The organism is Halobaculum saliterrae, from assembly GCF_009831625.1.
Taxonomy (GTDB): domain Archaea; phylum Halobacteriota; class Halobacteria; order Halobacteriales; family Haloferacaceae; genus Halobaculum; species Halobaculum saliterrae.
This window is the reverse complement of sequence record NZ_WUUS01000011.1, coordinates 1-56,713: the sequence shown is the minus strand read 5'-3', so window position 1 is coordinate 56,713 and position 56,713 is coordinate 1. Positions and strand designations below refer to the sequence as shown.

The following is a 56,713-nucleotide window of genomic DNA, read 5'->3' as shown; positions in this document are numbered from 1 at the left end:
GATCTCGAAGCGCGTCCCCTCACCGGGCGTCGAGTCGAGGGTGACGCTCCCGTCGAGGTCCTTCACCGTCGTCCGGACCACGTCCATCCCGACGCCGCGACCGGACACGTCGGTCACCTCGTCGTTGGTGGAGAAGCCCGGATGGAAGACGAGCTCTCGGGCCTCGGAGTCGGACATCGCCTCGACCTCGGCGCGGGACTTCACGCCCTCCTCGACGGCCTTCTCGCGCAGCGCGTCGGCCTCGATGCCCCCGCCGTCGTCCTCGACGACGATGGTGACGTGGTCGCGCTCGCGGTCGGCCCGCAGCTCGATGGTGCCGGTCGGGTCCTTCCCCGCCGCCTCCCGTTTCTCGGGCGACTCGATGCCGTGGTCGACGGCGTTGCGGAGGATGTGAACCAGCGGGTCGCGGATCTCCGTGAGGATCGTGCGGTCCAGCTCGATGTCGCGGCCGTCGATGTCGAAGTTCACGTCCTTCGACTGGTCGCGGGCCAGGTCCCGCACGAGCCGGGGGAACGTGTCGACGACCGCCGACAGCGGGATGAGCCGCATGTCCATCACCGTGTCCTGGAGGTTCGTCGAGATCTTGTCCAGCTCGTCGAGGTTGTCCGAGTCGATGTCGGCCTCCTCCATCTCGCGGCGGAGCTTGATCCGGCTCGTCACCAGCTGCTCGACCAGTCCGTACAGGTCGTCCAGCTGTTCCACGTCGACCCGAACCGACGAGATGTTGTCCGACGACGACGTGCTCGACTCCCCGCTCTCGGCGGCGTCGGACGGGGAGCCGTCGGCGTCGCCGTCGTCGCTATCGTCGTCCGCGGCATCCGCGGCGGGCGGCTCCGCCGACGCCTCGCTGTCGGTCGCCGTCGAGGCGGTGTCGTCGGCGTCGTCGCCCACGTCGGTGCCGGCGTCGTCGCCGGGCGCCGGGTCGACCGCGTTGACCTCGACCGCCTCGACCTGGCTCACCGCGTCGACGCCGGCCTCGACGGTCGCGCCCGCGTCGGCGACGACGTACAGGTCGAAGGTGTCGTCGAACTCGCCCTCCTCGATCGCCTCGCGGTCGGGGTCGCAGGCCGTCCCGTCGAAGCCGTCCTCGACGGCCTCCAACACGAACATCGCGTCGATACCGGGCATGTCGGCGTCGCCCAGATCGACGCGGGCCCGATAGACGCCCTCGTCGTCGCCGGGCGACAGGTCGTGGTCGAACGCCGCCTCCACGACCGCCGTGTCGTCGCCGGTATCGCCAGCGCCGTTGTCGTCCTCGTCCTCGCCGTCGCCGCCGGCGACCGCGTCGCCGTCCGAACTCTCGTCGTCAGCGTCCGACCCGTCGTCGCCGTCGCCGTCGGAAGCCTCCTCGGCCTCATCCGTCTCGAGGGCCTCGGCACCCTCCTCGGCCAGCACCCGGAGGTCCTCCTCCACCCCGCTCGGGTCGATGCTCGTGTCGCCCGACTCGTCGATCTCCCCGAGCATCGCGTCGAGCAGGTCGACCGCCTCGAACAGGCGGTCCATCAGGGCCCCCGACACGGCCATGTCGCCGTCGCGGACCTCGTCGAGGAGGTCCTCCATCGCGTGTGCGAGCCCGGAGAAGTCGCCGAAGCCCATGGCCGCGGCGTTCCCCTTCAGCGTGTGGGCGGTCCGGAAGATGGCGTCCATCGCCTCCGGGTCGTCCGGGTCCGATTCCAGCGCGAGCAGGGAGTTGTTCAGCTCCGTGATGCCCTCCTCAGACTCGCGGACGAACGCGCGGACGTGCGCCTCGCTCATGCGCGCTCACCCGTGATTCCCGCGGCGATGTCGTCCAACGGGAGCATCGAGTCGACCGCCCCGGTGGCGGCCGCGCGCTTGGGCATCCCGTACACCACGCAGGACTCCTCGTCCTGCGCGAGCACGCGGGCGCCGGCCCGTGAGATCGCCTGTACCCCGTCGCTGCCGTCGCCACCCATTCCCGTGAGGATCACCCCGATCAACGGATCGTCGACCACCTCCGCGGCCGACCGCATCGTCACGTTCACCGACGGACGCACCCCCTCGCCGCGCTCCTCGTCGATCACGGACAGTCTGAGCCGACCGTCCCGCGCGCTCGTGATCTCCAGGTGGTGGCCGCCCTTGGCGACCGCCAGCTCGCCCCGTCCGATCCGCATGCCGTCCTTGGCCTCCCGGACCGTGAGCTCGCAGGCGTCGTCGAGGCGGGTCGCGAACCGTCCGGTGAACGCCTCCGGCATGTGTTGGACGACGACGCCGCGAATGTCGGCGTCGCCCGGAAGCGCCGAGACGACCCGCTCGACGGCGTCCGGCCCGCCGGTCGACGAGCCGATGATCAGCGTCGTGTTCGGCTCGACGGTCGCGTCGGTCGAACCGCCGGCCGACGACGCGTCCGGCGACGACGGGGCCGCCCCGCTCGTGGCGGCCGTCGCGGCCTCCGTCCGTCGGCGTCGCCCCGCCCGCGAGACGTCCGCCCCGGCGACCGATCGAACGGTGTCGACGAGCTGCTCCTCCAGTCGGGAGACGCCCATCGACACCTCGCCGCCGGGCTTGGCGAAGAAGTCGACCGCGCCCGCGTCCAGCGCCGCGAACGTCTCCTCGGCGCCCTCGGCGGTGTACGCCGACAGCATCAGCGTCGGCGTCGGGTTCTCGGCCATCAGTCGCTCGACCGCCTCGATCCCGTTCATCTCGGGCATCTCGACGTCCATCGTCACCACGTCGGGATCGACGTCGGCGACGACCGACAGGGCCTCGCGGCCGTCCGCCGCCTCGCCGACGACCTCGACCCCGCCCGACTCCAGGATGTCCGCGATGAGTCCCCGCATGAACCGCGAGTCGTCCACTACAACCGTCCGCGGCGCCCGCGCGCTCACGGCGAACCCCCAGCCGGCCGTGCGGCGTCTCGAATCATGTCCTCGCATACCGATACGCCGTTATTGAAGTCACCGTCCCGAATTTCACTGCTGATAGCTCGTGCGCTACCGTTAAGCGAACGGATCCGAGGATAACTGATATGGCAAGCAGTCAGCGCGCAGCCGACGGGGACGCCGTCGACGCGGAGGAAACGACGCAGGTCCTGGAGTTCGGGCTCGGCGAGGAGACGTACTGCCTCGACATCGCCTACATCGACGAGATCGTCGACGCGGGCGACCTCACGGCGATCCCGAACTCGCCGCGACACGTCGAGGGCGTGATGGACCTGCGCGGCAAGACGACCACGATCATCGACCCGAAGACGCTGCTCGGCGTCACCGGCACGGGCGCCCGCGAGCGTATCATCGTGTTCGACCCCGAGGAGGTGGACGACGGCGGCACCGTCGGCTGGGTTGTCGACGAGGTGTATCAGGTGCGCGATGTCTCCGCCGATCAGGTCGACGAGGCGACGACCGCCGGCGACGACTCCGTCCGCGGCATCGTGAAGGGCGACGACCGGTTCGTGGTCTGGGTGGAGCCGCGCACGGAGTGAGCGCGTCCCCGCGCCGGTATCACTGTTGAATATCGGGGAGCAGTCCTTATCCGACCCCTCGTTCCGTGGTCTGATATGCGCGTTTCGAGCGGCGTTTCGGGATTCGACGACCTCGTCGGCGGGGGACTCCCGGCCGAACGGCTCTACGTCGTCTGTGGCCCGCCCGGAAGCGGGAAGACGACGTTCTCAGCACAGTTCATCGCCGAGGGCGCCGCCAACGGCGAGCGCTGTCTGTTCATCAGCATGCACGAGAGCCGGGCCGACCTCGAGCGGGACATGGCCGACTACGAGTTCGGGTTCGCCGAGGCGCTCGACTCGGGCTCGATCACGTTCCTCGACGCCTTCTCCTCGGAGGGGAAGCGCTTCTTCGGCATGCCCGGGGATCGCCGCGACGTCAACAGCGTCACCAACCGGATCAGCTCGTTCGTCGAGTCGCGCGACATCGACCGCGTCGTCATCGACTCGACGATGCTGCTCCGGTATCTCCTCGACGACGACGACGACACGACGATGCGGTTCCTCTCCGCGCTCAAGCGAACCGGGGCGACGACGTACCTCATCTCCGAGATGACCGACCCCTCCGCGTACGCGGACGAACACTTCCTGGCCCACGGGGTCGTCTTCTTCCACAACTACATGGAGGAGGAGGGGATGCGCCGCGGCGTTCAGGTGGTGAAGATGCGTGGCACCGACGTGAACACGGACATTCAGGACCTCAGCTTCACCGACGACGGCCTCGTCGTCGGCGACGAATCGACGGTAACTCACTGATGTACGACGACCGACTCGGGACCGACTGGGAGGATATCTCCGGAGCCGAGGCGATCCGTCGGGCGTACGCGCTCGGCGTCGCGGCCGCCTTCGGCTACGAGAACCGCGAGGAGTTCGACCGCCTCCGGGACGCGCTCGACACGTCCTACGATCGCAGCATCATCGACCTCGCGTATCAGGAGGGGAAACACGAGGCCGAGGTGATCCGTTCCGACAGCGAGGCGGCCGACGGCGACGCCGTCTGGAGGCAGTTGATCGAGGGCGCCGGCCCGTCCGGCGACCCCTCCGACTCCGACGGCTCCCCGGACGGATCGTCGGCCGGTCAGGCGATCTCCGCCACCGATTTTCCGTCGGCGTTCGACCGCGCGGGACTGCTCGACGGCGGGAAGGACCTCGACGCGCTCGGGTTCCCCGCGCTCCTCGGGTCGGCCCCTACCTCCGGATATCCGGATGAGGAGTCGTGACCCCGCGCCGGTCGATCCGAGGGGCGCACCTCGATCCGGGGCGGCGATCCCGCTCCCGCTTCGACTCGGACCGACAACTGTGGATCCCCCCGACTGCACCGGCGAGCGGGGCTGCAGCGGCGTCGCCGGGACCGAGCGACGAACGCGACCGCCCGATCGATCGTGATGGAGGGTGCCCGTGAGCTTCCGCCGACCTGAACTGCCGTTTCCGTCCGTTTGGACAAAGGTTTTAGCTGTCCGACGCATGCTGACGCGTATGCTGGAGGACGCCCCGCTGTCGCTCGACAGCGGCGGGGGAGGCGAGAGTCTCCTCATCGCCGGTCCGCCCATGACCGGCAAGTACACGCTCATGCTCCGTCTACTGGCGGAGGCCGGCGATCGTGGCGTCCTCATCACGACCGGCGACCCCGCCGAACAGGCCCGCGCGGACTACGCGGAGGTCGCCGGCGTCGCGCCCGAGTCGGTCGGCGTGGTCGACTGCGTCTCCAAGCAGCGGGGCGGCGACCTCCTCGACGACGAACTCGTCAGGTACGCCTCCTCCCCGAAGAACATCACGGACATCGGGATGAAGTTCACCGACCTGTACGAGGCGTTCCGCGAGACGGAGGGGCCCGTCGGCGTCGGCATCAACTCGCTGTCGGAGCTGTTGATGTACCTCGACCCACAGGACGTCTACCAGTTCGTTCGCGTGCTCACCCGCCAGACGCAGGACGAGGGCTGGACCACCATCGCGGTGATCAACTCCACGATGCACGACGAACAGACGCTGCACACGATGTACGAGCCGTTCGACACCGTGATCAACACCCGCGAGGAGAACGGCGCGCGCGAACTCCGCGTCCGAAACCGGACGCAGGCGGCGACGGCGTGGACGACGTTCTGACGCTGCCCCGACGCCGTTCGGATGCCGCCCTGATGCTGGTCTGACGCTGTTCCGTCCTCGGCGACCCCGAGCACACACGTTCGGCAACGCCCGACCATCCCGACTCCCGATAGCGTCCACCACCAGGATGGGGTCTATCGTGCGCACGGAGTCCGTCGGGCGTGCAGCGGTCCCTCGCCCCGAGTACTGCCGACCCGGGGCGGTACACGTCGGCTCGAACGGGTCACGACTCCCGGGAGTCCCGCAGTGCCTGATCGCGGCGGGACAACGAGACTGAACGCGCGGGTGAGTCGCCGCCTGCTCGATTGCGGTTCGCTGGCCCGACGATCCTCCATTCGATATCGCGATATCGAGTTTATCGACGCCGACCGTCGCCCTTACACCGATCCCCGCGGATCGTCCGATAATGGCCGAGTTCGACCCCGAACTGTTCGAAGACAAGTACGCGAACTACTTCTCGGAGCTCCAGCGGGCGTACAAGAACGCCTTCGAGACGATGAACGACCGGTTCGACTCGGAACTGATCCACGCCATCGACCAGCAGATCCTCAACGAGTCCGAGCCGTTCTACGACGAGGACAGCGAAACGTTCACCGTCGGCCTCCCCGAGAACCCGACCGAGCGGCTGACGGCCATCGTCGTCGACGACGAGAAGCTGACGGAGACGCTCGATCGGTACGTCGCGGAGATCGAGTCGGAGCTGTACCGGGTCTTCGACCTCGAGCCGCCCGAGGAACGGTGATCGCGGGAGGGCGAAACCGCGCCGAGCACAAGGTTGAAACCCTCGTGCCGCCAAGCGAGGGGTAATGAGCGCCGACTCTCAGGACGACGGCGGCGAGGACGAACTGCGCGAGCGCGTGACGAACTTCCTGCGCCGCAACTTCCCGCAGATCCAGATGCACGGCGGCAGCGCGGCCATCCAGCATCTCGACCGCGAGACGGGCGAGGTCCACATCTCGCTGGGCGGCGCCTGTTCGGGCTGCGGCATCTCGCCGATGACGATCCAGGCGATCAAGTCCCGGATGACCAAGGAGATCCCCGAGATCAAGGAGGTCGTCGCCGACACCGGCATGGGGTCGGGCGCCGACGGCGACCTCGGCGGCATGGGGCACTCCGACGACGGAATGTCCCCCTCGTTCCCCGGCGAGTCCTCGGACGGCGAGGACGACGAGGGGCCGCAGGCGCCGTTCTGATCGGGCGACCCGTCTCAGTTCTCTCTCTTTCGTCTTCGAACCCATAGCGACCCGCTCCTCGCTCGCCGGGGTATCTGGCGACGCGATCCGTTGATCTCTGAGCCGTGCGCCCGTCTCTCGGCCGTTCTCGTCGTGTCGCACGCCGACAGCGCTCGACGGTCGTAAATCGGATACCGCGATATCGAATCACGCTGTGACCGGTCCGGCCACGTCGGGGCGTGCAGACCAGAAGAGGGATTACTCGCGAGCGGGACCCGAGGGACATGAGCGACGACTCGCCCGAGAACGTGCTGTTCGTCGTGCTCGACACGGTCCGGAAGGACCGGCTCGGGCCGTACGGCTACGACGGCGGGACCACGCCTGGGCTGGACGCCTTCGCCGAGGAGGCGACGGTGTTCGAGAACGCGGTCGCGCCCGCGCCGTGGACGCTCCCGGTACACGCGTCGCTGTTCACCGGTATGTACCCACACCGCCACGGCGCGGATCAGGAGAACCCCTATCTCGAGGGGGCGACGACGCTCGCGGAGACGCTCTCGGCGGCGGGATACCGCACGGCCTGTTACTCCTCGAACGCATGGATCACGCCGTACACCCATCTCACCGACGGGTTCGACGATCAGGACAACTTCTTCGAGGTGATGCCGGGCGACCTCCTGTCGGGACCGCTCGCGAGGGCTTGGAAGGCGATGAACGACAACGAGGCGCTCCGGACGGTCGCCGACAAACTCGTCTCGCTGGGCAACGTCGCCCACGAGTACCTCGCGAGCGGCGAGGGCGCCGACTCGAAGACGCCCGCGGTGATCGACCGCACCAAGTCCTTCATCGACGAAAGCGAGGCCGACGGCGACGACTGGTTCGCGTTCATCAACCTGATGGACGCCCACCTCCCGTATCACCCGCCGCAGGAGTACGTCGACGAGTACGCCCCGGGCGTCGACTCCACGGAGGTGTGCCAGAACTCCAAGGAGTACAACGCCGGCGTTCGCGACATCGACGACGAGGAGTGGGAGGCGATCCGGGGACTGTACGACGCGGAGATCGCGCACATCGACGACCAGCTCACCCGGCTGTTCGACTGGCTGAAGGGGACCGACCGGTGGGACGACACCGCGGTCGTCGTCTGTGCGGACCACGGCGAGCTCCACGGCGAACACGACCTGTACGGCCACGAGTTCTGCCTGTACGACCAGCTGATCAACGTCCCGCTCATGGTCAAGCACCCGGGGCTCGACGACGACCGGCGCGAGGACACCGTGGAACTCATCGACACCTACCACACGGTGCTCGACACGCTCGACGTGGCGGGCGGCGAGTCCGCAGCCGCGGGCGAGGAGGCGGTCGCCCTCGACCGCACGCGCTCGCTGCTTTCGGCCGACTACCGAGAGTTCGCCGGCGTCGACGAGGCCGACCGCGACCCGGGACAGCTCGCGTCGCCGGAGGGCGAGTTCGGCTTCGTGGAGTACTCCCGGCCCGTGGTCGAACTGAAGCAACTGGAGGAGAAGGCGTCGAGCGCGGGGATCGAGCTGCCCGAGGACTCGCGCTTCTACTCGCGGATGCGCGCGTCCCGCGCCACGAACGCGAAGTACGTTCGCATCGACCGGATCCCGGACGAGGCGTTCCGACTCGACGAGGACCCCGAGGAGGACAGCGACCTCGCCGACGGCGACGACGACCGGGTCGCCGAGGCGGAAGCCAAACTGGGCGAGTTCGAGGCGGCCGCCGGCGGCGCGTGGACGGGCGCCGCCGACGCCGAGGTGACCGACGACTCGCTCGACGAGATGGACGACGAGGCGACCGAGCGACTTCGCGACTTGGGCTACGTAGAATAAGCTCCGATTCGGGCTTCAGTACAGCGATTCTTTCCAGACCTCACTTTTATCGAGCGATCGCCAGCGGTAGCCGGCGTTCGGAGAACCTACTGCGGTTCATCCGCGTTCGGCTCACTCCTCGATCCGCTCCCGCTCCCACGTCCCGAGGAGGTCGGCCATCGTCCGGTTCGTCGGCGTGTCGATCCCCGCGGCCGTGCCGCGGTCCACGACGGCGCCGTTGATCGCGTCGACCTCGGTTCGACTCCCCGACTCGACGTCCTGCCGCATCGACGAGCGGTTGGCCGCGGTCTCCCGGACGACGGTGTCGACGGCGGCGACGGCCTCGTCGTCCGCGAGGTCGAGTCCCTGGGAACGAGCGACACGCGCGGTCTCACGGGCGGCGCGGTGGGCGACCGCACGCCCCGGCGCGTCCGCCAGCGCCCCGTTGGGAACGCGCGCGAGCGCGGTCACGGCGTTGATGCCGGCGTTGACGGCGAGCTTCTCCCAGCGTCGCCGTGGCATCTCCGGGTCGGCCGTGCAGTCGAGTCCGGCCTCGCGGAACGCGGCGGCGACGCGCTCGGCCCGACGGCTCGCTCCGCCTGCCTCGTCGCCGTCGAGCCGTTCGTCCGCGAACTCGCCGACGTGGATCCGTCCGACCCCGGTGCAGCGGACCTCGCCCGGGCCGACGAGCTCGGCGCCGTAGGTGGCGGACCCGGCGAGCACGCGGTCGCCGAGGTGCCCCGCGAGCGTCTCCTCGGTGAGGCCGTTCGAGAGCGAACAGACGAGCTCGGGATCGCCCGTGGCGAGTGTTCGCGCCGCCTCGTCCGTGTCGTAGGCCTTCACGGTCACGAGCACGAGATCGCAGGTCAGATCTTCGGGCGTGGGGGCGGTCGTCGCTCGCGGTCGAGTGTGGGCGTCGAGTTCACCGACGACGCGAAGGCCCTGTCCGGCGATCCGCCGGGCGTGCGGGTCGCGGGCGACGAGGGTGACGTGGTGTTCGCGCGCGAGTATCCCGCCCACCATGCTCCCGAGCGCGCCCGCGCCGAACACGACGATCTCCATGGACGCGGATGAGCGTGCGTCGAAAAGAGCGGTTCGGTGGTCGTCGTTCGGGCCCGTGCGGCCCGTTCGTGATCCCCCGGTCAGTCCTCGGCCCAGTAGTACAGCTCCTCGCGGGGTGCGTCACAGTTCGGGCAGTTCTCGGGGAGGTTGCCCTCGATCCGTCCCATCTCGCCGCACTCCCAACAGCGCCACATCACGTACGCCTTGCCGAAGATGTCGCGCGCCTCGTCGAGTGTCACCGCGCCGGCGCCCTCGCCCGCGAGGACGTAGAAGCCGGCGTCGTCGACACCCCGGACCGTCCCCAGCTCGTTGCCGTCGGCGTCGTACACCGGCTGTCCGGCCGATATGTTCGTCAGCTGTACGCCTTCCCCGCTCTGTTCTGCCGGCATACGCCACGGTAAGCTCCGGATCGTGTTAAGCTGTCTCACGGGTTCGGCGCGACGGGAACCGCGGGCCGGTTTCGAGCGGCGTCGACTCCTCTCGGGCCGGACGACCGTCGGCGGAACACCGGACGATTCGACGCGGGATCGGGGCGTTCGGCCCGCCAGCTCACATGAAATCGGCGATCGATCCCTGTTTGTTCTTGTCGTTCTCGAACACCGACTCCAGCGAGCGCTCGAGGATCTCCAGCCGCTGGATGGTGTACTCGCGACAGCCGAACTCCTCGGCGACCCGCAGCGCCACGTCCATGTACTTGTTCACGGAGCCGCGGTGGACCGTGAGCGTCATGTCGCCGCCGCACTCCCGGCAGTCGCCGGTGAGGGGCATCCGGCGGTACTTCTCTCCGCAGTCCAAACACCTCGTCTCCTGTCTGGAGAACGCTCGGAGGTTCCCGATGAGGTCCGGCAGGAAGTGGTACTCGATGACGCGCTCGGCCACGTCGGTCTCGTCGACGGCGCGGAGCTTCCGCGCGAGCTCGAGTTGGGCGTCCATCTTGTCCATCATCGACCCGAGCGTCTTGTACGCCGAGAGATCGGGACCGAGCGCGATGTCGGTCGTGTCGTGGGTGTGGTCGAAGCCGCGGTACTCGTTGTCGGTGCCGAGGGTGTCCTCGCCGATCTGGATGCTGTCCTCGACCTGGCCCGGGTCCGCCATCTCGAGGGTCGCCTCGTAGAACTCCCGGGGGTACTGCCGTACGATGTCCATGTTGTGCGCCTCGTCGTCGATCTCCGAGGGGTCGATCCGCGAGGACATCACCAGCGGGGCGTCCATCTGCCCGCCGCGCTGGTCCGGGAGGAACGACTTGCTGAAGTTGAGCAGGCCGTCCATGAGGAGCATGACGCAGTCCTCGTCTCCATCGCATTGCTTCTGTGATAGGTCGTTGGCAACGAGCGAGTGGGTATCCTCGACGGAGAGGCAATAGGTGTAGTCGGTGTTCGACTCGACGTATTCCACCGTTGCAACGGACTCAACGAGCGCGTCCTCTCCGCCACCGTCGAACGCGCGCCGTGGTGTCGTCGCTCTGTTTTCTATCTGTTCACGCAGTCGGTCGTGTTTCCGGTCGAGGTGGAATCCGACACGATCGGAGAAGGTAACGGCGTCTTCGGAACTGACACGGAGAACGTAACTCCGGGCCGACCGTGAGGGATCGTCGATCGCATAGTAGTCGGGGAACTTCGTGTGAAGCGGCACCGGATCCTCGATGTCGACACGACTGACGATGCCGAGCCGCGAGAGTAGCGCGATTAGGTCCTCTTTCAGTTCCGGACTCACCGTGGTTGCGGACACGACGGCCGCGTTGCACTCGGCAGTTCCGTCGCCGCTGAAGTAGCCGCTGAGGTATGCTTCAACGATCCGTTCGTCGGCGTCGAACACGCATTTCGGGACGCGTTTAGTCTCGGCGCGAACTCCCGCGTCGAGGATACTGTCGAAGAACGCACGGAGTAACCTGCCCGAGACCGTAATCTTCGCCTCATTCTCGCAGTACGGGTTAACGCCGAACTCCTCGCGAAGAACATCGACGTAGAAGTCCCGCGCCTGTGCTTCGGTTCCACAGATCGTCGTCTGATGGATCGTGCCTTTGGGCGTCTCCTGCTCCCGTGCGAATCCCTCGGCGGCGTAGTATCCGAGGAGCGTCGCGACCCGCTCGCTCACTTCGACGTGTCTGTCGATCTCTGCCGAATCTCGCTTCACGCCGAGCTTCGCCTCGAACGGAACGAAATCAAGCATCTCCTCGGTCGAGTCAAAGAACTCCAGCAGGAGTTCCGCAGGAAGGCTTCCCCGATAGAGATAGTTGCTTAGCCCCTTCTTCGAGAGCCCGAGGTGTTCGGCGGTACTCTTCAACGGGTAGAACCGACTGTCCCACTCATCTGCCAACCGGTCCGTGAACAGTTCATAGAGTTCGTCCTTCTCCAGCCCCTTTATCATCAACCGGTCGTTACCGACCGCTTCGGAATCGATGAACTCCCCGAGAAGATCGAACGTCTCGGTACCACTTGCTCCGACGCTGTCGAGGTGTGCCGGTTTGACGACGTGATCGTCCTCACTTAGATCTCTCGCTGCCTTCGACCGGATCTCTTCACCGTCGAACACGTGCATCTCGTGATCCGGCGTCACCGTGATCTCCCGACCGCTCCGCGTCTCCACGCGGATCATGTGATCGGGAGCGACGTGTTTCGACACCGCCTCGACCGGCTTCAGCACTTCCTCGCCGCCCTCCGTGACCGACGGGACGAACACGTCGCCATCGAGTTCCGAGACGAGCGTGCCGAAGTCGTCCTCGTCCGGGTCCTCCAGCCGTTCCTCGACGAACTCGTCGATCCGGCCGTGGTGCCACTCGTCGGCCTCGTCGCGATACCAGAGTTTCGTCTCCGGGTGGAAGCAGTTCCGGCGCTTGGCCGCGTGAAAGTACGGGTGCGCGTAGCCGACGGCCGCGCTCGTGAACCCGACGACTCGACCGACCACGGCCGCGCTCGTGTGGGGCGCCATCCCGAACACCAACTCGCCCACGAGGTCGTCGCGCTCGTTCACCTCGTAGAACGGTTCCAGCCCGTAGAAGTCGGTGAGCAGTTCGTCGACGAAGTCGGCGGTCTTCATCATGTGCTCGGCGGCGCCGTCCGAGAGGACGATGTCCTGGACCTTCAGCTCGACCAGCTGGTCGTCGTGGACGAGCTGCTCGCCGTCGATGTCGGTCTCGTAGCCCAGCTCCCGGAAGTGGTCGGCGGTCACGTCCAACTCCTCCGGGCGGACCGAGGTGACCGGGAGGTCCGTCATGTCGTATCGGACCGTGCCGTCCTTGAACGACGTGACGCCGTGTTTCGCGCGGAAGATCCCCTTCTCGATGGGCTCGGGCGTCTTGTCCGCCGAGGACAGCCCCTGGACGCCCTTCAGGATCTCGAAGCTCGCCTCGCGCTCGTCGGTCCGCTCCAGCGCCGACCAGTACTCGTCGTTGAGGTCGATCGTGTGCCAGTCGGGGCTCTCCACCTCGCGCTCGCAGCGGGGGCACTCGACGCGTCCGGACTCGTCGGGCTCACACAGCGTCCCGCACTCGTCGCACTCGTAGTAGGGTTCGGTGTGTTCCCCGCAGTCGGGGCACTCGGGCTTGAACGTGTGCTCCCCGCAGTCGGGACACTCTCGATCACCGACAAGCACGTCGTAGACGCCCTTCCCCTTGTCCGTGCGATTCCGTGCGGCCTCGCCGACCGACCGCTGGCTGCCGCCGAGCTCCGTGATCGGGAAGAGCGTGTGGACCGCCGGGGAGAGGTCGCGGCTCTCGGATTTCTCCGGGCGGCCCATCCGGTTGCCGATCCGGGTCGGGGCGCGCTCGCGCACCTCGAAGTCGACGACCTCGTTGACCGCGCGGACGGCGTTCTCGCCGCCGTCCCACTCGCGCGCGCCCTCGGAGAGGTCCGCCAGCGTCCACTCCCGGCGAAGGCCGTCAGTGACCCCGAGCTGCCGGAGCAGCGGGCGGAAGTCGGGGACCCGGAGGGCGTCCTCGGTCTGCGTGTGCTCGACCAGCAGGCTCTCCAGCGCTCGCCGGACCGTGTCGGTGTTCTCGACGACGAGCAGATCGCCGGTGAGCTCCCCCGCGGCGACCGCGTCGGCGACGGCGTCGTACTCCGCGACGGAGATGTCGTGCCAGCAGTACGTGTAGGCGGGGTGCAGCGGGGCGTCGTACTCGTCGACCCACGCGAGCGCCTGCTCGGCGTCTGGGTCGTCGAGGTCAGTGGTGAGATCGTCCTCCAGCGCCTGGAGGTCCGCCCCCGCCTCGGCGAGGTCCTGTTCCCACCACTCGCGAACGTATGAGGCGGGCGCGAGCGGGTGGTTGTTCTCGATGAACTCGCCGAAGTTGACGAGGTACTCGCCCAGGTCGAGCACCTCCTCGACGCCGTTCCGCACCTCCTTGGCCTCCTTGGGGTCGTCGATGCGACGGACGTCGCCGTTCGCCAGCCTGACCGTCGGCCCCTCGATCGAGTCGACGGGCACCACGCCCCCGGCCTTCCCGGGACGCTCGGTCTTGATCTGGGTACCCGTCGCGAGGAAGTCGTCGACGATGTGCATCGTCGCCGGGTGGACGCCGGCGGTCGCGAAGCCGTGGTTGCGCGCGCGGCCGTATCGGAGCCGGAACCCGCCCGACTCGGAGGGATGGCCGAAGACGGGTCGCCCGGCGATCAGGTCGCGGAGGAACTTCTGGGAGGGATCGGGTCGGAGCGGGCCGTCACGCCCGTCGTCGTGGCTGGACGCGTCGCCGTCGCCCAAGTTGCCGTCTTCGTCTCCGTCGCCGTCGCCCCCGACTCCGTCCTCAGCGTCGTCGCCGGCCGCGTCGTCGTCGGCCGCGTCATCGCCCGCGTCGTCGTAGTAAGTGCCGTCGATGAGGTCCTGCAGCCACGGCCAGTCGACCTCGTCGAGCTGGCGGGTGTAGCGCTGGATCTTGGGGGCCTTGAGCGCGATCCCCTCCGCGAGGACGAGACACATCCCCCCGCGGGCGTTGTTGGTGTCCACCCGTTCGAGGTCGCGGAACCCGGAGACCTCCTCGTCGCCGGTGGCCTCCCCGTCCAGCATGATCGGCATGTGCTCGGCGATGAACTTCGTCTCCTTGTCCTTCGGCGTGTACTGGAGGCCGGTCTCCTTGTCGTAGAGGCCGATCTCCTCGGCGTAGCGTTCGACCTCGTCGTCGCGGGCGCGGTACTCCTCGATCCCGAGCAGCGCGCGGGCGTAGTCGCCCACCAGCACCGACAGCGCCTGCGCGGTTCCGCCCGCCGAACGGATCGGGCCGGCGTAGTAGACGTTGATGAATTCGGTGCCGTCGTCGTTCTCGAGGATCTCGACGCGGTCGATCCCCTCGATGGGCGCGGCGACGACCCCCTCGGTCAGCAGGGCGACGGCGGTCCGCACGGCGCCCTCGATCTTGCCGGCGCGGGAGTCGAAGTCGCCGACGGTCCCCTCGACGAAGTCGGTCACCAGTTCGAGGGCGGCCTCCTCGCGGGAGAACTCCTCCTCCAGTTCCCGGACGCGCTCGGCGACGCCCGGGATCCCGAGGATGTTCTCGACGCGGTCGGCCATGTCGCGGGCGACGGGGATCTCGATCTCCGTCTCGGGGTCCTTCCCCTGTGCCTTCGCGGCCTCGGCGCGCTCGAACGCCTCGTCCAGCCTGTCCTCGATCCGTGTGAAGTAACGCTCGTCGTCCGGTCTCATGTCGTCTCCTCCGTCGCCCCCTCGCTCGCCTCCCCCGTCGATCGCCCGCCGGTCTTCGCGGTCGCCTCTACGCTCGTGTCGCACCGCAGTCGTGTCGTCGGTGACGGCCCCGGAGCCGAACTCGCGCCGGCGGCAACCGCGCCGATTCGGCCCGCGTGTCGGGGTCGTCCGTGCACGTCACCTTCCTGTGCGGGGGAGGGTGATAAGCGGTTCGTCGTCGTCGGCGGGGTGTCGGCGCGCCGTCGGCGTCCGGGTACCCCCTACAGCCAGAGATCGAGATCGGTCACCGCGTCGTGTTCGCGCTCCAGCGGCTCCTCGAACGCGCGGAGGTACACCTCGCCCGCGAACACGGTCCCCGCGTTCAGGTGGCCCGCAAGCGCCTGCCCGTTGCGACGCGAGAGCACGGCATGGGTGTGGGCGAACCGCTCGTCGTCCAGCCACGCGACGTTGCCCACGCAGGCGGCGACCTCCAGCGGCTCGTCGAAGAACACCGACTGGTACTCCTGATCGTCCTGGTCGTAGAACCACACCTCGGCGTCCTCCACGGCGCCCATCGCGTTGAACCACGCCGCCTCCGCCTCCACCTCGTCGGCGAGCGACTCGATCTCCTCGCGCCAGTCGGCGCCGTTGTCCAGACTCGCCATGTACTCGCCGGCGACCTCGACTTCCCGGTAGTTCATACGCGATGCGTCGACCGACTGGCAGTAAAACGTTGCCGCCGCGGGAGGGCGGACGGCCGCGCGTGCTCGATCGACACGCCGCCCGACAAGCGAGGGTTCATATCCGATGCCGGGACCAGCACCGCCGATGCGACGCTGAGAACTGCCGCCGACGGTGAGGCGGGTGCGCGGTCCGACCGTCGGCGCGCGGATGTGACTCGATCGTGGCCCGGGCGATCTCCGGTCGATCCGGTTGCGATCAGGTCACACAGGCCGCCTGTCAGCCCCCTTCGGAGCCGCAGCTACCGCGTCGCCTTATCGATGGCCTGGTCGAGGTCGGCCACGATGTCCTCGGCGTCCTCGACGCCAACCGAGAGCCGGATCATGTCGTCGGTGACGCCGGCGGCCAGCTGTTCCTCCTCGGTGAGCTGCTGGTGGGTCGTGCTCGCGGGGTGGATGACGAGCGTCTTGGCGTCGCCGACGTTCGCCAGCAGCGACGCCAACTCGGTGTTCTCCACTGTGGCCCGGGCGGCCTCGTAGCCGTCCGCCAGCCCGAAGGCGATCATGCCGCCGTAGCCGCCGTCGAGGTACTCCGACGCCTCCGCGTGCGTCTCGTGGTCCGGCAGCCCCGGGTACGTCACCCACTCGACCGCCGGGTGGTCCGCGAGGTGCTCGGCGACGTGCTGAGCGTTCGCGCAGTGGCGATCCATCCGCATCGGCAGCGACTCCAGCTTCTGCATCGTCACCCACGCGTCGAACGGCGACTGCGCGCTCCCCAGGTCCCGCAGGCCGCGAGCGATGGCGCCGTACGTGAGCGCGGCCTCGTCGAAGCGCTCGGCGAAGTTGACGCCGTGGTACGCGGGGTTATCGGCACCCAGCTCCGGGAACCGGTCGGCGTGCTCGGCCCACGGGAACGAGCCGCCGTCGACGAGCACGCCGCCAACCGTGGAGCCGGAGCCGTGGATCCACTTCGTCGTCGACTCCCACACGAGGTCGGCGCCGTGCTCGACGGGCCGGCAGAGGTGCGGCGTCGCGAACGTGTTGTCGACGAACAGCGGCACCCCGTGCTCGTGGGCGACCTCGGCGATCCGCTCGATGTCGGGCGTGACGAGCGCGGGGTTGCCGATCGTCTCTAGGTGGACGAACGCGGTGTCGCCGTCGATCGCCTCCGCGTACGCCTCGTAGTCGAGCGTGTCGACGAACCTGGTTTCCACCCCTCGACGCTCCACCGTGTGCGTGAGATACGTGTACGTGCCGCCGTACAGCGACGACGACGAGACGATGTTGTCGCCCGCCGAGGCGAGCAGGAACGTCGCGAGATCGAACGCCGCCATCCCGGAGCTCGTCGGCACGGCGCCGACGCCGCCCTCCAGCGACGCGAGCCGCTCGCCCAGCCGCGCAACCGTCGGATTGAGCAGCCGGCTGTAGATGTACCCCTCCTCCTCCAGCGCGAACAGCCGCGCCGCGTGGTCGGCGTCGTCGAACACGTAGGAGGTCGTCTGCTGGATCGGCGGCGCTCGCGCGCCCGTGGCCGAGTCGGGCTCCGAGCCCTCGTGGACGCTACGCGTTCGGAAACCGTAGCCGTCGGTGTCTTCCTCGGACATGTCGATCAGGGGTTCAGCGGCGGACAGCTAAGCCCTGCCGCCGCCACGGAAATTCGCCGCCGTCCGCGACGCACCCGAACCTGTTCGTGCCGGGCGGCTATCCGGGGAACAGGCTCGCGTGGACCGGCGCGCGCTCGGGACTCCTCGACTCCTCCTCGACGGGCTCCCCTTCGTCCTCGTCGCGAACGGCTCGTCCGTCGACGCCGTCCGCGAGGAAGTCGCGCAGCGGCGGCCCGACCGACTCGGGCTCGACGAGGAACGCGTCGTGGCCGTGGTCGGACTCGACGACGTGGTGTGCCGTCGGCACGTCGGCGTCGCGAGCGGCGCCCGCCAGCGCACGCGACTGCTCGACGGTGAAGTGCCAGTCGCCGGTGAACGACAGCGAGAGCAACTCGCCCTCGAAGGCGGCCAGCGCCTCGGCGTCGGAGCCGTGGCCGGCCGCGAGGTCGTACTCGTCCATCGCTCGGGTGAGATAGAGGTAGCTGTTGGCGTCGAACCGACCGGTGAACGAGTCGGCGTTGTAATCGAGGTACGACTCGACCTCGCGGTACGGGAAGAAGCGGGCCGTCGGGTCCGACGGCGCGTCGCCGAAGGCGCCCCGTCCCGCGGCGCGGCGGCCGAACTTCCGGCCCATCGACGCCTTCGAGAGGTACATGACGTGGCCGATCCGTCGCGCCTGCGCGAGGCCGTCGTCGGGGTTCGGTCGGTCGGCGCCGTAGTAGTCGCCGCCGTTCCAGTTCGGGTCGGTGGTGATGGCCCGGCGGGCGATGGCGTCGAGCGAGAGACACTGGGTGTCCAGTCGCGCCGCCGCCGCGACGGCGGCCACGCGGCGAACGTCGTCCGGGTAGCGCGCCGCCCAGTCGAGCGCGTTCATGCCGCCGACGCTGCCGCCGACGACCGCGTGCAGCCGTCCGACGCCGAGACGGTCCAGCAGGCGGCGCTGTGCGCGCGTCCAATCGCCGACGGTCACCGGCGGGAAGTCTGTCCCCCAGGGCTCGCCGTCCGGGCCCTCCGACGGCGGCCCCGAGGAGCCGTAACAGGAGCCGGGGACGTTCACGCAGACGACGTAGTACTCGGTCGTGTCGATGGCCTTCCCCGGCCCGACCACGTCGTCCCACCACGCTCGGGCCTGTCCGGCCGTCTGGACGCCCGTGTCGGCGTCTTTGCCCGCGTCGCTCCCGCCGACCGCGTCGGCGTCGTGGTCCTCGCTGCGGGGTGCACTCGACACGTGCTGGCTCCCGGTGAGCGCGTGACAGACGAGCACCGCGTTGTCGCCGTCGAACTCCCCGTACGTCTCGTACGCGAGCGTCAGGTCCGGCACCGATTCGCCGCACTCGAAGCGGAACTCGCCGACGGACTCGACGGCGGTCATCGCGTCGCCTCCGCGATGGCCTGATCCAGATCCGCGACGATGTCGCCGGGGTCCTCGATGCCGACCGACAGGCGCAACAGGTCCGGGCTCACGCCCGCGGCCCGCTGTTCCTCCTCGGTGAGTTGTGCGTGGGTCGTGCTCGCCGGGTGGATGAGCAGTGAGCGCGCGTCGCCGATGTTCGCGAGGAACGAGATCAGCTCCACCTCCTCACACAGGCGCTTGCCGGCGGCGAAGCCGTCCGCCAGCCCGAACACGACCATCCCGCCGAAGTCGTCGAGGTACTCGGCGGCGGACTCGTGTGTGGGGTGATCCTCGAATCCGGGGTAGGTGACCCACGCGACCGCGGGGTGATCGCGGAGGTGTTCGGCGACGATCCGGGCGTTCTCGCAGTGCTTCTCCATGCGGACGGGAAGCGTCGAGAGGCCCTGGAGGGTCTGCCAGGCGTCGAAGGGCGACTGCGGGTTGCCGAGCGCGCGGACCCCGCGGTGGCGCGCGACCTGCGCGAACGCCCGTTCGCCGAAGCGTTCGGAGAAGTCGACGCCGAAGGCGGGGTTCTCCCCGGACAGCTCCGGGTAGTCGGCGTCCGGGTGGTCCCACGGGAAGGTTCCGCCGTCGACGAGCACGCCGCCGACCGTGGTGCCCGCGCCGTGGATCCACTTGGTGGTGGAGTCCCACACGATGTCGGCCCCGTGCTCGATGGGGTTGCACAGGACGGGGGTTCCGAACGTGTTGTCGACGACCAGCGGGACCGCGTGATCGTGGGCGATCTCGGCGAGACGCTCGAAGTCCGGCGTGACCAGCGACGGGTTCGCCAGCGTCTCGACGTGGACGAACGCGGTGTCGCCGTCGACGGCCTCCTCGTATGCCGCGTAGTCGGTGGTGTCGACCGTCCGTAGGTCGACGCCGCGACGGGAGGCGATGTGCGCGAGGTAGGTGCTCGTGCCGCCGTACATGTCGGCGCTGGCGACGACGTTGTCGCCGGCGCGCGCGAGCAGGCTGGTGGCCGTGTCGATGGCGGCCATCCCCGAGGCGGTCGCGACGGCGTCGACGCCGCCCTCGAGGTCCGCGAGCCGTTTCTCCAACACCCGAGTCGTGGGATTGGAGATCCGGGTGTACACGTCGCCCTCGCGTTCGAGGGCGTACAGATCCGCGGCCGTGTCCGCATCCGGGAACGAGTAGGAGGTCGTCTGGTAGATGGGTGGCGCCCGAGCGCCGGTCGCCGGGTCGCCGGTCCAGCCCGTGTGGAGCGCGCGCGTCCGCGCGCCCCACTCGCCCGTCGGCGCGTCGGCGTCGTCGGTCATGTACTACGGGAATATTCACTCAAACGGATATGCACGACAGTTACGGCAACGTCTGCCGGGTGACGGACGGACTCCCAAAGTCTAAAGCGGAGACCGCCGGAAGCGGGCGGTATATGGCCGCCATCGAGTTGGAGGGCGTCACGAAGCGGTACGGCGACGTAACGGCCGTCCGCGACCTCGACCTCACGGTCGAGGAGGGCGAAGTGTTCGGCTTCCTCGGCCCCAACGGGGCGGGCAAGTCGACGACGATCAACATGCTGCTCGACTTCGTGCGCCCCACGAGCGGCACCGTTCGGGTGCTCTCGCGGGACGCACAGGCGGAGTCGGTTGCGGTGCGCCGCCGCACGGGCGTCCTCCCCGAGGGATACGACGTGTACGAGCGGCTCACCGGCCGCCAGCACGTCGAGTTCGCCATGCGTTCGAAGGAGCTCGACGGCGACGCCGACGCCGTGCTGGAGCGCGTCGGGATCGCCGACGCCGCCGACCGCCGCGCCGGCGGCTACTCGAAGGGGATGCGTCAGCGGCTCGTCCTCGGGATGGCGCTCGTCGGCGAACCCGAGATCCTCATCCTCGACGAGCCCTCCTCGGGGCTGGACCCCGCCGGCGCCAAGGAGATGCGCGAGATCGTCCGCGACGAGGCGGAGCGGGGGACGACGGTGTTCTTCTCCAGCCACGTGCTCGGGCAGGTCGAGTCCGTCTGCGACCGCGTCGGCATCATGCGCGAGGGCGAACTCGTCGCCGAGGACTCCATCGAGGGCCTGCGCGAGGCCGTCGGCGGCGAGGAGCAGCTCGTCGTCACCGTCGACGCCGCCAGCGAGGCGGACCTGGAGGGCGTCCGCGCGCTCGACGGGGTCTCCTCGGCGGCGACCGACGGCGGAACGGTCACCGTCTCCTGTGAGAGCGACGCGAAGACGAAGGTGATCGGCGCGCTGGAGGACGCCGGCGTCACGGTGAAGGACTTCTCGACGGAGGAAGCGAGCCTCGAGGACCTGTTCCTCACCTACGCGGGGGGAGACGGCGCGGACGCCGAAAGCGGTGACGTCACGGGCACGGAGGTGGCCGAATGAGTCTGGAGGCGGTCGCACGCAAGGACTTCCAGGACGCGGTTCGCTCGCGGTGGCTGCTGGGGCTGACGGCGTTCTTCGTCCTGCTCGTCTCGGTGGTCGTCTACCTCGTCCGCCCCGGCGAGGGGCAGACGCTCTCGACGAGCGCGCTGCTCGGGTCGGTGTTCATCCGGGACGCGCTCGTCACGACGCTCATCCCGCTCATCGCGCTGGTCGTCTCGTACAACGCGGTCGTGGGCGAGCGCGAGTCGGGGTCGCTGAAGCTGCTGCTCGCGCTGCCGCACTCCCGGGCGGACGTGGTGTTCGGCAAGGTCGTCGGCCGCGCGGGCGCCATCGCGGTGCCCGTCTCGGTCGGCTTCCTCCTGCCGGGACTGGTGGCCGCGATCGGGCCGCTGTCGCTGCGTCCGGGGACGTTCATCGGCTACATCCTACTGACGCTGCTGCTGTCGGCGGCGTTCGTCGCCATCGCGGTCGGCTTCTCGTCGGCGGTGGCGTCGAACCGGCTCGCCATCGGCGGCGCCGTCGGACTGTACTTCCTGTTCGTCCCGCTGTGGGGTGCCATCCAGTTCCCGCTGCGGCTGTACCTGGGAACGGGCGGTCCCGACTGGCTCCCGATCGCCGGCTCGGAACTGCTGCGGCTGCTCCGGCTGATCAACCCCACCGGGTCGTTCAAGATCGTCTCCGGCGAGTTCGTGAGCGGCACCCTGTTCGCCGCGGGGCAGGCCGGTAGCGAGGCCGCCGGGCAGTACGCGATGCAGATGGAGATCGCGGCGTTCGCCATGCTCGGCGCGTGGCTGCTGGTGCCGCCGCTGCTGGGGCTGTGGCGGTTCGAGGGCGCCGATCTGTAGGGGAGGTCCACTTCGTTCCCGCAGTCGGCGTCGAACGCTTCGTCTCGGCCGACTTCGAACCGGCGTCGTCCGCCAAAGCCCCGCCGCGGGTGATCAGCCCTCGTCCGGCGGCCACTCGATCCCGTGCTCGGCGAGGAGGTCTGTGAACCCCTCCTCGTCCAGTTCGGGCACGTCGTTCGCCTCGGCGTCCTCGCGCTTGCTCGTCCCCGGCGAGTCGCCGATCACGAGGTAGTCCGTGTTCCCCGAGACGGAGCCGGTGGCGTTCGCGCCGTGTGCCTCTACAAGCTCCTGGGCCTCGCTGCGGGTGGTCGACAGCGACCCGGTGAACACGAACGTCAGCCCGTCGAGGGCGTCCCCCGTCTCGGTGTCGTCGGGCCGCGGTTCGACGAACTGGAGGAGGTCGTCGATGACGCGGGCGTTCTGCTCGGTCTCGAAGAAGTCCCGGACGGTTCGGGCGACCGTCTCGCCGATGTCGTCGACCGCCTGCAATTCCGCCTCGCTCGCGCTCCGGACGGCCTCGAAGGTGCCGAAGTGGCGCGCGAGGTTGCGGGCGGTCGCGGCGCCGACCTCGTGGATGCCCAGCGCCGCGAGGAACTCCGCCAGCTCCGGCTCGGTGCTCGCCTCGACCTCGCGGATCAGGTTGTCCGCGCTCGTCGCCCCCCACCCCTCCAGCTCGGCCAGTTCCTCGCGGCGGTCGGGCAGGCGGTAGAGGTCGGGGAGCGTCTCGACGAGCCCCGACTCCCGAAGCTGTTCGACGGACTCCTCGCCGAGCCCCTCGATGTCGAGCCCCCCCCGACTGGCGTAGTGAACGACCGCCCGCTCGGCCTGTGCGGGACACGCCAGTCCGTTCGGGCAGAACGCGAGTGGGCCGTCTCGCTCCACCGCGGTCCCGCAGACGGGGCACTCGTCGGGGAACTCGTAAGGGGCATCGCTGCGGGACTCGACCACCTCGGCGACCTGCGGGATCACGTCGCCGGCGCGCTTCACGCGCACCTCGTCGCCGACGTTCACCCCCAGCGACTCGATCTCGTCGGGGTTGTGGAGCGTCGCGCGCGACACCGTCACCCCGCCCACGTCCACGGGATCGAGGAGCGCGACCGGCGTCAGGCGGCCGGTTCGACCGACCTGCACGACGACGTCCTCCACCGTCGTCACCTCGTGGCGCGCGGGGAACTTGTAGGCGAACGCCCAGCGGTAGCTCCGGGACTTGCTCCCCAACGCCTCGCGGGCGGCGCGGTCGTTCACCTTGATCACGACGCCGTCGATCTCGTAGTTCAGGTCCTCGCGCGCCGCCCCGAGGCGGTCGCGGTAGTCGATCGCCGCCTCGATGTCGGCCGCGAGTTCGGCGCGGTCGTTCACGTGCAGGCCGAACGAGCGCAGCGCGTCCAGTTCCCCGAGATGTGTGTCGGGCTGGGCCGGCGCGTTCGGATCGGCGTCGCCGTCCGACTCCCACCCGAGCACGTCGTAGAAGAAACAGTCGAGGGGGCGGTCGGCGACGGCGTCGATGTCGAGCTGGCGGAGGGTGCCCGCGGCGGCGTTGCGGGGGTTCGCGAACGGCTCCTTCCCCGCCTCGACGCGCTCGCGGTTGTGTTCCTGGAAGGCGTCGCGGGGGATGAACACCTCCCCGCGCACGGCCAGCGTCTCGGGGGGGTCGCCCGCGAGCCGCTCCGGGACCGAGCGGATCGTCCGCACCTGCTCGGTCACGTCGTCGCCGACGCGGCCGTCGCCCCGCGTGGCCGCCTGCACGTAGCGACCGTCCTCGTACACCACCTCGACCGAGAGGCCGTCGAACTTCGGCTCGCAGGAGTAGGCCACCTCGGCGTCCTCGCCCAGCGTGCGGCGAACGCGTTCGTCGAACTCGCGTACGTCCTCGGCGTCCCCCGACTGATCGATCGACAGCATCGGGGCGGCGTGCTCCACCTCGTCGAGTTCGTCCAGCGTACCGCCGGCGACGCGGCGCGTGGGGGAGTCGGCGGCGTCGAGGTCGAAGACGTCCTCCACCTCCTCCAGCCGTGCGAACAGCGCGTCGTACGCTCGGTCGGCGATCAGCGGGTCGTTCCGGGCGTAGTAGCGGTGGTCGTGCTCGCGGATCGCCGTCCGGAGCAGGTCCGCCTCCACCGCGGCCGCGTCGGCGTCGAGGTCCTCGACCGACTGGAACTCGGTGTCGGGATCCGTCAGATAGGGGTTGTCCGGGTCGGCGTAGCGGAGGTCGTCGTCGTCGACCTCGGCTGGGTGACTCATTGGCGGAAAATTGGGACGCGGCTCGCGTCAATCCATCGGAGGGCGAGCGGCTCCCTTCCGAGGCTTACGCCCCGCCGTGGCCGACGAGGACCCCCTCGTCCTCGAACAGCTCCGCCAGTTCGAACATCGACTCGACCACCACGTGGCAGGACGGCTCGACCGCGGGCTTGGGCTCGTAGCCGACCGCCAGCCCCGCGACCTCCAGCATCGGGAGGTCGTTTGCGCCGTCGCCGACGGCGACGGTCCGGCTCATCGGCACGCCCTGCTCGTCGGCGACGCGCTCCAGTTGCTCGTCCTTCGTCCCCTCGATGAGCGGTCCCTCCACCTCGCCGGTCAGTCTGCCGCCCTCGATCGGCAGGCGGTTGGCGACGATCTCGTCGACCTCCGCGCCCGCCCGCTCCAGCGCGGCGGCGACGCCGCGCTCGAAGCCGCCGGTGAAGACGGCGACGTAGTGGCCGCGCTCGCGCAGGCGCTCGATCACGTCGGCGGCGCCCTCGCGCAGTTCGACCTCGCCGTAGGCCGCCTCCGCGTCCTCCTCCTCCAGATGTTCCAGCAGCGCCGCACGCTTGCGGAGGCTCTCCGCGTAGCTGAGTTCGTCGTTCATCGCGCGTTCGGTGATGTCGGCCATCTCCTCGGCGACGCCGCATCGCTCGCCCAGCAGTACGGTCATCTCCGAGTCCGAGAGCGTCCCGTCGAAGTCGAACGCCACGAGTCGCGTCATGGGCCACGGTTCGGCGGCCGGGGCTTCAACTCCCCGGGTTCGACGGGTCGCCCGGACCCCGGCGGCGACCCGGTCGGTTCGGCTTCCCCGGGCGGAACGACTCCCCCCGGATGCGACGGCTCCGTCGGGCGCGACTGACTCCCGGTCGAGGCGGGTTCGTCGGCGCCGGCGAGCGCGCCGTCCCCGTGTCGGGGCGATCCGCCCGGTCGTCCCTCGACCCGCGTCGACGGTACACTCGCGTGCATTCTCCACCCGAAACATGGGGGTGAACGATCCAGAGACGTGGACAGTTCCGCCGGGCGAGTTCCGCCGAGGTGGAAAGCCTTTACCTCGCGCCGGAACTCCGGTCGCGCATGAAGGTACTCGTCACGGACCCCGTCGCGGACGCGGGGATCGAGACGCTCCGAGACGCCGGCCACGAGGTCGTCACGGGCTACGAACTGGAGGGAGCGGACCTCCTCGACGCCGTCGCCGACGCGAACGCCCTGATCGTCCGTTCGGGCACCGAGGTGACCGCCGAGGTGTTCGAGGCGGCACCCGAGCTCGTCATCGTCGGGCGCGCCGGCATCGGCGTCGACAACATCGACATCGAGGCGGCGACCGACCACGGCGTCGTCGTCGCCAACGCCCCGGAGGGGAACGTCCGCGCGGCCGCCGAGCACACCGTCGCGATGACGTTCGCGGCCGCCCGCTCGATCCCGCAGGCGCACGGCCGCCTCAAGGACGGCGAGTGGGCCAAGGGCGATTACCTCGGGCGCGAGGTGAACAACAAGACGCTCGGCGTCGTCGGGCTGGGCCGCGTCGGCCAGGAGGTCGCCAAGCGCCTCGACTCGCTCGGCATGGATCTGGTCGTCTACGACCCGTACATCAACGAGGAGCGCGCCGCCCAGTTCGGCGCCGAACTCGTCGACGAGCTGACCGACTGCCTCGCCCGCTCCGACTTCGTCACCATCCACACGCCGCTGCTCCCCGAGACGGAGGGCATGATCGGCGCCGAGGAGCTGGAGGCGATGGGCGACGCCTACCTGATCAACTGCGCGCGCGGCGGCATCGTCGACGAGCCCGCCCTCGCCGAGGCCATCGAGAACGGCCCCGTGCCCGGCGCGGCGCTGGACGTGTTCGCCGAGGAGCCGCTGCCCGAGGACTCGCCGCTGCTCGACGTCGACGACGTGATCGTCACGCCCCACCTCGGCGCGAGCACGGAGGCCGCCCAGGAGAACGTCGCCGTCGACACCGCCAAGCAGGTGCTGGCGGCGTTCGCCGGTGAACCGGTCGTCAACGCGCTCAACGCCCCCTCGGTCGACGAGTCGGCGTTCCCGCGGATCGAGCCGTACCTCGACGTGGCCGACACCGCCGGCAGGATCGCCGCCCAACTGCTGGGCGAGCGGATCTCCGGGGTCGAGGTCCACTACGAGGGCGACATCGCCGACGAGAAGGTGGACCTCGTCACCGCCAGCGCGCTGAAGGGCGTGTTCTCGCCGCTGGAGTACGAGGTGAACGCGGTCAACGCCCCGCAGCTCGCGGAGGACCGCGGCATCGAGGTGACCGAGAGCAAGACCCGACAGGCCGAGGACTTCCAGAGCCTCGTCACGGTGACCGTGAAGGACGGCGACGCGGAGCTGTCCGTCTGCGGCACCCTCTTCGCGGGCGACGACCCCCGCATCGTCCGAATCGACGGCTACCGCGTCGACGCGCGCCCGTACGGCCACATGCTCGTCGCGCGCAACCGCGACGAGCCGGGCGTCATCGGCCTCATCGGCACCGTGCTTGGCGAGGCCGGCGTCAACATCGCCGGGATGTTCAACGCCCGCGAGACGATCGGCGGCGAGGCGCTCACCGTGTACAACCTCGACGAGCGCCTCCCCGACGACGCCGTCGAGCGCCTGCTCGACGACGACCGGATCATCTCCGTCGACCGCATCGTCCTCGACGACGCGGACAACGGTCGCTGAGGCGCCCCCCGCGCTGTCGCCGCCGACGCCGACCGGGTCGCCCCCCTCGATCTACGTTCTCCGTAGCCTGTCGAACAGCCGGCCGATCGTCGACCGGTCCCCGTCGTTCCGGTCGGACCCGTCGCCCGAACGCGCCTCGTCGAGCAGCGCCTCGTAGCGGTCGACGATCCGCTCGTGCTCGCGCGTCTGTTCGTCCAACCGCTCCCGGAGCCGTCGGTTCTCCCGTCGCAGCTCCGTCACGACCATCGAACGCGGGCGGTCGTCCTCGCGCCCGTCCTCGCCGTCGTCGCCGCCGCGGTCCGCACGCTCATCCCCCATGTCACATGTTAGCGCACGGAGCCGCAAAAAGCCTCGTCGGACGGACAGGCGACGGGCGCCGTACGCCGGCGACGGTCCCCGCCGGCTCCCACCTCCACGGTTCCCGGTCCGTCCCGTACTCGTCGCCGTCCGCGGCCGCGCTCACTTCGCGCCGATGTGCTTCAGCACCGCGTCCGTGGAGTTCGCCACGGGCTCGGGGTCGCCGCCGGCCTCGTAGGCGGCGTCGGGGTCCTTCAGCAGGTGGCCGGTCGTGAGACAGACCACGTCCTCGTCGGCGTCCACGCGGCCCTCCTCGCGGAGCTTCCGGAGGCCGGCGACCGACGCCGCGGAGGCGGGCTCGACGCCGACGCCCTCGCGGGCGAGGTCGCGCTGGGCCTCCGTGATCGCCTCGTCCTCGACGGCGACGGCGGTGCCGCCGGTCCCGCGGATCCCCGGCAGCGCCTTCGGGGCGTTCACCGGGTTGCCGATGCGGATGGCGGTCGCGATCGTCTCCACCTCCTCCCAGCGCCGGATCTCGTCGGCGCCGTCCTCGATCGCCTCGACCATCGGCGCGGCGCCGGCCGCCTGTACGCCCGTCAGCTTCGGCACCTCGTCGGCGTCCATCGCGCCGGCGGCGACGAGCTCGCGGAACGCCTTGAACAGCGCCGCGGTGTTGCCCGCGTTGCCGACGGGGAGGACGATCCGATCGGGGAAGCGGCCGTAGTCGTCGCGGAACTCCTCGAGGATCTCGAAGCCGATCGTCTTCTGGCCCTCCAGCCGGAACGGGTTCAGCGAGTTGAGGAGGTACACCTCGCCCCGGTTCGCGAGGTCCTGCACGATGTCGAGGCAGGCGTCGAAGTTGCCGTCGACCTCGAGGATGCGCGCGTCGTGGAGCGCCGCCTGCGCGACCTTGCCGGCGGCGACCTTCCCCGCCGGGAGCAGCACGAGCGTCTCCAGGCCCGCACGGGCGCCGTAGGCCGCCAGCGCCGCGGAGGTGTTGCCCGTCGAGGCGCACGCCAGTCGACCGACGCCCAACTCCTCGGCAACGCGGACGCCGACGGTCATCCCGCGGTCCTTGAACGACCCCGTGGGGTTCATGCCCTCGTGTTTCACGCGGAGGCGGTTCACGCCGAGGTCCTCGCGCAGGCGGGGCACCTCGTGCAGCGGGGTGTGGCCCTCGGGCAGCGACACGCCCTCCTCGAAGGGGAGGGCGGCGGCGTACCGCCAGACGCCCTCGCCGGAGAAGTCGTCCCACGTCGGCTGGTCGGCGTAGCGCACCTCGAGGAGGCCGTCGCAGTCGTCGCAGGTGAAGCGGACCTCCTCGAACGGGGCGAACTGTCCGCCGCAGGCGATACACTCCAGCCAGACGCCGTCGTCGGCTTCCGGCGGCGCCGACTGGACCGGCGCGTCGAGGGCGAGGCTCATGCCGCGACCGTCGGTCTCGCCGGATAAAAGTGGGGTGTTCGTGGCGGGTAGTGCCGGGCGAGCACACGGGGGGAGTGTCGCGAGGGGGACGGCGTGCCGCGCCGGCGACGCGGGCGCGTCAGGGCGGTGACTCGGCTGTGCCGCGCCGGCGACTCAGGCGCTCGACGCCCCGGACGCAGCCGGCCGTGACGGGTCGACCTCGGCGGCCCCGCCCTCGGCGTCGTCGACCGCGATGTCGGCGGCGTTCACGAAGAGGAACCCAGCGATGCCGACGCGGATCAGGAGGTTGATGTAGACGTTGATCAGGGTGTTGACGAACGGGTCGAGCAGCCCCGCGAGCGAGCACATGGCGTACACGATCAACATCCCGATGAGGAACAGGAGGAGGTTCCGGCACTTCCAGTGCAGGAGCCGGCGTCGCGGGGCGACCGACTCCGCGGCGTCCCAGATCGGGCCCACGAACAGCCAGAGGATCACGAACCACCCGCCGACGACGACGCCGGCGGCCGCGAGCGCGCCGGCGCCGTCGAGGTAGCCGGCGTTGGGCAGCTCGAAGGCGATCCGCTGGACGACGGAGACGCCGGCGGCCGCGCCGATCAGTCGGCGCGAGGCCCCGGCCAGTCCCCCGGCGATGACGTAGAACCCGGTGTAGGCGACGACGTTCTCGATGAGGTACGGCGCGGCGACGGTCCCGCCTGCGACGCTCACCGTTCCGATCCCGAGCCCGAGCATGAGGTACGCGACCGACGAGAACCCGACGATCCCCGCGACGACCCCGCAGACGCGACGGCTCTCCGGGTCGATCCGGGTGAGCCACCCGACGAGCCCGAGGAACACGACCGCGGCAACGCCGGCCGCACCGAGATACAGCGTCGACGCGGGGATCATCGCGTCCCCCCGTCGGTCGCGGCGGCGGTCGGCCCCGTCGCGCCGGGCGTCGACGTCTCGGCGGGACGGTCGCCTCCGGCGTCGTCGCCGCCCCTGACGACGAACTCGTCGAGCTCGCGGTGGAGATCGCTCGTCTTCTCGGCCAGCGTCTCGACGCGCTCGCGCATCCGGCCGAGCGTTTCGGCGCTGTCCTCGGCGTCGTCGGCGATGCGGTGGCCCTCCTCGGCGAGGGTCCGCGCGCGCTCGGCGACGGTGTCGACCGTCGCTGTCACCTCCTCGGTCCGGGCGGCCGAGTCCTCGGTCGCGCGAGCGACCTCGTCGACCGCGCCGTCGACCTCGCTCACGGTGTCGCTGAGGCGGGCGAACGTCTCCCCGCCCTCGGCGGCGGTGGACACGCCCTCGTCGATCCGGGCGCGCGCCCGCTCCATCTCCTCGGTGACGCGGTCGACGTCCGCCTGGGTCGCGTCGATCGTCGCGCCGATCTCGGCGGACTGCTCGCGGGTCTCCTCGGCGAGCGACTTCACCTCGTTCGCGACGACGGCGAAGCCGTCGCCGTCGACACCCGTCCGGGCGGCCTCGATGTTGGCGTTGAGCGCGAGGATGTTCGTCTGCTCGGAGATGTCCTCGATGATGCCCGTCGAGTCCTGGACGTCGTCCATCCGACTGTCGAGCGACTCGACGAGCGACGAGAGCTCGTCGACGGCCTCGTCGATCCGCTCCATGGCGTCGACGGTCGCGCTCGCCTGCTCGCTCCCGGCGTCGCTCAGATCGGCCGCGTCGGTCGTCTGTCGGGCGACGGTGTCGGACGTGGACGCGATCTCCTCGATGGCCGCCGACAGTTGGGCCGCCTCGTCGGAGACGTCCTCCAGGTCGTCGGCCTGCTCGAGGATGTCCTCGGCGTGGTCCCGGACGTCCTCGGCGAAGGCCGTCTGTTCGTCCTCGACGCGGCGTGCGTTCTCGAGCACCGACGAGGTCACGGACTCGACCTCGGTGGCGAACTCGCGGATGTCGACGACCGTCGCCGAGAGGTCGCGCGTCATCTCCTCGTAGGCGGCGCCGATGGCGTCGATGGCCTCGACGTCGGTGTCGGTCGGCGCGTCGTCGACGAACACGCCCTCGGAGACGGACTCCATCGCGTCGGCGACCTCGTCCGCGTGTACGAGCAGTTCGTCGTTCAGTTCCTCGGCCCGCTCGCGGGCCCGCTCTGCCTCCCGCCGCGACTGCTCGGAGTCGGCGAACGCTCCCTCGAGCGAGGTCCGCATCCGCTCGAAGGCGTCGGCCAGCCGGCCGATCTCGTCGCGCCGGTCCGTGCGGATGGTCGCGTCGTAGTCGCCGTCCTCGATCCGTGTGGCGGCCGCGATCAGTTCCTTCAGCTCGACGCCGACGTTGCCGCCGACGACGATGGTCACGAGCCCGACGTGGAGCGTCATGACCAGGAGGACCCCGACGAGCGCGGAGAGTCCGGCCCCGGGAGTTCGGGCGACGTGCAGCGCGAACACGGCCCCGAACAGCAGCGTCGCGACAGTTGCGCCCGACAGCGCGGCCGCGATCCGGAGCGTGTATTTCTCAGATATAGTGGCGATCATCCCTGTCTCGACCGATCCGGCGACGGATGGCAGTTTAGGACTGACGGGATAGTTCTCAGAACGAATACTTGGGCTGGGCGACCGGCTCCGAAGGGGTCGCCCCGACCGGACGTCGGCGAGCGCCTGCGGGGGAGGGCAGGAACGCGGTCGGCGGTGGGATCGAGGTCGAAGGTGGGACCGTGGACGGGGTCGGCTTACGCGTCGCCGAACTCCTCGATGACGCCGTGAACGGTCTCGACCCACTCGTCGAGCGCGCCGTGGAGCAGTTCCTTCGCCTCGGGCAGCGGCGTCGCGGTGTACTGGTACACGTAGCCGCCGGGATCGAGCAGCCGTCGCTCGCGCTCCACCAACCCCTTCTCCAACAGCGTCGTGAGCGAGCGGTTCACGTTCGAGCGGTCGCGATCCAGCACGTTCGCCAGTTCCTCGACGGTGCTGCCGGGGTTGTCGAGCAGGCGGAGGTACGTCCGGCTCTCGTGCTCCTGAATGCCGAAGACGCACGCCATCACGTGCCCGAAACTGGGGTCGTTCGTGTCGATGAGATCCTCCATGTCCGGCGCGTCGCTCATGTCGGGTCGACCGACGGCCGCGGCGCGAATAAACCCCGGCGGTCGCGACGACACGCCAGCAACATCCCGGTGACACGCCAGCAACATCCCGGTGACACGCCAGCAACATCCCGGTGACACGCCAGCAACACCCCGGCGACACCGCGGTGACAGCACGGCGACACCGCGAGGCGAGGCAGTCGGCGCTCGCTCCCGCCCGCCTCAGGCGTCGTCCTGCTTCGCGTAGCCCATCTTCTCGATGCAGGTGAGCATTCCGGCCTCGTCGTCGTGTTTGTGCAGGCGCGTCGGCGTGTCACAGTAGAACGTCTCGCCGTCGTGGCGGAGGGTGAGCGTCTGCTCGCTCCCGAACAGGTCCGCCGTGACGACGACGCGCCGCCCCTCCCGGATCGCGTCGATGATCTCCTCGGCAGTGAGTTCGCCGGCGTCGACCTCGAGCGGTGTCATGCCCGGGAATGCGTGGAGGGTCGTAATGTTTCTTGTCTCCCGCCCGCGTGCTTCCCCCGTGAACGTCCGCACCATCGATCACGTCAACCTCCGCGTCCCCGAGGACGGGCTGGCCGACGCCCGCGGGTTCTACGCCGACGCGCTCGGGCTCGAACTGGAGGGCGTCGACCGCTTCGAGGCCGGCGACAAGCCGTTCTTCGACGTACGCCTCGCTCCCGAGCACGTGATCCACTTGTGGCCCACCGAGGCGTTCGAGGCCCCCGAGGCGACGAACTACGACCACGTCGCGCTCGTCGTCGACGAGGAGATGGCGGCGGTCAGGAAGCGACTCGCCGACGCAGGAATCGAGGTGGAACGGGAACTCGACAGTCCGCTCGGCGCGACCGGCGAGGCGCCCGCGGTGTACGTCCGCGATCCGTTCGGCTATCGCGTGGAACTGAAGACGACGGTGGGGTGAGCGCCCTCAGTCGGTCGTCGGATTCTTCGAACCCCACAACCACGGAATCGAGCGGCGGAGCGCTCTCAGTTGGTTGTGGGGTTCGACTCCCCCTCGGTTCCGTCCTCCACCGTCTCGACCGGCGGCTCCGCGCCCTCGGCGGCCTCGGACGCCTCGACGGCCTTCGGCGTGTCGACGTGCCAGCGGTCGATGTCGTCCTCGTACGACGAGAGCCGCTCGGACACGGCGGACTTCAGCCGGTCGTCGTTGACGTTCACCTCGAAGACGAACTCCGGGCCGCCCTCGCCGCGGGTGGACTTCTGGATGTTCGCGGAGACGAGCTCGTTGTCGAAGTAGTACGGCGCGATCTGCGTCATCACGCGCTGGTACACCGTGTTCTCGAGCTTCCGCACGGCCTTGCGCCCGGCGGAGTCGGCCGCGCGCGCGACGTGGTCGATGGAGTCCTTCCACGAGTCGAGCGCGCCGCCGTTGTCGCCGTCCTCGACGCGCTCGTACGACTCGGAGAGCTTCTCGCCGGCCGTCTGGAGGTCGTCCTCGGGGCTCTTGCCCTCCTGCTCGCCCTTCCCCTCGGCGACGCTCGCCTGATCGGCGGTCTTCTCGTTCACGTCCTCGCCGAGGCGCTCGTGAGCCTTCGGTCGCCACTCGTCCCACGCCGTGAACGCCTCGGGATACTCCTCGGAGGCATCGGCGTCCCGAAGCGCGCGGGTGATACGTTCGCCGTGCTCGACGGCGTCCCCCCACTCTCCGCGCAGCTTGAAGCCGGAGATGCTCTCTTCCATGCGATTGGAAGCCGCGTATGTCCCGGAGCGGTATAAGGCTCCCCCCTGTCGTCGCGCGACCGTCGGACACGCCGCCGTTCGACCGGTATCAGCGCCGGCCGTAGGTGAGGCGACTTCCGATATCGTCGAGCGTCGAGACGACGCCTTCGAGCCACGCGCCCGGCGACGTCCGGCGGAGCTCGCCGTCGTCGATCTCGATCCGTTCGTCGCCGAAGGGGTCGCGGTCGGCACTCCCCTCGCCGTCCTCGGTGGCGTCCACGACCGTCGTCATCGAGCACCGGCCGCACGTCTCACGATCGCCGAATCCCATGATTACGGTTCACAACGAGGTGTACGACGATGATAAATCCTCGCCCGCGGGGTCGACGCGTCGGCTCGCGTCGGCGTCGGACGACGGGCTTTTCATCCCCGTGAGCATCCCGCGAGGTATGGGATACCACGTCATCGACCCGGCCGAGCTGGCGACCGTGCCCGACCGTCCGTGCGAGCTTCGCCGCGTGAGCGAGGCGGCCGGATTCGAACGGATGGCCGCCAACTGGTTCCGCGCGGCGCCCGGCGAGGACGTCCCCCTGGCGTACCACTACCACGACGACCAGGAGGAACTGTTCTACGTGATCGAGGGGACGCTCCACGTCGAAACGCCCGACGAGACGTTCGAGGTTCCCGAGGGGTCGCTGTTCGCCGTCGAGCCGGACAGCCCCCAGCGCGCGCACAACCCCGCCGACGCCGACGACCCGGTGACGCTGCTGGCGGTCGGCGCCCCGCCGGTCGACGACGTCCACCCGTACGAGCCGGAGGAGTGAGTATGAGTGGAGCCGGCGGGGATGGCGGGGGTGGTCGGACCGACGACGATCGAACCGACGAGGTGCCTCGTACCGAGGCCGACGGCTCGGGCGGCGGCGTCGATCCGAACACGGCCGACGACACCGCCTTCGCCGAGGGCGAGGAGGTGCGCACCGACGAGCAGGGCCGTATCCTCAACAGCGCCGCATACGAGGACGTCCCGCTCTGGGACGACGAGTACCTCGACCGCGTGAGCGACCGGCTCATGTTCAACTACGACCTCGACCGGGACTATCGCGTTCGCGGGGAGCGCTTCGACCTCTACGGGCTGATGCGCATCGAGTCCCAGAAGCAGTTCTTCCATCCGTCGCTCGGCTACGCGGACCACCACAGCGACGAGCACCTGTTCGCCCGGCGGCAGTCGTCGGTGACGGTCGACGAGTTGGAGCGGATCGTCCAGTTGGGCCACGCGCTCGCCGACGAACGCGTCGAGGGCGACGAGGAACACTACGGGACCGACATCTCCTTCGTCCTCGTCGTCCCGGAGATCCCCGACGACGTCCGGGAGTTCGTCGTCGACTTCCGCGAGCGCCAGCTCCTGAAGTACGGCTACTTCGGCCACTACGAGATCAACCTCGGCGTCGTCGCGCCCGAGCACGAGACGGCGGTCGCGAGCCGCGAGGCCGACGTGGTGTCGGCGTTCGCGCTGTGGGACGAGGTGCCCGACCGCCACACGCCCCGAGGCTTCGTCACGCGGCTGGTCGGGACGGTCCGCGAGAAGCTGCTGGGGTAGGACGGTCCCGCGCCTCCAGCGCCTCCTTGTACGCCTACAGCGCCTCCTTGTACGCCTCCAGCGTCTCCTCGATGTCCGCCTCGGTGTGGGCGTAGGAGACGAACTGCGACTCGAACTGGTTGGCGGTGAGCCAGATCCCTCGTTCCTTCATCTCCTGCCAGAACACGCGCTCCCAGCGCTCCGTCGCCGCCGCGGCGGTGTCGGCGCCGGTCTTCGGGCAGGTCTCGAAGCGGGGACACGACTCGCGCTGGCGGCACCCGCCACTGCAGTGGTTCTCGAACGTCTCGGGCGCCTCGCGCGTGAACACCGCCTTGAACATCGAGTCCGTGCCGACGACGGTGTACTCGGGGGCCTGCTCCTCGCAGATGTCCTGGATCCCCGACCGAAGCTGATCCCCGAGATCGTTCACGTGGTCGTACACGTCGTTCTCGGCGGCGTAGCGGAGGTACTCGTGGCCGGCGGCCATCGTGACCGGGTGTCCCGAGAAGGTGCCAGACTGGAACACCTCCCCGCTGGGGGTGAAGTGCTCGATCATCCTCGCGGGGCCGCCGATCGCGCCGACCGGGAAGCCGCCGCCGATGATCTTCCCGAAGGTGGTGAGGTCGGGCGTGACGCCGAACTTCCCCTGTGCACACTGGAGGCCGCCGACGCGGAAGCCGGTGATCACCTCGTCGAAGATCAACAGCGAGCCGTGGTCGTCACAGAGGTCCCGAAGCGTCTCGTGGTAGCCGTCGACGGGCATGACGATGCCGTAGTTCGCCAGGATCGGCTCGGTCAGCACCGCCGCGATCTCGTCGCCGTGCTCCTCGAAGACCTCGCGGATCGCGCCCTCGTCGTTGAACGGGACGGCGATGGTGTGCTCGGCGAACTCCTCGGGGATCCCCGGCGAGGAGGGCTGGGTGTGGGACGGGTCGTCGCCGGCCTCGACGAGCGTCGACTCCTGGGCGCCGTGGTAGCCGCCCTGCATGACGACGATCTTGTCGCGGCCGGTGTACGCCCGCGCGAGGCGAACGGCCGAGACGGTCGCCTCCGTGCCGGAGTTGACGAACCGCAGCATCTCGACGCTGGGGACGTGGCGCGCGACGAACTCGGCGTGGTCGATCTCGATCTCGGTGGGGCCGCCGTACATCGGCCCCTCACTCGCGTGCCGCTGAATCGCCGACTGCACCTGCTCGGGGGCGTCGTGGCCGTACAGCAGCGGGCCGTACCCCATCACGTAGTCGAGGTAGCGGTTCCCGTCGGCGTCGATCACGTGGGCGCCGTCGCCGCGCTCGATCACGAACGGGTACGGTCGCGTCGCGCGGACCGAGGAGTTCACTCCGCCGGCGAGCACCGAGAGCGCGCGGTCGTACAGATCGCGCGAACGGTCGTGGTTCATGGACGCCACTTGGGGGGTGGCCCGGAAAGTCGTTACTGGGTCGCGGCGGACGGTGCCGCCGCGTCGTCCTCGACCTCGGGCGCGAACACCAGTCCGACGATGTCGTTGAGTGCGTGGACCGCGATCAACACCGGGAGCGAGCGCCAGTAGAGGTACAGTCCGGTGACGACCACCGCCGGATGTGCGATGCGCAGCACCGCCGAGGGGCTCCACTGGTCGCTCCAGTGGCCGAGTACGAACGCCGTCGCCGTGACGGTGCCGGCGAGCGGCGGACTCCCGGTGAGGGCCGCAAGCCGTTCGAGCGCGTAGCCGTTGAACGCCACCTCCTCCGTCGTCCCCGCGGTCGTCCCGATGAACACCTTCCCGGCGAGAGTCGTGTCGGCCAACTCCGCCATCCCCGCCTCCAGGTCCTCGTTTCCGCCGCCGATCCGGTCGAACACCGGCGACAGCAGTATCGAGGCCCCGACCAACACGACGAAGCCGACGGCGACGCGACCGAGGAAGCGAAGCGGCGATCCGACCCGCCAGCCGAGGTCGACGGGTGTGAGTCCCTGTGCGGCGGCCACCGCGAGGAGGACGGCCGGGACGAGCCACTTGGTCGCGTGTGACCACACGTCGGTCGCGTCGAGGTCGAACACGACCGTGCGGAGTTTGAATCCGGTAAACGCGACGGCGAGTCCGCCCACGAGCAACGGATCGATCTGCACGCCGGATGCCAGTCAACCACACATAGAAAACTTGACGGATCTCTCGGCGCCGTCGACGTGGACACCGTACAGAACGGAGTGACGGCCCGCGACGGGCTGGCGGTCCGTCGCGGGCGTGGCCGGACGCGCCACCCGGCAGGTGGCTGCGGCGGCCGCGGGGGCGGTGACACGGAACGTGGCACGGTGGCGGGCGCGCGGAGGTGAGCACCAGTACCAGTGGGGTCCTCCGTCGCGTGCCCCCGGCGGCCGCGTCCGCGCCGCATGCGAGGCGGGCGTCCGAGGCGCGGTCGTCGTTCGTGTGTCGATGCGTCGATCGTTCGGAGGCGGGTTCCGGACCTGCCGCCGAACGGCGTCGTGAGGCGGCGGTCAGACCGCGCTGCGGCCCACCTCGCCGGTCCGGATCTGGTAGGCGTTCTCGACGGGGAGGACGAACACCTTGCCGTCGCCCTTCTCGCCGGTCTGAGCGGCCTCGCTGATCGCCTCGGCGACGTCGCCCGCGGGGATGTCGGCGACGACGCACTCGATCTTCACCTTCTGGTGGAGGTCGACCGTGTACTCCTCGCCGCGCCACTGGCCCTTCTTGGCGGGCTGGCTGCCGCGGCCGGAGACGTTCGTCACCGTCAGCGAGGGCGCGCCGACCTCCGCGAGCCCGGTCTTGACGTCCGAGAGCTTGTCCGGGCGGATGAACGCCGTCACCATCTTGATGCCGCCGTCGTTCGCCTCGCCGCCGTCGGCGCGGACGATGCCGTTCGCGTCGGCGGTGCCGCCGTCGGTCACGGCCGTGTCCGGGCTGCCGAACTCGGGGTAGGTGTCGACGCCGTGCTCGGTGGAGTCGAGCCCCTCGATCTCGTGGTCGCGGTCGACGCGGATCTCGCCGAGCGCCTTGATGACGCCGAACACCGCCGCGGTGGCGGCGACGGTCCAGATGGCGATGACGCTGACGCCGACCACCTGCGAGACGAGCGCGCTCACGGTGAAGCCGTCGACCGCGAAGACGGGCAGCAGCACCGCGCCGAGCACGCCGGCGCTCCCGTGGACCGGGAACACCGCGCACACGTCGTCGATCTTCAGACGCTTCTCGACGAACTCGAAGACGATGGGGAGCTGGGCGCCGGCGAGCAGGCCGATGACCAGCGCGCCGGGCCAGATGATCGCGTCCGTGTTCGAGGTGACGCCGACGAGCCCCGCCAGGAGCCCGTTGGCGACGTACAGCGTGTCGACCTTGCCGGTCTTGTAGATCGACAGCGCGCCCGCACCGATGGCGCCGGCGGCCATGCCGAGCGTCGTCGTCAGCGCGACGCGGCCGACGTAGGAGAACGCCCCGAGCGTGAGTTCGCCGTTCTCGACGGCGAACACCGAGGCGGCCGTGCCGACGTTGAAGCCGTACCAGCCGAACGCGAGCACGAGCGTGCCCAGCACCGCGAACGTCAGCGAGTGGCCCGGAATGACGTTCACCGAGCCGTCCTCGTTGTAGCGACCCAGGCGCGGGCCGACCATGTAGGCGGCCGTCAGGCCGGCGATGCCGCCCATCCCGTGGACGATCATCCCGCCCGCGAAGTCGGCGAAGCCGAGCGAGGCGAGGAAGCCGCCGCCCCACGTCAGGCCCGTGACGACCGGGTAGATGACCGCCGCGAGCAGGACCGTGTAGCTCACGTACGCGCGGAGCTTCATGCGCCCGGCGACGGCGCCGGAGACGATGGTCGCCGCCGTCATCGCGAAGACGGCGCCGAAGAGCCAGCCGACCCAGTCGGCGGAGTTCTCGGTCGTCAACACGCCGAACGCCTCGGCCATCGAGTAGCCGCCGCCGCCCGTGAGTCCCCCCACGAGCGAGGAGACTCCCGCGCCGACGAGGAAGAACACCGTCACGCCGACGCTCCACGTCAGGAGGTTCTTCGTCAGCTGGTTGGCCACGTTCTTCGAGCGCACCTGCCCGGCCTCCAGCATCGCGAAGCCGGCGTGCATGAAGAAGATGAGGAAGGTGACCACCAGCACCCACATCAGGTTTATCCCCTCCGCCAGGACCGCGGGGTCGACCTGAAGGGGACTCACGGCGCCACCTCAGTGGTTCCGCATTCGTTCACCGTTTCCGTGTATTCCGTGTCGTTCTGGTACATCTCCACGCGAGAGGGCCCGATTTGGAAGCACATAAACCTTGGAGTTGACAAACCCGAATTATGGTATGGATATCCGGATGTGCGTCGAATCCTGAAGCGAATATAGGTCATATAAGGTTGTAACATCGTCGCACGATGGGCAAATGTTGCGCGCGACGTAGACGCACATAGTGTAATAAAACGGATATATTAACACGGATCTCCACCGATCCGGGCGAATTCGCTCGCGCGCGCTCCCCGTTCGAGACACTGCTGCCGTGAACAGTATCGGGGAAGAGAACCCTCCGCGTGGAGAGCCGATCAGGCGTCCAACTCGGCGACGACCGACTCCGCGAGCGCCTCGAACGTCGCCTCCGCGGGCACCACGTCGACGGTGACGCCGTGTGACTCGGCCGTCTCGCGGGTCGGGTGACCGATGCAGCCGACGACGGCGTCGTCGAGCCCCGCGAGCGCCCCGTCGCGGACGCCGCGTTCTTCGGCGGCGTCGAGGAAGTGATCGACCGTGAGCGAGGAGGTGAAACAGGCTCCCGCGAGGTCGCCTCGGGCGGCCGCCTCCGCGGAGTCGCCGCTCCCCTCGGGGCGGACGAGCTCGTACAGCACCGTCTCGTGGACGGTCGCGCCGGCGTCGCGGAGGCCGTCGAGCAGGACGTGGCTCCCGTGGTCCGATCGAGCGACCTCGATCCGGACGCCGTCGACGCCCAGCGCGTCGAACGCGGCGACGAGCCCCGTCGAGGAGTACTCCTCGGGGATCAGGTCGACCGGCCAGCCGGCCTCGCGGACCGCGTCGGCGGTCGAGCTGCCGATACACGCGATCGCGGGGGTGGCACGTTCGACGGTGTCGACTCCGTCCCGCCCCTCACCGGCGGCGTCGGCGGGCGACCAGCCGGCCTCGTCGGCCAACTCGACGCCCGTCTTCGAGGTGAACACGATCCAGTCGGCGCCCTCCGGCACCGCGCCGGTCGGTCTGATCTCCAGCATCGGGTCGGGGACCGCCTCGACCCCGAGCGCGTCGAGCGTCTCGACCGCGTCCGTCAGGCGCTCGTCGTCGGGGCGGAACACCGCGACGCGCGGGCGGTCGTCGCCGGTCATCGGTCCGACCTCCCGTCGGCGTCGCCGCCGGTCCCGCCGTCCCCGACGGTCGCGGCCGCGTCGCCGCGTCCGCGCAGGAACTCGACCACCCGCTCGCGCGCGCCGGCGACCTCGCCGATCACGGTGATCGCGGGCGGCTCGATCCCCGCCTCGTCGCGCACGTCGACGATATCGGCGAGCGTGCCGGTCGCGACGCGCATGTCGGGCCAGGTGCCGCGCTCGACGAGCGCGACGGGCGTGGCGGGGTCCCTCGCGGCGTCGAGCAGTTCCGCAGTGTACAGCGGCAGCTTCCCGACGCCCATCAGGACGACGATGGTGCCGCCGGTGGCCGCGAGCGCCTCCCAGTCCACGGCGGACTCGTCCTTGGTCGGGTCCTCGTGACCGGTGACGAACGAGACGGAGGAGGCGTGATCGCGGTGTGTGACGGGGATGCCCGCGACGCCCGGCGCGGCGATGGGCGAGGTGACGCCCGGGACGACCTCGAACGGGACGCCGTGGGCGGCGAGGTGTTCGGCCTCCTCGCCGCCGCGCCCGAAGACGAACGGGTCGCCGCCCTTGAGCCGAACGACGTGCTCGCCCGCCTCCGCGAGCTCGACCAGTCGGTCGTTCGTGTACTCCTGACTGGTGCGCTCGCCGCCGGCGCGCTTGCCCACGTCCTCGCGTTTGTTCTCGGGGATCGAGCCGAGGATCTCGGGGCCCGGGAGCTTGTCGTGGAGGACGACGTCGGCCTCGTCGAGGAGCCTCCGAGCCTTCACCGTGAGGAGTTCGGGGTCGCCGGGGCCGGAGCCGACCAGCGAGACGAAGCCGCCGTCGCGGTCGACCGTGTCGGCGTTGTCGCGAGTCATCTACTCCTCCACGGCCTCCGCGGCGTCGTCGCCGGCGGCGCCGTCGTCGTCCTCGCCCTCCTCCGCGCGCTTGGCCGTCTCCGTGTCCGCCGCGCGCTTCGCGGCCTCGATGAGCTCCGCGGCGCCCTGCTCGCGCAGCGACGCGGCGAACTCGGCGGCGGCCTCGCGGTAGGTGCGAAGCGGGAGGTCGCGGTTCGCCTTCACCTCGGTGTCGCCGTCGGCCGACAACACCCGGACACGGGCGCTGACGTGCTCGCCCTGGACGAGCGCGTTGACGCCGATGGGCGCGATGCAGCCGCCGCCCAGTTCCGCGAGGACGGTGCGCTCGACGCTGGTGGCGACGCGGGTCGGCTCGTGGTCCATCGCCGACCGGATCGTCTCGATCACCTCGGGGTCGCTCGCGGTGACGGCCACGGCGCCCTGGCCCGGCGCGGGGACGTGGTCCGCGCGGTCGAGGCGCTCGACCTCGTACTCGTCGCGGTAGAACAGGTCCGACCGACGGAGGCCGGCCTCCGCGAGCACGATGGCGTCGTACTCGTGGTCGAGCTCGTGTTCCAACGCGGCGCGCTGGAACTCGGTGAGGTCGTCGAACCACTCCTCGACGGTGCGCTCGTACTCGCGGTCCTCCTCGCGTGCGCCGGGATCTCCCTTGTGGTCGGCCTCAGCCTCGACACGGGCCTCGTGTTCCGCCTGCAGGTCGGGCGCGATCAGCTTCTGCAGGCGCGTGTCGACGTTGCCGCGGAGCGGGCGAACCTCCAGGTCGGGGCGCTCGGCGAGCACCTGCGCCTTGCGTCGCAGCGAGGAGGTGCCGACGACCGAGCCGCGGGGGAGGTCCGCGAGGTCGCCGCCCTCGCGGGTGACGAGCGCGTCGCCGGCGGGGGCGCGCTCGCCGACGGCCGCGACGACGAGCCCGTCGGGCATCTCGGTGGGCATGTCCTTCAGCGAGTGGACCGCGGCGTCGACCTCCCCCGACAGCACCTCCTCGTCGAGCGCGCGAACGAACGCGCCGGTGCGGCCGAGTTCGGTGATGAGGTCCTCGTCGAGTCGGTCGCCGCGCGTCTCGACCTCGACAAGCTCCACGTCGCGGCGGCGCGTCGAGATCTCGTCTCGTACGTCCGCCGCCTGTCGGAGCGCGAGGTCGGAGCCGCGGGTGGCGAGCCGCAGCGTCCCGGTTGTCATACCGTCGACTGGGGTTCGACCGGGGAAAACGGGTTCGCTTCGCCCGCCGGCGCCTCCGATACACCGGTCGCGTCCGTCGTCGTCGTTTTGGTGTTCGCGTTCCTTCCGGGAGGTATGTCGGGCTCCGGTGGGGGTCGTTGGGGGGCGGTCGTCGCCGTCGGAGCCGCGTCGCTGGCGGCGGCACACATCGCGTTCCTGTTCGGCGCGTCGTCGACGCGCGGACGTGCCGCCGCGCTCGTCTCGTTCGCGCTCGCGGTCGCGGTCTGCGCGTTCGGCGTCCTGCTGTGGCGTCGAGGGCCGCCCCGCCGTGCGGCCGCCGTCGGGCGGGGTGTCGTCGCGGGGGTTGCCGTCGGCGCCGCCGTGTTCGTCCTCGCCGTGCGGGCGGCCAATCCCGACGGCGTTCCGACGGCGGCCCTGCCCAGAATGGCGACGGACCTGCTCACCCTCGGTGCCGCTGCCGGCGCGGTCATCGGCCGGACCCGCGCCCGCTTCGTCCGCGAGCGGGGCCGCGCGGAGGCGCTGTTCGCCAACCTCCCCTCGCCGGCCGCGTACGTCGACAACTCCGGCGAGACGCGCCGGATCCTCGCGACGAACGCCGCCTTCGAGTCGACGTTCGACGGGAGGCCGGGCGACGCGCTCGTGGACGCGATCCCCGTGGCGGACGACGGACCGACGCTCGCGGCCGCGCTGGGCGCCGACGGTCCCGTGGAGGTGCGGACGCCGCCGACCTCGAACGGCGGCCCCCGCGAGGTCGTGGTTCGATCCGTCCGGACCGGGTCGGCCGATCGCGAGTACGTCATCGCGACCGACGTGACGGACGACCGTCGCCGGGAACGACGGCTGTCGGTCCTCAACCGCGTGCTGCGACACGACGTTCGAAGCGGCGTCAACGTGATCGTCGGCCACGCGGAGGCGTTCGCCGAGTCGGGCGACCCCGACGACTTCCGAGCGCTCCGCCGGCGCGCCGACCGGCTCGTGTCGCTCTCCAAGCGCGGACGCGACCTCGACCGGATCCTCTCGGGGGACGTGCCGGAGGTCTCCGTCGACCTCGCGGCGCTGGCGGCCGAACGCGCTGACGCGTTCGCCGCCGCGGGAAACCGCGTGGACTGTCGGGTCCCGGACACCCCCGTTCCCGTCGTCGACAACGGCTACCTCGGGGCGGCGATCGACGAGCTGCTGGCGAACGTCGCCGAACACGCGGCCCCCGATCCGACGGCGCGGGTCCGAGTGAGATCGGACGGCGACGTCGCGGTCCTTCGGATCGAGGACGACGGGTCGGGGATCCCGCCGAGCGAACGAACGGTGCTCGAACGGGGCATCGAGACCGACCTGGAGCACGCCAGCGGCGTCGGCCTCTGGTTCGTGACGTGGACGGTGGCGGAGCTCGGCGGCGACGTGTCGGTCGAGTCCGACGACTCCGGCACCAGCGTCTCCGTCACGCTCCCGGCCGCAACGGGGTCCGATCGTCCCTCGCCGCCGCCTGACACCGCGATCTCGGCCGCGTGGACGGCCGACGACGTGGACCGCCGTCGCTCCCCGGGTCGCCGGTCCGGCTGACGGGCCGTGTCGTCCGCTCGGCGAGCTTCGCCGGACCGGCATCGTTTATGTACACGGAGCGGGTACGTCCGGTCGTGATAACGGACCCCGTCGCTCACGCTCGCGCCTCCTTCGAGCGACGCGTCAGCGGTGCCGCGGCCCGGAGCCGAGTCTCCGCGCCGCGACGACCGGGCCGCTAGGCCCACCAACATCACCCCTCATCCGACTCGATCCGCTCGTCTTCCTCCGGGTAGCGTGCAGTCCGCGATTAATTTTCGACGTTTACAAACGTCGAATTTATGGGCGTCGACGTGCGAGCGTGAGGTATGACGAAACGCGTTGCGCTCGCATTCAGCGGTGGACTCGACACGACCGTCTGCGTCCCGCTCCTCGAGGAGGAGTACGGCTACGACGAGGTCGTCGGCGTCACCGTCGACGTGGGCCAGCCCGCCGAGGAGTTCGACGAGGCCGAGGAGACCGCCGAGGCGCTCGATCTGGAGCACTACGTCGTCGACGCGAAGACCGAGTTCGCGGAGCTGTGTTTCGACTCCGTGCGCGCGAACGCGACGTATCAGGGGTACCCGCTGGGGACGGCGCTCGCGCGTCCGGTGATCGCGGAGGCGATCCTCGGCGTCGCCGAGGAGCACGACTGCGACGCCCTCGCCCACGGCTGCACGGGCAAGGGGAACGACCAACTGCGCTTCGAGACGGTGTGGCGCGGCTCCGACAAGGAGGTAATCGCGCCCGTGCGCGAGCTCGGCCTCACCCGCGAGTGGGAGATCGAGTACGCCGACGAGAAGGACCTCCCCGTCGAGGGCGGCAACGAGGGCGCGTGGTCGATCGACACGAACCTCTGGTCGCGCTCGGTCGAGGGCGACGACCTCGAGGACCCGACGTACGTCCCGCCGGAGGACATCTACGACTGGACGACGACGCCCGGCGACGCGGAGGGTGAGGAGCTGGTGGAGATCGGCTTCGAGATGGGCTATCCCGTCACGCTGAACGGGGAGACGGTCGACTCCGTCGAGCTCATCGAGGAGCTGAACGAGCTCGCGGGCGCCTACGGCGTCGGCCGCACGGACATGATGGAGGACCGCATGCTCGGCCTGAAGGTACGCGAGAACTACGAGCACCCCGCGGCGACCGTCCTCCTGACGGCCCACGAGGCGCTCGAACAGCTGGTGTTCACGAAGTCCGAGCGCGACTTCAAGCAACAGATCGACGACCAGTGGGCCCAGCAGGGGTACAAGGGTCTCGTGAACTCCCCGCTCGTGAACTCCCTCGAGGGCTACCTCGACGCCGGCCAGGAGAAGGTCACCGGGACGGTCACGGTCAAACTTCAGGGTGGCCAGTGCCGGCCCGTCGCCCGCGACTCCGAGTACGGCGTCTACTCCGAGTCCGCGGCGTCGTTCAACACGGAGACGGTCGACGGCATCGAGCAGGCCGACGCGACGGGAGTCGCGAAGTACCACGGCTTCCAGGAGCGCCTCGCGAACCGCGTGCTGGAGAACGTGAAGACCGGCGACGGCGGCGAGACGCTGGCGGCCGATGGCAGCGGCGACGAGACGGAGGAGTGATCGATGACCGACGGCGAGGAACCGACAGCGGGTGACGCCGCCGACGCCGAGACGGTCGTCCGCCGCGACCGCTTCGCGGGCGGCCCGGCCCGTGGGTTCATGTCGAGCCTCCCGGCCGACGAGCGCATCTTCGCGGCCGATCTCGCCGTCGACCGCGCGCACACGGTGATGCTCGCCGAGCAGGACATCATCGCCGCCGACGAGGCCGCCGAGATCCTGTCGGGTCTCGCGACCGTCGAGGACGCGGGCCACGGGGCGCTCCCCGACGGCGAGGACGTCCACGAGGCGATCGAGTCGGCGGTCGTCGCCGAGATCGGTCCCGTGGGCGGGAAGATGCACACCGCGCGCTCGCGCAACGACGAGGTGGCGACCTGCATCCGGTATCGCTACCGCGAGGACCTGCTCGACGCCGCCGAGGCGACGCTCGTCCTGCGCGAGGCGCTGCTGGACGCGGCGGCCGAGCACGCCGACACGGTCATGCCGGGGTTCACCCACCGGCAGTACGCCCAGCCCGTCACCGTCGGGCACTTCCTGTCGTCGTACGCGGGCGCGGTCGAGCGCGACACCGCCCGGCTGCTCGCGGCGTTCGACCGGACGAACGAGTCGCCGCTCGGCGGCGCGGCGTTCGGCGGCACCACCTTCGACATCGACCGCGAGCGGACCGCGGAGCTGCTCGGGTTCGACGGGGTCGTCGAGAACTCGACGGACGCCGCGTCCGCGCGCGACTTCCTCGTGGAGGGGACGGCCGCGCTGGCGAACCTGACGGCGACGCTGTCGGGGCTCGCCGCGGACCTCATCGAGCACGCCAAGGACGGCTACTTCCTGCCGTCGGACGACTACGCGTCCACCTCGTCGATCATGCCCCAGAAGGTGAACCCGGACACGCTGGAGCTGGCTCGCGCGGTCGCCGGCGACGTATCCGGCGACCTGACCGGGCTGTTGACGACGCTGAAGGGACTGCCGCGGGCGTACAACCGCGACCTCCAGCGCGCGACGACCCACGCGTGGGACGCCGTCGACGACGCGACCGAGGCGACCGAGGTCGTCGCCGGCGCGGTCGCGACCGGCGACTGGGACGAGTCGGCGTGTGCGGCCGACGCGGGTGCGGGCTTCTCGACGGCCACGGGCGTGGCGGACGCGCTGGCGGCGGCGGGGATCCCGTTCCGGACGGCCCACGAGGTCGTCGCCGACGCCGCCGCGACGTCGCCCGACGACGCCGACCCCGAGACGCTCGCTGCAAATCTTGACGCGGCCGCACAGGAGGTACTTGGGGAGTCCCTGTACGAACACGTGAGCCGCGAGGACCTCGACGCCGCGCTCGACCCCGTCGGGAGCGTCGCCTCCCGCGCGTCGCGCGGCGGCCCGGCGCCCGACGCCGTGGCCGACTCCCTCGCGCGCATGACCGAGACGTACGACGACCACGAGGCCGCCGTCGACGCCCGCCGCGACACGCTCGCGGCCGCCGAAACGGACTTGGCCGACGCGGTAGACGAGTACGTCTGACAGACACCACGAACCCATGACCACGACCGGACTGCGACGACGATCGCTCGCCCGACCGCGAGCGGCGACGCCGTCGCGAGGCCGACTCCCGCGACTCCTCCGACTGCCGCGACGACCGCGGGGCGGCCGGCCGCGACGGGGGGCCCGACCTCGACCGGTCCCGGCCGCCGCCCCCCGACCGCCGGCGGCGGTGGCCCCGCCGGCCCCCCTCGGGGCCAACACTACTCAGATTTCGAACATCGCATTCGAGATCCGCGCCGACCCGCCCGAAATCGCCGCGTAGCGACGCCTCCGACATTAATTTTCGCTGATAGAATCGACGGATTAAAGGTGTCTTCACCGATAGAGTGGGGTACACCATGACCGAATCCGAATGCGTCGAGTGCGGGGGGACGGTGGCCCTGCACGACGACCTGGAGATCGGAGAGATCGTCGACTGTGAAACGTGCGGCGCCGAGCTGGAGGTCGTCGACGTCTCCCCGCCGGTCCTCGATCGAGCCCCGGAGCTCGAAGAGGACTGGGGGGAGTGAGATGAAGCTCGGCCTGCTCTACTCCCGGATCCGAAAAGACGAGAAGCTCCTCCTGTCGGAGCTTCGCGACCGCGGTCACGAGGTCGTGAAGGTCGACGTGCGCAAGCAGCGGTTCGGCCTGACCGAGACCACCGCGGAGGTGGCCGACTGCGATCTGGTGATCGACCGCTGTCTCGCCACGTCCCGGTCGCTGTACGCCACGCGGCTCCTCTCGGCGTACGGCGTCCCGGTGATCAACTCGCCGGAGACCGCGGCGGTGTGCGCCGACAAGGTGAAGAACAGCCTCGCGCTGGAGGGCGCGGGCGTCCCCACCCCCGCGACGGAGGTCGCGTTCACGACGGAGGCCGCCATGGACGCCATCGAGGAGTTCGGCTACCCGTGCGTGATCAAGCCGGTCGTCGGCTCGTGGGGCAGGCTGATGGCCAAGATCGACACCGAGAACGCCGCCGAGGCGATCCTCGAGCACAAGGCGACGCTCGGGCACTACGAGCACAAGGTGTTCTACGTGCAGGAGTACGTCGACAAGCCCGGCCGCGACATCCGCGTGCTTGCCTGCGACGGCGAGCCCGTCGCCGCGATGACGCGCTCCTCCGAGCACTGGCTCACCAACGCCGCGAAGGGCGGCGAGACGGCCACCTTCGAGCTCGACGACGAGGCGAGGGAGCTGGTCGCGACCGCCAGCGACGCGGTCGGCGGCGGCCTGCTCGGCGTCGACCTGATGGAAACCGCCGACGGCGAGTACACGGTTCACGAGGTGAACCACACCGTCGAGTTCAAGGCGCTGAACGAGGCGAGCGAGGTCGACGTGCCCGCGGCGGTCGTCGACTGGCTCGAACTGAAGGCGGAGGCGGCGAACGAAGCCGTGATGACCGCATGAGCGGCGAGGTCGAGCGGAGCGAGACCTCGATGCGAACGGGGCACGAAGTGCCCCGTGAGCGGCGCGCCGTCACCGACGGCGGCGAGCCCACGCTCACCGCCTCCGTCGTCGGCGCCTCCGGCTTCGCGGGCGGCGAACTGTGCCGCCTGCTGACCGGGCATCCGAACTTCGAACTCGTCCAGGCGACGAGCCGCGAGTACGAGAACAAGACGCTCGGCTACGTCCACCCGAACCTCCGCGGCGTCGACGTACGCTTCTCCTCGCCCGAGGACCTCGACTCGGTGGACGTGCTGTTCGCGTCGACACCCCACGGCGTCTCGATGGAACACATCGACGCCTTCCGCGACGCGGCGGGCACCGTGGTCGACCTCTCGGCGGACTTCCGCCTCGACGAGGCGGACGCCTACGACGAGTGGTACGACGGCCACACGGCGCCCGAACATCTCGCGGACGCGGCGTACGCGCTCCCCGAACTCGGACGCGAGACGCTGGAGGGGGCGGACCTCATCGCCTCCGGCGGCTGCAACGCGACGGCGACGATGCTGGCGCTGAAGCCGCTGGTCGATTCGGGCGTCATCACGCCCGACGATCAGGTGGTCGCCGATCTGAAGGTCGGCTCATCGGAGGGCGGCGCCGGCGGCGGCGCCGCCTCCAGCCACCCCGAGCGCTCGGGCGTCGTGCGCCCGTACGCGCCGACGGGCCACCGCCACGAAGCGGAGATCCAGCAGGAGTTGGGCCTCTCGCTGTCGTTCACCGTCCACGCGGTCGACATGACCCGCGGGGCGGCGGCGACGTGCCACGCCTTCCCGAGCGAGCGCGTCACCACGGGCGACCTCTGGGGCGCCTACCGCGAGGCGTACGACGACGAGCCGTTCGTCCGCCTCGTCGCGGGCGGCGGCGGCGTGTACCGCTACCCCGAGCCGAAGGCCGTGGCCGGGACGAACCACGCCGAGGTCGGCTTCGAGCTCGACCCCGAGAACGGCCGCGTGGTTGCCTTCTCGGCCATCGACAACGTGATGAAGGGCGCGGCGGGGCAGGCGGTCCACGCCGCCAACGTCGCGCTCGGGCTCGATGAGACGGCCGGCCTGGAGTTCCAGGGGCTCCACCCCGTGGGATCGCCGTGACCGGGTTCGGATCGACGCCGCTGACCGACGGGTCCGGCGACGTCCCCCCGGTCGTCGTGAAACTCGGCGGCGCGCGCGCGGTCGACCCCGCGGGCGCCGTCGGCGACGTTGCCCACCTTGTCGCCAACGGTCGGGACGTGGTCGTCGTCCACGGCGGATCGACCGCCGTCGACGACCTCCTGGACCGCCTCGGAATCGAGTCGGAGTACGTCGAGACCCCCTCGGGCGTCACCGGCCGCTTCACCGACGCCGAGACGATGGAGGCGTTCACGATGGCGATGGCCGGAGGGGTGAACACGGACCTCGTCACCGCGATGCGGAACGCCGGCGTCGACGCCGTCGGTCTCTCGGGCGTCGACGGCGGCCTCCTCGCCGGCCCCCGGAAATCGGCCGTGCGCGTCGTCGAGGACGGCAAGCGGAAGATCAAACGCGGCGACCACTCGGGCACACCGAAGGAGGTGAACGTCGACCTCCTGTCCACCCTGCTCGCGGGCGGCTACACGCCCGTCGCCTCCCCGCCGATGTTCGGCATGGAGTCCGAGAGCGAGGGCACCCCGGTGAACACCGACGCCGACCGCGCGGCCGCGGCGGTCGCGGGCGCGCTCGGCGCGGAACTGGTCGTCCTCACGGACGTCTCGGGCGTGTACGCGGACCCGGACGACCCCGACACCCTGATCGAGTCGGTGATGACGGGCGGAGAGTACGAGGCGCTCACCGACGCCGCCGAGGGGTTCATGACGCGGAAGGTGATGGCGGCGACCGAGGCGCTCGAATCCGGCGCCCGCGCGGTCACCGTCGCCGACGCGAACGTCCGCGACCCCATCGTCGCCGCGCTCGACGGCGCCGGAACCCGCATCGAGCGCTCCGCCGTCACGGACGGGGCGGAGGCTGACACTGCTGCCGACGCTGAGGTGGACGGATGACCGACTTCGAGGATCTGAACGGTGCGGGCGAGGGGTTCGTCTTCTCCGAGAAGCCGATCCCCATCGAGTCCGGTGACGGCGTCCACCTCACCGCTAGCGACGGGACCGAGTACCTCGACTTCGGCGCCAGCTACGCGTGCACCCCGCTGGGTCACTGCCCGCCCGCCGTCGTCGACGCGGTGCAGGAGCAGGCGGCCGAACTGCTGTACGTGCAGGCGTCGTACCCCAACAGCGCCCGGACGGAGCTGTACGAGCGCCTCGGCGCGGTCGCCCCCGGCGACATCTCGAAGGTGTGGCTCTGTAACTCGGGGACCGAGGCGAACGAGGCGGCGATGAAGTTCGCGCGCTCGGCGACGGGTCGCCAGAAGATCGTCGCGACGAAGCGCGGCTTCCACGGCCGGACGCTGGGCGCGCTGGCGATGACGTGGAAGAAGAAGTACCGCGCCCCGTTCGAGCCCGTCGCCGGCGGCGTCGAGTTCGTCGACTACGGGGATAGCGAGGCGCTCGCGGAGGCCGTCGACGACGAGACGGCCGCGGTGTTCCTCGAACCCGTGCAGGGGGAGGGCGGGATCAACCCCGCCGACCCCGAGTACCTCCAGTCCGCGCGCGATCTCACCGCGGACGCCGGCGCGGCGCTGGTGTTCGACGAGATCCAGACGGGGATGGGCCGCACGGGCGACCTGTGGGCCTGCGAGGGCGTCGGCGTCCAGCCCGACATCCTGACGACGGCGAAGGGCGTCGCCTCCGGCCTCCCGCTGGGCGCGACGCTGTGTGCCGACTGGATCGCCGACGGCGCCGCCAGCCACGGCTCGACGTTCTCGGGCAACCCGGTCGTCGCCGCCGCGGCCAACGCGACGCTGGAGGAGCTGGTCGCCAACGACGTGCCCGGCCACGCGGCGATGGTCGGCGACTACCTCACCACGCAACTGGAGGAGGCGGTCGAGGAGCACGACCTCCCCGTGCGCGAGGTGCGCGGCGAGGGCCTGATGATCGGCGTCGAGGTGAAGCGCGGGGCGAACCGCTACCTGCGCGAGTTGGCGATGGAGCACCAGATCCTCGCGCTGCCGGCGGGGCGCTCGGTGCTTCGCCTGCTCCCGCCGCTCGTGATCAACGAGGGGCACGCCCGCGAGGTCGTCGACGCGCTGACGGAGGTGCTGTGATGGCAGTCACGGCCGTGCTGGCCTCGACGACCGTGACGACCGAGTCGGGGGTGAACGGTTGATGGCTGTGTCGAACCCGCTGGACCCGACGGAGGCGCTCGACACCGAGGGCCGGCAGTTGCTGTACGATCTGGTGTCGACGCCGTCGGTTTCGGGCGAGGAGGCCGACGCGGCGGCCGTCCTCGTGGCGTTCTTCGAGGACCACGACCGCGAGGCGCACACCGACGAGGTCGGGAACGTCCACGCGCCGGGCGACGACTCGCTGCTGTTGACCTCCCACGTCGACACCGTCCCGGGCGACATCCCCGTCGAGATCGCCGACGGCGACGAGGAGTTGGACGCCGACGGTCCCGTGCTGTGGGGTCGCGGGAGCGTCGACGCCACGGGGTCGCTGGCGGCGATGGCCGTCGCGGCCGTCGAGACGGGCGTCTCGTTCGTCGGCGTGACCGGCGAGGAGACGGATTCGCGCGGCGCCCGCCACCTCGTCGAGACCCGCGACGCGCCCGAGGCAGTCATCAACGGCGAGCCGTCCGGCTGGGACGCCGTGACGCTCGGCTACCGCGGGCTGATCTCGGGCACGTACGTCGCGACCAGCGAGTCGGGACACACGTCGCGCCCGGACCCGAACGCGGTCCAGCACGCGATGCACTGGTGGCAGCGCGTCGAGGGCGCGTTCGACTACTACGACTACGGCGCCGTCTTCGAGCAGGTGACGACCAAGCCCGTCGCCGTCGACGGCGGCCTCTCGGAGGACGGCCTCTCGATGGAGGCGACGATGGACGTGCAGTTCCGTGTGCCGCCGTCGCTCGACCCGGAGGACGTTCGCGAGCGCGCCGACGCCGAGCTGGAGGCCGGGACGGTCAACTGGAACGAGCCGATCCCTCCCGTGATGGGGGACCCCCGCGACCCCGTCGCGACGGCGATCCGCGGCGGGATCCGTCGCGCGGGCGGGGACCCTCGCCTGCTTCGCAAGACCGGCACTGCCGACGTGAACGTCTTCGCCGGCGCGTGGGACGCGCCGATGGCGACGTACGGCCCCGGCGACTCGTCGCTGGATCACGCGCCCGACGAGCGGCTCCCGCTGGCGGAGTTCGACCGCGCGGTCGAGGTGCTGACGGACGCCTCCGAACGACTGCGAGACCGAGCCGACGACTGACCCACGGCGGATCCGGCGGCCTCCGACCGTCGCCCGCCCCGTTCTCACGCACCCTCACACGACACCGACTCGCCACACGCGACACCACCCCACGACCCACGATCACGATGAGCACCCACACGACATCGACGACCCCGGACGACGCCGAGGAGTTCCCGAGCGACTTCCTCGACATCGACGACCTGACGACCGACCAACTCGCGGGCGTTCTCGCGCGCGCCTCCGACCTGAAGGCGGGCAAGGACCTCACGCAGCTCCCGCGGACGACGCTGGCGATGCTGTTCGAGAAGCCCTCGACCCGGACGCGGGCGAGCTTCGAGACGGGGATGACCCAACTCGGCGGTCACGCGATGTTCCTCGGCCCCGACGCGATCCAGCTCGGCCACGGGGAGCCGCTGAAGGACACCGCCCGCGCCCTCGGCGGCTACGCCGACGCCATCATGGTGCGGACGTTCGCCCACGAGAACGCCGAGATCCTCGCGGAGTACGCCGACGTTCCGGTGATCAACGGGCTCACCGACGACGCCCATCCCTGCCAGACGCTCGCGGACTTGCTCACGATCCGCGAGTCGGTCGGCGACCTCTCGGAGGTGCAGGCGGCGTGGGTCGGCGACGGCAACAACGTCGGCCGCTCGTTCGCCGTCGGCGCCGCGCTCGCCGGCCTGGATCTCGCGGTCGCAACGCCCGACGGCTACGGCCTCGGCGACGACGTGTACGAGCGCTGTGGGGAGCTGGGAACCGAGCCGACAGTCGCCGACACCCCCGAGGAGGCCGTCGCCGACGCGGACGTGGTGTACACCGACGTGTGGGTGAGCATGGGCGAGGAGGACCTCCGCGAGGTGAAGCTCCCCGACTTCGAGGGGTACCAGGTGAACGAGGAGCTGCTCGACGGCACCGACGCGGCGTTCATGCACTGCCTGCCCGCCCACCGCGGGGAGGAGGTGACCGACGCGGTGCTGGAGTCGGAGCGCTCGCTCGTGTGGGAGCAGGCGGAGAACCGGATGCACGCACAGAAGGGACTGCTGGTGGAGCTGTTGGAGTAGCCGTCCCCGTCCCGCACCCGTGACCGCCACGGTCCGGGCTACGGCTCCGGCGGCGCTCCGTCGTACGCGTCGTGGTCGCTGAAGAAGTTCAGCATCGCGAACTTCAGCTTCTCGGGACCGATGTCGATCAGCTCCTCGCGCTCCTCGACGGGGAACGCGCCGCGCACGGAGTACTTCCCCATGTCGGCGGACGTGTACCGCTTGTCCAGCAGCGCGCGCACGCCGAAGTCGGTCGGCGAGCGTATCACCCGTCCGAGCGCCTGCCGGGTCTTGCGGATCGTCGGGATCTCGACGGCGTACTCCCACCCGGCGTCCCGCGACCGCTCGGCGAACGCGCGGTCGTAGGCGTCCTGCACCGCCTCCATCCGCTCGGAGAGGTGCGGGTACGGCACGCCGACGACCGCGACCGTCCGGGCGTCGTCGCCGTCGAAGCTCACCCCTTCCGCGAGGGTGCCCCACAGCGAGGTGAACAGTGTGGAGCCGTCGCCGTCGACGAGTCGGCGGCGAAGTTGCTCGGTGTCGGGTTCGGAGCCGTCGAGCAGGAGCGTGCCGAGGTTCGGGTCGCCCGAGAGGAGTTCGTGATAGCGTTCGGCCTCGGCGTACGACGGGAAAAACAGGAGGCTGTTGCCGGGTGTGAACCGCACGACGTCCGAGAGCGTCGCCGCGATGGTCTCCTGCGTGCCCGGGTCGTCGCGTTCTGAGGCGAACAGCGCGGGCGTCGCCACCGAGAACGTCCGGCGGTTCCCCTCGGGATAGGCCATCCCGTACGCGAGCGTCGCCGGGTCCGAGAGCCCGAGCACGTCCTCGGTCACGTCGAACGGACGGAGGGTCGCGGACATGAGCACGCTCGCGTACACCTCGTCGAACAGGTCCGCGGTCACCTCCCGCGGGATGCAGGTGTACAGCTCCGCGCGGCCGTACACCTCGTCGGTGCCGGCGTCCCGCCGGACGGACACGACCGGATGCTGGCCCAACTCGCCGCCGCCGTCCATCCACGCCGACACGAACGCGGCGGCCTGAAGGGTCTGACACTCGCGTCGGGTGGTGGTCTCGCCATCGCGGTACGCCTCCTCGTACTCCTCGTCCAGTCGCTTGCCGAGCTGGAGCGCGAGGTCGCACTCCGCGCGGATCCCGCTCCCCTCGTAGCGCTCGAGGAACGCGAGCGTCAGGTCGTCGCGGCGGTCGTCGTTCGCGACGTTCACGTCCTCCCAGTTCTCGCCGATCCCCTCGCGCGCACCGAAGCCGAGCGCCTCCTCGTAGGTGTCCCGTAGCGCCTCGGTGAACGCGCGGAGGACGTTCTCGGCGGGCTCGGCGCGGGAGTCGTCGGTCTCCTCCAACTCGTTGAGCGCCGATTCGAGGGTGTTCTCGGTGAGCGTCTTCGAGGCGTGATCGCGGGCGGCGTCCTCGACGTTGTGTGCCTCATCGAAGACGGTGATCACGTCCTGCGGGTCGCGGTCGAGCCACCGGAAGAACTGCTCCCGGATCTGGGGGTCGAGGAGGTGGTGGTAGTTACAGACGACCAGCTCGACCTCCTCCATCCCCTCCTTCAGCAGTTCGTAGCCACAGAAGCCGCGGGTGCCCGCGTACTCGTACACCTCGTCCGGGGTTCGAACGTCGTCGAACAGCCACGAGAAGAACTCGCCGGTGTCGGCGGTGAGGTTCTGGAGGTAGTGGTCGCAGGTGTTCGCAGCCTCGTCGTCGATCTCCTCGTCGAGCCGTTCCAACTCCTCCTGCACGGCCTGTCTGGCCTCGGCCGCGCTTCCGGCGCCGCCGCTCCCGCCGGCTCCCTCCGCGCCCTCGCGCATCTCGTCGGTGAGGTCGTCCAGCCGCTGCTCCAACTGCTCCCTGTCGGACCGGTCCTCGACGAGCGAGCGCGTGGTGTCCCGGAGCGTCTGGCACTCCTGGTAGTCCACGTCGATGTGGCACATCGACGACTTCCCCTTGAACACCGTCGCGCGGATCGGCTCCGCCTCGTGGATGGCGCGGGCGTCCTCGACGAACTGCCGCATCTGCTGGTGGACGTTCGTCGTGATGACGACGGTGCGGTCGTGATCGCGGGCGTGCTGCAGCGCGGGCACCAGCGCCGAGAGCGTCTTGCCGGTCCCGGGCGCCCCCTCGAACAGCACGTCCTGCCCGCGCTCCAGCGAGTTGGAGATCCGATCCATCGCCTCCTCCTGGTTCGGATACGGCTCGTCGTACGGGAAGAAGCGCAGGTGACCGTCCGTCGTCGACACACTCGACCTTTCGCCTCATCGGCTTTGAACCTACGGGTGCCGCGGTGCTGGCGAACCGACGCTCGCCCGCGGCGCAGGTGTCGCCGACGCGTCGACCGCCGCCGCTGACTTTTTCGCCGCTCGTGCCCACCCGTCGGACATGAGCGACACCGCCGATGACGACTCCGGCTTCGACAAGGAGGCCGAACGCGAGAAGCTCCAGGAGAAGTTCGCCCGCGACGAGCGAAAGCGCGAGTCCACCCGCCGGATGAGCGAGCTCCTGCTCAAGGGCGCGACGATGACCAACTCCCACTGCGACGCCTGCGGGTCGCCCGTCTTCCGGCAGAACGGCCAGGAGTTCTGTCCGGAGTGCGACGGCGGCGACGGCCCGTCGGGAGAGGGTGCCGCCGCGGCCCGGGAGGAGAGAGGTCCGGCGGCGGACGGGACGGACGCCGCAGCCGGTGCCGCGCCCGACCCGAACGTCGACTCCGCTCGCGCATCCGACCCCGCGGAGACGGACCGAACGGCGCGGGCCGGTCCGACGGGCGGGTCGGCTCCCGCCGATGCGACCGCGGCCGACCCCACCCGGGACGCAGCCGCCGCTCGCGACCCCAAGGACACGGAGGCGCGCTCACCCGCGGACCGGACGCGACAGTCGGGGACGCCACAGCCGGCGGACGCGACCCGAACGGTCGACCGAGCGGCCGCCACGACTCCCGCCGACG

50 protein-coding genes (1 of these 50 cut by a window edge) are annotated in these 56,713 nt (G+C 70.2%); 24 read left to right on the top strand and 26 right to left on the bottom strand.

The window, feature by feature from the left end; all coding sequences use genetic code 11:
- Positions 1-1,755, bottom strand: partial view of a chemotaxis protein CheA gene (locus GRX01_RS16035; RefSeq protein ID WP_159669945.1) — the 5' portion only. The gene continues 507 nt to the left of window position 1, outside the view; 1,755 of the gene's 2,262 nt are visible here — the first part of the coding sequence; it begins with the start codon at positions 1,753-1,755; the stop codon falls past the left edge of the window.
- Entirely contained in the window at positions 1,752-2,816 is a 1,065-nt protein-coding gene (gene cheB / locus GRX01_RS16030) for a chemotaxis-specific protein-glutamate methyltransferase CheB (protein ID WP_321168164.1), read from the bottom strand. Before cheB ends, GRX01_RS16035 begins: the two co-directional genes overlap by 4 nt.
- Before the next feature lie 170 nt (positions 2,817-2,986).
- On the opposite strand from cheB, the gene GRX01_RS16025 reads away from it, so the two are divergent.
- From GRX01_RS16025 to GRX01_RS15995, 7 genes are all read left to right on the top strand, one after another.
- Positions 2,987-3,439, top strand: coding sequence for a chemotaxis protein CheW (locus GRX01_RS16025; protein ID WP_159669939.1), 453 nt, complete (start codon positions 2,987-2,989; stop codon positions 3,437-3,439).
- 75 nt (positions 3,440-3,514) lie between these two features.
- Positions 3,515-4,210 (top strand): RAD55 family ATPase, encoded by a 696-nt coding sequence (locus GRX01_RS16020; protein WP_159669936.1) that lies wholly within the window; start codon positions 3,515-3,517, stop codon positions 4,208-4,210.
- The gene (locus tag GRX01_RS16015) at positions 4,210-4,674 is read left to right on the top strand and encodes a hypothetical protein (RefSeq protein ID WP_159669933.1); all 465 of its coding nucleotides are present in this window, start codon (positions 4,210-4,212) and stop codon (positions 4,672-4,674) included. Before GRX01_RS16020 ends, GRX01_RS16015 begins: the two co-directional genes overlap by 1 nt.
- A gap of 256 nt (positions 4,675-4,930) precedes the next feature.
- On the top strand, positions 4,931-5,557 hold the full coding sequence (locus GRX01_RS16010) for an RAD55 family ATPase (protein ID WP_159669930.1): 627 nt from the start codon (positions 4,931-4,933) through the stop codon (positions 5,555-5,557).
- A gap of 406 nt (positions 5,558-5,963) precedes the next feature.
- Positions 5,964-6,299, top strand: coding sequence for a DUF5783 family protein (locus GRX01_RS16005; RefSeq protein ID WP_159669927.1), 336 nt, complete (start codon positions 5,964-5,966; stop codon positions 6,297-6,299).
- A gap of 64 nt (positions 6,300-6,363) precedes the next feature.
- Complete coding sequence (locus tag GRX01_RS16000) at positions 6,364-6,750, top strand: NifU family protein (protein ID WP_159669924.1); 387 nt, start codon at positions 6,364-6,366, stop codon at positions 6,748-6,750.
- A 263-nt stretch (positions 6,751-7,013) separates the two neighbouring features.
- Positions 7,014-8,579, top strand: a complete 1,566-nt coding sequence (locus GRX01_RS15995) for a sulfatase (RefSeq protein WP_159669921.1) — start codon at positions 7,014-7,016, stop codon at positions 8,577-8,579.
- Between the two features lie 111 nt (positions 8,580-8,690).
- On the opposite strand, the gene GRX01_RS15990 is transcribed toward GRX01_RS15995, so the two are convergent.
- The 7 genes from GRX01_RS15990 to GRX01_RS15960 all read right to left on the bottom strand — a co-directional run bounded on the left by GRX01_RS15990 (position 8,691) and on the right by GRX01_RS15960 (position 20,190).
- Entirely contained in the window at positions 8,691-9,620 is a 930-nt protein-coding gene (locus tag GRX01_RS15990; protein ID WP_159669918.1) for a ketopantoate reductase family protein, read from the bottom strand.
- 80 nt (positions 9,621-9,700) lie between these two features.
- Positions 9,701-10,009 (bottom strand): DUF7130 family rubredoxin-like protein, encoded by a 309-nt coding sequence (locus tag GRX01_RS15985; RefSeq protein ID WP_159669915.1) that lies wholly within the window; start codon positions 10,007-10,009, stop codon positions 9,701-9,703.
- Positions 10,010-10,169: 160 nt separating this feature from the next.
- Positions 10,170-15,254, bottom strand: coding sequence for a DNA polymerase II large subunit (gene polC / locus GRX01_RS15980; protein ID WP_159669912.1), 5,085 nt, complete (start codon positions 15,252-15,254; stop codon positions 10,170-10,172).
- A gap of 260 nt (positions 15,255-15,514) precedes the next feature.
- Positions 15,515-15,934, bottom strand: coding sequence for a PPC domain-containing DNA-binding protein (locus tag GRX01_RS15975; protein WP_159669908.1), 420 nt, complete (start codon positions 15,932-15,934; stop codon positions 15,515-15,517).
- A 281-nt stretch (positions 15,935-16,215) separates the two neighbouring features.
- Positions 16,216-17,517 (bottom strand): O-acetylhomoserine aminocarboxypropyltransferase/cysteine synthase family protein, encoded by a 1,302-nt coding sequence (locus GRX01_RS15970; protein ID WP_159669905.1) that lies wholly within the window; start codon positions 17,515-17,517, stop codon positions 16,216-16,218.
- Positions 17,518-17,614: 97 nt separating this feature from the next.
- Positions 17,615-18,889, bottom strand: a complete 1,275-nt coding sequence (gene metX / locus GRX01_RS15965; RefSeq protein WP_159669902.1) for a homoserine O-acetyltransferase MetX — start codon at positions 18,887-18,889, stop codon at positions 17,615-17,617.
- Positions 18,886-20,190: an O-acetylhomoserine aminocarboxypropyltransferase/cysteine synthase family protein gene (locus tag GRX01_RS15960; RefSeq protein ID WP_159669899.1), complete on the bottom strand. Its 1,305-nt coding sequence runs from the start codon at positions 20,188-20,190 to the stop codon at positions 18,886-18,888. Before GRX01_RS15960 ends, metX begins: the two co-directional genes overlap by 4 nt.
- A gap of 113 nt (positions 20,191-20,303) precedes the next feature.
- On the opposite strand from GRX01_RS15960, the gene GRX01_RS15955 reads away from it, so the two are divergent.
- Together GRX01_RS15955 and GRX01_RS15950 are read left to right on the top strand one after the other, a co-directional pair.
- Positions 20,304-21,257 carry an ABC transporter ATP-binding protein gene (locus GRX01_RS15955; RefSeq protein ID WP_159670288.1) on the top strand — a complete coding sequence of 318 codons (954 nt, stop codon included), beginning with the start codon at positions 20,304-20,306 and terminating at the stop codon, positions 21,255-21,257.
- Positions 21,254-22,102, top strand: a complete 849-nt coding sequence (locus GRX01_RS15950; protein WP_159669896.1) for an ABC transporter permease subunit — start codon at positions 21,254-21,256, stop codon at positions 22,100-22,102. The genes GRX01_RS15955 and GRX01_RS15950 overlap by 4 nt, the downstream gene beginning before the upstream one ends.
- 93 nt (positions 22,103-22,195) lie before the next feature.
- Here GRX01_RS15950 and ligA read toward each other — a convergent pair whose 3' ends face one another.
- Entirely contained in the window at positions 22,196-24,343 is a 2,148-nt protein-coding gene (ligA, locus tag GRX01_RS15945; RefSeq protein ID WP_159669893.1) for an NAD-dependent DNA ligase LigA, read from the bottom strand.
- Between the two features lie 64 nt (positions 24,344-24,407).
- On the bottom strand, positions 24,408-25,064 hold the full coding sequence (gene serB / locus GRX01_RS15940; protein ID WP_159669890.1) for a phosphoserine phosphatase SerB: 657 nt from the start codon (positions 25,062-25,064) through the stop codon (positions 24,408-24,410).
- A 353-nt stretch (positions 25,065-25,417) separates the two neighbouring features.
- On the opposite strand from serB, the gene serA reads away from it, so the two are divergent.
- Complete coding sequence (gene serA / locus GRX01_RS15935) at positions 25,418-27,016, top strand: phosphoglycerate dehydrogenase (RefSeq protein ID WP_159669887.1); 1,599 nt, start codon at positions 25,418-25,420, stop codon at positions 27,014-27,016.
- Between the two features lie 51 nt (positions 27,017-27,067).
- Here serA and GRX01_RS15930 read toward each other — a convergent pair whose 3' ends face one another.
- The 6 genes from GRX01_RS15930 to GRX01_RS15905 form a co-directional block, all read right to left on the bottom strand.
- Complete coding sequence (locus tag GRX01_RS15930; protein ID WP_159669884.1) at positions 27,068-27,334, bottom strand: hypothetical protein; 267 nt, start codon at positions 27,332-27,334, stop codon at positions 27,068-27,070.
- A 141-nt stretch (positions 27,335-27,475) separates the two neighbouring features.
- Complete coding sequence (gene thrC / locus GRX01_RS15925) at positions 27,476-28,738, bottom strand: threonine synthase (RefSeq protein WP_159669881.1); 1,263 nt, start codon at positions 28,736-28,738, stop codon at positions 27,476-27,478.
- Positions 28,739-28,891: 153 nt separating this feature from the next.
- Positions 28,892-29,626: a bacteriorhodopsin gene (locus GRX01_RS15920; RefSeq protein WP_159669878.1), complete on the bottom strand. Its 735-nt coding sequence runs from the start codon at positions 29,624-29,626 to the stop codon at positions 28,892-28,894.
- Positions 29,623-31,212 (bottom strand): methyl-accepting chemotaxis protein, encoded by a 1,590-nt coding sequence (locus GRX01_RS15915; RefSeq protein WP_159669875.1) that lies wholly within the window; start codon positions 31,210-31,212, stop codon positions 29,623-29,625. Before GRX01_RS15915 ends, GRX01_RS15920 begins: the two co-directional genes overlap by 4 nt.
- Positions 31,213-31,406: 194 nt before the next feature.
- A complete protein-coding gene (locus tag GRX01_RS15910; RefSeq protein WP_159669872.1) occupies positions 31,407-31,778 on the bottom strand; it encodes a helix-turn-helix domain-containing protein in 372 nt (123 codons plus the stop codon).
- 201 nt (positions 31,779-31,979) lie between these two features.
- Positions 31,980-32,222 carry a hypothetical protein gene (locus GRX01_RS15905; RefSeq protein WP_159669869.1) on the bottom strand — a complete coding sequence of 81 codons (243 nt, stop codon included), beginning with the start codon at positions 32,220-32,222 and terminating at the stop codon, positions 31,980-31,982.
- Between the two features lie 58 nt (positions 32,223-32,280).
- Between GRX01_RS15905 and GRX01_RS15900 the strand changes: the two genes are divergently transcribed.
- Positions 32,281-32,679: a VOC family protein gene (locus GRX01_RS15900; protein ID WP_321168163.1), complete on the top strand. Its 399-nt coding sequence runs from the start codon at positions 32,281-32,283 to the stop codon at positions 32,677-32,679.
- A gap of 65 nt (positions 32,680-32,744) precedes the next feature.
- Here GRX01_RS15900 and GRX01_RS15895 read toward each other — a convergent pair whose 3' ends face one another.
- Positions 32,745-33,458, bottom strand: coding sequence for a DUF5828 family protein (locus GRX01_RS15895; RefSeq protein WP_159669863.1), 714 nt, complete (start codon positions 33,456-33,458; stop codon positions 32,745-32,747).
- Between the two features lie 88 nt (positions 33,459-33,546).
- The gene (locus tag GRX01_RS15890; RefSeq protein ID WP_159669860.1) at positions 33,547-33,768 is read right to left on the bottom strand and encodes a hypothetical protein; all 222 of its coding nucleotides are present in this window, start codon (positions 33,766-33,768) and stop codon (positions 33,547-33,549) included.
- A gap of 118 nt (positions 33,769-33,886) precedes the next feature.
- Between GRX01_RS15890 and GRX01_RS15885 the strand changes: the two genes are divergently transcribed.
- A complete protein-coding gene (locus GRX01_RS15885) occupies positions 33,887-34,261 on the top strand; it encodes a cupin domain-containing protein (protein ID WP_159669857.1) in 375 nt (124 codons plus the stop codon).
- A 2-nt stretch (positions 34,262-34,263) separates the two neighbouring features.
- The gene (locus tag GRX01_RS15880) at positions 34,264-35,034 is read left to right on the top strand and encodes a hypothetical protein (RefSeq protein ID WP_159669854.1); all 771 of its coding nucleotides are present in this window, start codon (positions 34,264-34,266) and stop codon (positions 35,032-35,034) included.
- 34 nt (positions 35,035-35,068) lie between these two features.
- On the opposite strand, the gene hemL is transcribed toward GRX01_RS15880, so the two are convergent.
- From hemL to hemC, 6 genes are all read right to left on the bottom strand, one after another.
- Positions 35,069-36,412: a glutamate-1-semialdehyde 2,1-aminomutase gene (hemL, locus tag GRX01_RS15875; RefSeq protein WP_159669851.1), complete on the bottom strand. Its 1,344-nt coding sequence runs from the start codon at positions 36,410-36,412 to the stop codon at positions 35,069-35,071.
- Between the two features lie 32 nt (positions 36,413-36,444).
- Positions 36,445-37,119, bottom strand: coding sequence for a CPBP family glutamic-type intramembrane protease (locus GRX01_RS19535; RefSeq protein ID WP_159669848.1), 675 nt, complete (start codon positions 37,117-37,119; stop codon positions 36,445-36,447).
- Positions 37,120-37,485: 366 nt separating this feature from the next.
- Positions 37,486-39,117, bottom strand: a complete 1,632-nt coding sequence (locus GRX01_RS15865) for an ammonium transporter (RefSeq protein ID WP_159670285.1) — start codon at positions 39,115-39,117, stop codon at positions 37,486-37,488.
- Positions 39,118-39,533: 416 nt separating this feature from the next.
- A complete protein-coding gene (locus GRX01_RS15860) occupies positions 39,534-40,322 on the bottom strand; it encodes a uroporphyrinogen-III synthase (protein WP_159669845.1) in 789 nt (262 codons plus the stop codon).
- A complete protein-coding gene (cobA, locus tag GRX01_RS15855; protein ID WP_159669842.1) occupies positions 40,319-41,167 on the bottom strand; it encodes a uroporphyrinogen-III C-methyltransferase in 849 nt (282 codons plus the stop codon). Before cobA ends, GRX01_RS15860 begins: the two co-directional genes overlap by 4 nt.
- Positions 41,168-42,346, bottom strand: a complete 1,179-nt coding sequence (hemC, locus tag GRX01_RS15850; RefSeq protein ID WP_159669839.1) for a hydroxymethylbilane synthase — start codon at positions 42,344-42,346, stop codon at positions 41,168-41,170.
- 114 nt (positions 42,347-42,460) lie between these two features.
- Here hemC and GRX01_RS15845 point away from each other — a divergent pair, with 114 nt between their 5' ends.
- The 10 genes from GRX01_RS15845 (at position 42,461) to argF (ending at position 53,775) form a co-directional block, all read left to right on the top strand.
- On the top strand, positions 42,461-43,903 hold the full coding sequence (locus tag GRX01_RS15845; RefSeq protein ID WP_159669836.1) for a sensor histidine kinase: 1,443 nt from the start codon (positions 42,461-42,463) through the stop codon (positions 43,901-43,903).
- A gap of 305 nt (positions 43,904-44,208) precedes the next feature.
- Positions 44,209-45,459 carry an argininosuccinate synthase gene (locus tag GRX01_RS15840; protein WP_159669833.1) on the top strand — a complete coding sequence of 417 codons (1,251 nt, stop codon included), beginning with the start codon at positions 44,209-44,211 and terminating at the stop codon, positions 45,457-45,459.
- A 3-nt stretch (positions 45,460-45,462) separates the two neighbouring features.
- Positions 45,463-46,962: an argininosuccinate lyase gene (gene argH, locus GRX01_RS15835; RefSeq protein WP_159669830.1), complete on the top strand. Its 1,500-nt coding sequence runs from the start codon at positions 45,463-45,465 to the stop codon at positions 46,960-46,962.
- 359 nt (positions 46,963-47,321) lie between these two features.
- Positions 47,322-47,492, top strand: a complete 171-nt coding sequence (gene lysW / locus GRX01_RS15830; RefSeq protein ID WP_159669827.1) for a lysine biosynthesis protein LysW — start codon at positions 47,322-47,324, stop codon at positions 47,490-47,492.
- Between the two features lies 1 nt (position 47,493).
- Positions 47,494-48,369 (top strand): lysine biosynthesis protein LysX, encoded by an 876-nt coding sequence (gene lysX, locus GRX01_RS15825; RefSeq protein ID WP_159669824.1) that lies wholly within the window; start codon positions 47,494-47,496, stop codon positions 48,367-48,369.
- Between the two features lie 29 nt (positions 48,370-48,398).
- The gene (gene argC, locus GRX01_RS15820) at positions 48,399-49,493 is read left to right on the top strand and encodes an N-acetyl-gamma-glutamyl-phosphate reductase (RefSeq protein ID WP_159670283.1); all 1,095 of its coding nucleotides are present in this window, start codon (positions 48,399-48,401) and stop codon (positions 49,491-49,493) included.
- Complete coding sequence (locus GRX01_RS15815; RefSeq protein ID WP_321168162.1) at positions 49,490-50,416, top strand: acetylglutamate/acetylaminoadipate kinase; 927 nt, start codon at positions 49,490-49,492, stop codon at positions 50,414-50,416. Before argC ends, GRX01_RS15815 begins: the two co-directional genes overlap by 4 nt.
- On the top strand, positions 50,413-51,576 hold the full coding sequence (locus GRX01_RS15810) for an aspartate aminotransferase family protein (protein ID WP_159669821.1): 1,164 nt from the start codon (positions 50,413-50,415) through the stop codon (positions 51,574-51,576). Before GRX01_RS15815 ends, GRX01_RS15810 begins: the two co-directional genes overlap by 4 nt.
- A 61-nt stretch (positions 51,577-51,637) precedes the next feature.
- The gene (locus GRX01_RS15805) at positions 51,638-52,732 is read left to right on the top strand and encodes a [LysW]-lysine hydrolase (protein WP_159669818.1); all 1,095 of its coding nucleotides are present in this window, start codon (positions 51,638-51,640) and stop codon (positions 52,730-52,732) included.
- 107 nt (positions 52,733-52,839) lie between these two features.
- Positions 52,840-53,775, top strand: a complete 936-nt coding sequence (argF, locus tag GRX01_RS15800; RefSeq protein ID WP_159669815.1) for an ornithine carbamoyltransferase — start codon at positions 52,840-52,842, stop codon at positions 53,773-53,775.
- 38 nt (positions 53,776-53,813) lie between these two features.
- On the opposite strand, the gene GRX01_RS15795 is transcribed toward argF, so the two are convergent.
- On the bottom strand, positions 53,814-56,009 hold the full coding sequence (locus tag GRX01_RS15795; RefSeq protein WP_321168161.1) for an ATP-dependent DNA helicase: 2,196 nt from the start codon (positions 56,007-56,009) through the stop codon (positions 53,814-53,816).
- Between the two features lie 139 nt (positions 56,010-56,148).
- On the opposite strand from GRX01_RS15795, the gene GRX01_RS19240 reads away from it, so the two are divergent.
- The coding region (locus GRX01_RS19240) for an Sjogren's syndrome/scleroderma autoantigen 1 family protein (RefSeq protein WP_233741070.1) at positions 56,149-56,713 on the top strand (565 nt) is incomplete at its 3' end.

Bases quoted from the DNA above. Each gene is read 5' to 3' on its own strand.
- GRX01_RS16025 (WP_159669939.1), top strand. From the start codon at position 2,987: ATGGCAAGCAGTCAGCGCGCAGCCGACGGGGACGCCGTCGACGCGGAG.
- GRX01_RS16020 (WP_159669936.1), top strand. From the start codon at position 3,515: ATGCGCGTTTCGAGCGGCGTTTCGGGATTCGACGACCTCGTCGGCGGG.
- GRX01_RS16015 (WP_159669933.1), top strand. From the start codon at position 4,210: ATGTACGACGACCGACTCGGGACCGACTGGGAGGATATCTCCGGAGCC.
- GRX01_RS16010 (WP_159669930.1), top strand. From the start codon at position 4,931: ATGCTGGAGGACGCCCCGCTGTCGCTCGACAGCGGCGGGGGAGGCGAG.
- GRX01_RS16005 (WP_159669927.1), top strand. From the start codon at position 5,964: ATGGCCGAGTTCGACCCCGAACTGTTCGAAGACAAGTACGCGAACTAC.
- GRX01_RS16000 (WP_159669924.1), top strand. From the start codon at position 6,364: ATGAGCGCCGACTCTCAGGACGACGGCGGCGAGGACGAACTGCGCGAG.
- GRX01_RS15995 (WP_159669921.1), top strand. From the start codon at position 7,014: ATGAGCGACGACTCGCCCGAGAACGTGCTGTTCGTCGTGCTCGACACG.
- GRX01_RS15990 (WP_159669918.1), bottom strand. From the start codon at position 9,620: ATGGAGATCGTCGTGTTCGGCGCGGGCGCGCTCGGGAGCATGGTGGGC.
- GRX01_RS15985 (WP_159669915.1), bottom strand. From the start codon at position 10,009: ATGCCGGCAGAACAGAGCGGGGAAGGCGTACAGCTGACGAACATATCG.
- polC (WP_159669912.1), bottom strand. From the start codon at position 15,254: ATGAGACCGGACGACGAGCGTTACTTCACACGGATCGAGGACAGGCTG.
- GRX01_RS15975 (WP_159669908.1), bottom strand. From the start codon at position 15,934: ATGAACTACCGGGAAGTCGAGGTCGCCGGCGAGTACATGGCGAGTCTG.
- GRX01_RS15970 (WP_159669905.1), bottom strand. From the start codon at position 17,517: ATGTCCGAGGAAGACACCGACGGCTACGGTTTCCGAACGCGTAGCGTC.
- metX (WP_159669902.1), bottom strand. From the start codon at position 18,889: ATGACCGCCGTCGAGTCCGTCGGCGAGTTCCGCTTCGAGTGCGGCGAA.
- GRX01_RS15960 (WP_159669899.1), bottom strand. From the start codon at position 20,190: ATGACCGACGACGCCGACGCGCCGACGGGCGAGTGGGGCGCGCGGACG.
- GRX01_RS15955 (WP_159670288.1), top strand. From the start codon at position 20,304: ATGGCCGCCATCGAGTTGGAGGGCGTCACGAAGCGGTACGGCGACGTA.
- GRX01_RS15950 (WP_159669896.1), top strand. From the start codon at position 21,254: ATGAGTCTGGAGGCGGTCGCACGCAAGGACTTCCAGGACGCGGTTCGC.
- ligA (WP_159669893.1), bottom strand. From the start codon at position 24,343: ATGAGTCACCCAGCCGAGGTCGACGACGACGACCTCCGCTACGCCGAC.
- serB (WP_159669890.1), bottom strand. From the start codon at position 25,064: ATGACGCGACTCGTGGCGTTCGACTTCGACGGGACGCTCTCGGACTCG.
- serA (WP_159669887.1), top strand. From the start codon at position 25,418: ATGAAGGTACTCGTCACGGACCCCGTCGCGGACGCGGGGATCGAGACG.
- GRX01_RS15930 (WP_159669884.1), bottom strand. From the start codon at position 27,334: ATGGGGGATGAGCGTGCGGACCGCGGCGGCGACGACGGCGAGGACGGG.
- thrC (WP_159669881.1), bottom strand. From the start codon at position 28,738: ATGAGCCTCGCCCTCGACGCGCCGGTCCAGTCGGCGCCGCCGGAAGCC.
- GRX01_RS15920 (WP_159669878.1), bottom strand. From the start codon at position 29,626: ATGATCCCCGCGTCGACGCTGTATCTCGGTGCGGCCGGCGTTGCCGCG.
- GRX01_RS15915 (WP_159669875.1), bottom strand. From the start codon at position 31,212: ATGATCGCCACTATATCTGAGAAATACACGCTCCGGATCGCGGCCGCG.
- GRX01_RS15910 (WP_159669872.1), bottom strand. From the start codon at position 31,778: ATGAGCGACGCGCCGGACATGGAGGATCTCATCGACACGAACGACCCC.
- GRX01_RS15905 (WP_159669869.1), bottom strand. From the start codon at position 32,222: ATGACACCGCTCGAGGTCGACGCCGGCGAACTCACTGCCGAGGAGATC.
- GRX01_RS15895 (WP_159669863.1), bottom strand. From the start codon at position 33,458: ATGGAAGAGAGCATCTCCGGCTTCAAGCTGCGCGGAGAGTGGGGGGAC.
- GRX01_RS15890 (WP_159669860.1), bottom strand. From the start codon at position 33,768: ATGGGATTCGGCGATCGTGAGACGTGCGGCCGGTGCTCGATGACGACG.
- GRX01_RS15885 (WP_159669857.1), top strand. From the start codon at position 33,887: ATGGGATACCACGTCATCGACCCGGCCGAGCTGGCGACCGTGCCCGAC.
- GRX01_RS15880 (WP_159669854.1), top strand. From the start codon at position 34,264: ATGAGTGGAGCCGGCGGGGATGGCGGGGGTGGTCGGACCGACGACGAT.
- hemL (WP_159669851.1), bottom strand. From the start codon at position 36,412: ATGAACCACGACCGTTCGCGCGATCTGTACGACCGCGCGCTCTCGGTG.
- GRX01_RS15865 (WP_159670285.1), bottom strand. From the start codon at position 39,117: ATGTGGGTGCTGGTGGTCACCTTCCTCATCTTCTTCATGCACGCCGGC.
- GRX01_RS15860 (WP_159669845.1), bottom strand. From the start codon at position 40,322: ATGACCGGCGACGACCGCCCGCGCGTCGCGGTGTTCCGCCCCGACGAC.
- cobA (WP_159669842.1), bottom strand. From the start codon at position 41,167: ATGACTCGCGACAACGCCGACACGGTCGACCGCGACGGCGGCTTCGTC.
- hemC (WP_159669839.1), bottom strand. From the start codon at position 42,346: ATGACAACCGGGACGCTGCGGCTCGCCACCCGCGGCTCCGACCTCGCG.
- GRX01_RS15845 (WP_159669836.1), top strand. From the start codon at position 42,461: ATGTCGGGCTCCGGTGGGGGTCGTTGGGGGGCGGTCGTCGCCGTCGGA.
- GRX01_RS15840 (WP_159669833.1), top strand. From the start codon at position 44,209: ATGACGAAACGCGTTGCGCTCGCATTCAGCGGTGGACTCGACACGACC.
- argH (WP_159669830.1), top strand. From the start codon at position 45,463: ATGACCGACGGCGAGGAACCGACAGCGGGTGACGCCGCCGACGCCGAG.
- lysW (WP_159669827.1), top strand. From the start codon at position 47,322: ATGACCGAATCCGAATGCGTCGAGTGCGGGGGGACGGTGGCCCTGCAC.
- lysX (WP_159669824.1), top strand. From the start codon at position 47,494: ATGAAGCTCGGCCTGCTCTACTCCCGGATCCGAAAAGACGAGAAGCTC.
- argC (WP_159670283.1), top strand. From the start codon at position 48,399: ATGCGAACGGGGCACGAAGTGCCCCGTGAGCGGCGCGCCGTCACCGAC.
- GRX01_RS15810 (WP_159669821.1), top strand. From the start codon at position 50,413: ATGACCGACTTCGAGGATCTGAACGGTGCGGGCGAGGGGTTCGTCTTC.
- GRX01_RS15805 (WP_159669818.1), top strand. From the start codon at position 51,638: ATGGCTGTGTCGAACCCGCTGGACCCGACGGAGGCGCTCGACACCGAG.
- argF (WP_159669815.1), top strand. From the start codon at position 52,840: ATGAGCACCCACACGACATCGACGACCCCGGACGACGCCGAGGAGTTC.